50 protein-coding genes and 2 pseudogenes (2 of these 52 only partly in view) are annotated in these 57,167 nt (G+C 61.4%); 30 read left to right on the top strand and 22 right to left on the bottom strand.

Annotated elements, in window-relative coordinates; all coding sequences use genetic code 11:
* Both HU715_RS06990 and HU715_RS06985 read left to right on the top strand, forming a co-directional pair.
* A protein-coding gene (locus HU715_RS06990) for a TetR/AcrR family transcriptional regulator (RefSeq protein ID WP_186707425.1) crosses the window boundary here: on the top strand, positions 1-117 show its end. It extends 510 nt beyond the left edge of the window; 117 of the gene's 627 nt are visible here — the last part of the coding sequence; its start codon lies off the left edge, out of view; the stop codon is at positions 115-117.
* 67 nt (positions 118-184) lie between these two features.
* Complete coding sequence (locus HU715_RS06985; RefSeq protein ID WP_186707424.1) at positions 185-976, top strand: transporter substrate-binding domain-containing protein; 792 nt, start codon at positions 185-187, stop codon at positions 974-976.
* Between the two features lie 1,564 nt (positions 977-2,540).
* Here the strand turns inward: HU715_RS06985 and HU715_RS06980 are convergent.
* From HU715_RS06980 to HU715_RS06970, 3 genes are read right to left on the bottom strand one after another with little or no spacing between them, the layout of a single operon-like run.
* Entirely contained in the window at positions 2,541-3,560 is a 1,020-nt protein-coding gene (locus tag HU715_RS06980; protein ID WP_186707423.1) for a TRAP transporter substrate-binding protein, read from the bottom strand.
* Between the two features lie 51 nt (positions 3,561-3,611).
* Positions 3,612-4,892, bottom strand: a complete 1,281-nt coding sequence (locus HU715_RS06975) for a TRAP transporter large permease subunit (RefSeq protein WP_186707422.1) — start codon at positions 4,890-4,892, stop codon at positions 3,612-3,614.
* Positions 4,889-5,449 carry a TRAP transporter small permease gene (locus tag HU715_RS06970; RefSeq protein WP_186707421.1) on the bottom strand — a complete coding sequence of 187 codons (561 nt, stop codon included), beginning with the start codon at positions 5,447-5,449 and terminating at the stop codon, positions 4,889-4,891. Before HU715_RS06970 ends, HU715_RS06975 begins: the two co-directional genes overlap by 4 nt.
* 514 nt (positions 5,450-5,963) lie before the next feature.
* Between HU715_RS06970 and HU715_RS06965 the strand changes: the two genes are divergently transcribed.
* Positions 5,964-6,290, top strand: coding sequence for a phage infection protein (locus HU715_RS06965; RefSeq protein WP_186707420.1), 327 nt, complete (start codon positions 5,964-5,966; stop codon positions 6,288-6,290).
* Between the two features lie 237 nt (positions 6,291-6,527).
* On the opposite strand, the gene hpaR (HU715_RS06960) is transcribed toward HU715_RS06965, so the two are convergent.
* Positions 6,528-6,950, bottom strand: coding sequence for a homoprotocatechuate degradation operon regulator HpaR (gene hpaR / locus HU715_RS06960; RefSeq protein ID WP_186707419.1), 423 nt, complete (start codon positions 6,948-6,950; stop codon positions 6,528-6,530).
* A 232-nt stretch (positions 6,951-7,182) separates the two neighbouring features.
* Positions 7,183-8,088, bottom strand: a complete 906-nt coding sequence (gene hpaA / locus HU715_RS06955; protein ID WP_186707418.1) for a 4-hydroxyphenylacetate catabolism regulatory protein HpaA — start codon at positions 8,086-8,088, stop codon at positions 7,183-7,185.
* A gap of 185 nt (positions 8,089-8,273) precedes the next feature.
* On the opposite strand from hpaA, the gene HU715_RS06950 reads away from it, so the two are divergent.
* The 8 genes from HU715_RS06950 (at position 8,274) to hpaI (ending at position 15,739) form a co-directional block, all read left to right on the top strand.
* Positions 8,274-8,951 (top strand): fumarylacetoacetate hydrolase family protein, encoded by a 678-nt coding sequence (locus HU715_RS06950; RefSeq protein WP_186707417.1) that lies wholly within the window; start codon positions 8,274-8,276, stop codon positions 8,949-8,951.
* Positions 8,948-9,718, top strand: coding sequence for a fumarylacetoacetate hydrolase family protein (locus HU715_RS06945; protein WP_186707416.1), 771 nt, complete (start codon positions 8,948-8,950; stop codon positions 9,716-9,718). The genes HU715_RS06950 and HU715_RS06945 overlap by 4 nt, the downstream gene beginning before the upstream one ends.
* A gap of 5 nt (positions 9,719-9,723) precedes the next feature.
* Positions 9,724-11,184, top strand: coding sequence for a 5-carboxymethyl-2-hydroxymuconate semialdehyde dehydrogenase (gene hpaE, locus HU715_RS06940; protein ID WP_186707415.1), 1,461 nt, complete (start codon positions 9,724-9,726; stop codon positions 11,182-11,184).
* Positions 11,185-11,406: 222 nt separating this feature from the next.
* On the top strand, positions 11,407-12,264 hold the full coding sequence (gene hpaD / locus HU715_RS06935; RefSeq protein WP_186707414.1) for a 3,4-dihydroxyphenylacetate 2,3-dioxygenase: 858 nt from the start codon (positions 11,407-11,409) through the stop codon (positions 12,262-12,264).
* A gap of 97 nt (positions 12,265-12,361) precedes the next feature.
* Positions 12,362-12,754 (top strand): tautomerase family protein, encoded by a 393-nt coding sequence (locus HU715_RS06930; RefSeq protein WP_186707413.1) that lies wholly within the window; start codon positions 12,362-12,364, stop codon positions 12,752-12,754.
* A 52-nt stretch (positions 12,755-12,806) separates the two neighbouring features.
* Positions 12,807-14,111, top strand: coding sequence for an MFS transporter (locus HU715_RS06925; protein ID WP_186707412.1), 1,305 nt, complete (start codon positions 12,807-12,809; stop codon positions 14,109-14,111).
* A 12-nt stretch (positions 14,112-14,123) separates the two neighbouring features.
* The gene (gene hpaH / locus HU715_RS06920) at positions 14,124-14,927 is read left to right on the top strand and encodes a 2-oxo-hept-4-ene-1,7-dioate hydratase (protein ID WP_186707411.1); all 804 of its coding nucleotides are present in this window, start codon (positions 14,124-14,126) and stop codon (positions 14,925-14,927) included.
* A 14-nt stretch (positions 14,928-14,941) separates the two neighbouring features.
* Complete coding sequence (gene hpaI, locus HU715_RS06915) at positions 14,942-15,739, top strand: 4-hydroxy-2-oxoheptanedioate aldolase (RefSeq protein ID WP_186707410.1); 798 nt, start codon at positions 14,942-14,944, stop codon at positions 15,737-15,739.
* A gap of 156 nt (positions 15,740-15,895) precedes the next feature.
* Here hpaI and hpaR (HU715_RS06910) read toward each other — a convergent pair whose 3' ends face one another.
* The 3 genes from hpaR (HU715_RS06910) to HU715_RS06900 form a co-directional block, all read right to left on the bottom strand.
* Positions 15,896-16,318, bottom strand: coding sequence for a homoprotocatechuate degradation operon regulator HpaR (hpaR, locus tag HU715_RS06910; RefSeq protein WP_186707409.1), 423 nt, complete (start codon positions 16,316-16,318; stop codon positions 15,896-15,898).
* Between the two features lie 305 nt (positions 16,319-16,623).
* Entirely contained in the window at positions 16,624-17,565 is a 942-nt protein-coding gene (locus tag HU715_RS06905) for a p-hydroxyphenylacetate 3-hydroxylase reductase component (protein ID WP_186707408.1), read from the bottom strand.
* Between the two features lie 57 nt (positions 17,566-17,622).
* Positions 17,623-18,792: a p-hydroxyphenylacetate 3-hydroxylase oxygenase component gene (locus tag HU715_RS06900; RefSeq protein ID WP_186707407.1), complete on the bottom strand. Its 1,170-nt coding sequence runs from the start codon at positions 18,790-18,792 to the stop codon at positions 17,623-17,625.
* Positions 18,793-19,103: 311 nt separating this feature from the next.
* On the opposite strand from HU715_RS06900, the gene HU715_RS06895 reads away from it, so the two are divergent.
* From HU715_RS06895 to HU715_RS06870, 6 genes are all read left to right on the top strand, one after another.
* On the top strand, positions 19,104-20,402 hold the full coding sequence (locus HU715_RS06895) for an NAD(P)/FAD-dependent oxidoreductase (protein ID WP_186707406.1): 1,299 nt from the start codon (positions 19,104-19,106) through the stop codon (positions 20,400-20,402).
* 193 nt (positions 20,403-20,595) lie between these two features.
* Positions 20,596-20,961 carry a cupin domain-containing protein gene (locus tag HU715_RS06890; RefSeq protein ID WP_046065473.1) on the top strand — a complete coding sequence of 122 codons (366 nt, stop codon included), beginning with the start codon at positions 20,596-20,598 and terminating at the stop codon, positions 20,959-20,961.
* 51 nt (positions 20,962-21,012) lie between these two features.
* Entirely contained in the window at positions 21,013-21,672 is a 660-nt protein-coding gene (locus HU715_RS06885) for a helix-turn-helix transcriptional regulator (protein WP_186707405.1), read from the top strand.
* A 78-nt stretch (positions 21,673-21,750) separates the two neighbouring features.
* Positions 21,751-22,572 carry a molybdenum cofactor biosynthesis F family protein gene (locus HU715_RS06880; protein WP_186707404.1) on the top strand — a complete coding sequence of 274 codons (822 nt, stop codon included), beginning with the start codon at positions 21,751-21,753 and terminating at the stop codon, positions 22,570-22,572.
* A complete protein-coding gene (locus tag HU715_RS06875; RefSeq protein WP_186707403.1) occupies positions 22,565-23,365 on the top strand; it encodes an SDR family NAD(P)-dependent oxidoreductase in 801 nt (266 codons plus the stop codon). The genes HU715_RS06880 and HU715_RS06875 overlap by 8 nt, the downstream gene beginning before the upstream one ends.
* On the top strand, positions 23,358-24,125 hold the full coding sequence (locus HU715_RS06870; protein ID WP_186707402.1) for an SDR family oxidoreductase: 768 nt from the start codon (positions 23,358-23,360) through the stop codon (positions 24,123-24,125). The genes HU715_RS06875 and HU715_RS06870 overlap by 8 nt, the downstream gene beginning before the upstream one ends.
* Positions 24,126-24,305: 180 nt before the next feature.
* Here the strand turns inward: HU715_RS06870 and feaR are convergent, their stop codons facing one another.
* The 3 genes from feaR to HU715_RS06855 form a co-directional block, all read right to left on the bottom strand.
* Positions 24,306-25,268: a transcriptional regulator FeaR gene (gene feaR / locus HU715_RS06865; RefSeq protein ID WP_186707401.1), complete on the bottom strand. Its 963-nt coding sequence runs from the start codon at positions 25,266-25,268 to the stop codon at positions 24,306-24,308.
* 124 nt (positions 25,269-25,392) lie between these two features.
* Positions 25,393-26,013: a DUF3156 family protein gene (locus tag HU715_RS06860; RefSeq protein ID WP_186707400.1), complete on the bottom strand. Its 621-nt coding sequence runs from the start codon at positions 26,011-26,013 to the stop codon at positions 25,393-25,395.
* Positions 25,958-27,457, bottom strand: a complete 1,500-nt coding sequence (locus tag HU715_RS06855) for an APC family permease (protein ID WP_186707399.1) — start codon at positions 27,455-27,457, stop codon at positions 25,958-25,960. The genes HU715_RS06860 and HU715_RS06855 overlap by 56 nt, the downstream gene beginning before the upstream one ends.
* A gap of 292 nt (positions 27,458-27,749) precedes the next feature.
* Between HU715_RS06855 and HU715_RS06850 the strand changes: the two genes are divergently transcribed.
* Positions 27,750-29,078, top strand: coding sequence for an alginate export family protein (locus tag HU715_RS06850; protein ID WP_186707398.1), 1,329 nt, complete (start codon positions 27,750-27,752; stop codon positions 29,076-29,078).
* A 105-nt stretch (positions 29,079-29,183) separates the two neighbouring features.
* Here the strand turns inward: HU715_RS06850 and HU715_RS27615 are convergent.
* Together HU715_RS27615 and HU715_RS27610 are read right to left on the bottom strand one after the other, a co-directional pair.
* Positions 29,184-29,408 (bottom strand): annotated as a pseudogene (locus tag HU715_RS27615) (methyl-accepting chemotaxis protein); the annotation flags it as partial.
* 69 nt (positions 29,409-29,477) lie between these two features.
* Positions 29,478-29,720, bottom strand: a pseudogene (locus HU715_RS27610) (PAS domain-containing protein); the annotation flags it as partial.
* Positions 29,721-30,348: 628 nt separating this feature from the next.
* Here HU715_RS27610 and HU715_RS06840 point away from each other — a divergent pair.
* A complete protein-coding gene (locus HU715_RS06840) occupies positions 30,349-31,836 on the top strand; it encodes an aldehyde dehydrogenase family protein (protein ID WP_186707396.1) in 1,488 nt (495 codons plus the stop codon).
* Positions 31,837-32,018: 182 nt separating this feature from the next.
* Here the strand turns inward: HU715_RS06840 and HU715_RS06835 are convergent, their stop codons facing one another.
* The gene (locus HU715_RS06835; RefSeq protein ID WP_186707395.1) at positions 32,019-32,957 is read right to left on the bottom strand and encodes an ABC transporter substrate-binding protein; all 939 of its coding nucleotides are present in this window, start codon (positions 32,955-32,957) and stop codon (positions 32,019-32,021) included.
* 273 nt (positions 32,958-33,230) lie between these two features.
* Complete coding sequence (locus HU715_RS06830) at positions 33,231-34,187, bottom strand: threonine dehydratase (protein WP_186707394.1); 957 nt, start codon at positions 34,185-34,187, stop codon at positions 33,231-33,233.
* Positions 34,188-34,280: 93 nt separating this feature from the next.
* Between HU715_RS06830 and HU715_RS06825 the strand changes: the two genes are divergently transcribed.
* A complete protein-coding gene (locus tag HU715_RS06825) occupies positions 34,281-35,084 on the top strand; it encodes a helix-turn-helix transcriptional regulator (RefSeq protein ID WP_186707393.1) in 804 nt (267 codons plus the stop codon).
* 231 nt (positions 35,085-35,315) lie between these two features.
* Here HU715_RS06825 and HU715_RS06820 read toward each other — a convergent pair whose 3' ends face one another.
* A complete protein-coding gene (locus tag HU715_RS06820; protein ID WP_186707392.1) occupies positions 35,316-36,080 on the bottom strand; it encodes an SDR family NAD(P)-dependent oxidoreductase in 765 nt (254 codons plus the stop codon).
* Positions 36,081-36,387: 307 nt separating this feature from the next.
* Here HU715_RS06820 and HU715_RS06815 point away from each other — a divergent pair, with 307 nt between their 5' ends.
* Positions 36,388-40,563, top strand: coding sequence for a DUF5801 repeats-in-toxin domain-containing protein (locus HU715_RS06815; RefSeq protein ID WP_186707391.1), 4,176 nt, complete (start codon positions 36,388-36,390; stop codon positions 40,561-40,563).
* Positions 40,564-41,613: 1,050 nt separating this feature from the next.
* On the opposite strand, the gene HU715_RS06810 is transcribed toward HU715_RS06815, so the two are convergent.
* From HU715_RS06810 to HU715_RS06790, 5 genes are all read right to left on the bottom strand, one after another.
* Entirely contained in the window at positions 41,614-42,300 is a 687-nt protein-coding gene (locus tag HU715_RS06810) for a LuxR C-terminal-related transcriptional regulator (RefSeq protein WP_437182501.1), read from the bottom strand.
* A gap of 477 nt (positions 42,301-42,777) precedes the next feature.
* Positions 42,778-44,151, bottom strand: a complete 1,374-nt coding sequence (locus HU715_RS06805; RefSeq protein WP_186707390.1) for a TolC family outer membrane protein — start codon at positions 44,149-44,151, stop codon at positions 42,778-42,780.
* 2 nt (positions 44,152-44,153) lie between these two features.
* Positions 44,154-45,479, bottom strand: coding sequence for an HlyD family type I secretion periplasmic adaptor subunit (locus HU715_RS06800; RefSeq protein WP_186707389.1), 1,326 nt, complete (start codon positions 45,477-45,479; stop codon positions 44,154-44,156).
* Entirely contained in the window at positions 45,448-47,232 is a 1,785-nt protein-coding gene (locus HU715_RS06795; protein ID WP_186707388.1) for a type I secretion system permease/ATPase, read from the bottom strand. The genes HU715_RS06800 and HU715_RS06795 overlap by 32 nt, the downstream gene beginning before the upstream one ends.
* A gap of 168 nt (positions 47,233-47,400) precedes the next feature.
* A complete protein-coding gene (locus tag HU715_RS06790) occupies positions 47,401-48,192 on the bottom strand; it encodes a GntR family transcriptional regulator (RefSeq protein ID WP_186707387.1) in 792 nt (263 codons plus the stop codon).
* 251 nt (positions 48,193-48,443) lie between these two features.
* Between HU715_RS06790 and HU715_RS06785 the strand changes: the two genes are divergently transcribed.
* The 5 genes from HU715_RS06785 to hisM are packed head-to-tail and all read left to right on the top strand — an operon-like array spanning position 48,444 to position 52,557.
* Positions 48,444-49,457, top strand: coding sequence for an SIS domain-containing protein (locus HU715_RS06785; RefSeq protein ID WP_186707386.1), 1,014 nt, complete (start codon positions 48,444-48,446; stop codon positions 49,455-49,457).
* 2 nt (positions 49,458-49,459) lie between these two features.
* Positions 49,460-50,314, top strand: coding sequence for a PfkB family carbohydrate kinase (locus HU715_RS06780; RefSeq protein WP_186707385.1), 855 nt, complete (start codon positions 49,460-49,462; stop codon positions 50,312-50,314).
* A 60-nt stretch (positions 50,315-50,374) separates the two neighbouring features.
* Complete coding sequence (locus HU715_RS06775) at positions 50,375-51,145, top strand: ABC transporter substrate-binding protein (protein ID WP_186707384.1); 771 nt, start codon at positions 50,375-50,377, stop codon at positions 51,143-51,145.
* A gap of 24 nt (positions 51,146-51,169) precedes the next feature.
* Positions 51,170-51,859, top strand: coding sequence for an ABC transporter permease (locus tag HU715_RS06770; protein WP_186707383.1), 690 nt, complete (start codon positions 51,170-51,172; stop codon positions 51,857-51,859).
* The gene (hisM, locus tag HU715_RS06765; protein ID WP_186707382.1) at positions 51,856-52,557 is read left to right on the top strand and encodes a histidine ABC transporter permease HisM; all 702 of its coding nucleotides are present in this window, start codon (positions 51,856-51,858) and stop codon (positions 52,555-52,557) included. The genes HU715_RS06770 and hisM overlap by 4 nt, the downstream gene beginning before the upstream one ends.
* 10 nt (positions 52,558-52,567) lie before the next feature.
* Here hisM and HU715_RS06760 read toward each other — a convergent pair whose 3' ends face one another.
* Positions 52,568-53,164, bottom strand: a complete 597-nt coding sequence (locus HU715_RS06760) for a TetR family transcriptional regulator (protein ID WP_186707381.1) — start codon at positions 53,162-53,164, stop codon at positions 52,568-52,570.
* Between the two features lie 513 nt (positions 53,165-53,677).
* Between HU715_RS06760 and HU715_RS06755 the strand changes: the two genes are divergently transcribed.
* The 4 genes from HU715_RS06755 to HU715_RS06740 all read left to right on the top strand — a co-directional run.
* Complete coding sequence (locus tag HU715_RS06755) at positions 53,678-54,691, top strand: SDR family oxidoreductase (RefSeq protein WP_186707380.1); 1,014 nt, start codon at positions 53,678-53,680, stop codon at positions 54,689-54,691.
* An 81-nt stretch (positions 54,692-54,772) separates the two neighbouring features.
* Positions 54,773-56,293, top strand: a complete 1,521-nt coding sequence (locus HU715_RS06750) for a class I adenylate-forming enzyme family protein (protein ID WP_186707379.1) — start codon at positions 54,773-54,775, stop codon at positions 56,291-56,293.
* Positions 56,283-56,894: an HAD-IB family hydrolase gene (locus tag HU715_RS06745; protein ID WP_186707378.1), complete on the top strand. Its 612-nt coding sequence runs from the start codon at positions 56,283-56,285 to the stop codon at positions 56,892-56,894. Before HU715_RS06750 ends, HU715_RS06745 begins: the two co-directional genes overlap by 11 nt.
* A 3-nt stretch (positions 56,895-56,897) precedes the next feature.
* On the top strand, positions 56,898-57,167 hold the 5' portion of the coding sequence (locus HU715_RS06740; RefSeq protein ID WP_186707377.1) for an FAD-dependent monooxygenase. The gene runs 1,494 nt beyond the window's last position; only the first 270 of its 1,764 coding nucleotides appear in the window; the start codon lies at positions 56,898-56,900; its stop codon lies beyond the right edge, outside the window.

Below are 57,167 nucleotides of genomic sequence, written 5' to 3'. Positions count from 1 at the left end.
ACGCTGAGCGCCGTGGGCAAGCGTTTTTCATCAGCGCCCCGCTCTCCCGTGGAGGTTGCCGTGTATAGCGACGCCATGGCCGATATGTTCTGCGCCTACCTGGAAAGCCTGCAGTGACAGCCGGCCGGCACTTTTACTACACTCCCCGATCTTGTTTCCCTCCGCTACGAGACGTCCAATCCCTATGAAAACCATAACAAGCTCGATGACGTTCTGTGGCCTGTTGGCGCTCTCCAGCGGCGCCCTGGCCGAGCCGGCTCCCTCGCTGCTGGACCAGGTCCAGCAGCGCGGCGAACTGAAGGTCTGCACCACCGGCGACTACAAGCCCTACACCTTTAAAACCCAAGCTGGCGAATACGAAGGCATCGACATCGACATGGCGCGCTCACTGGCCGCCAGCCTCGGCGTCAAGGTGCAATGGGTGCAGACCACCTGGAAAACCCTGATGCCGGATATGGTTGCAGGCCAATGCGACATTGGTATGGGCGGGATTTCGGTGACGCTGGAGCGCCAGAAAAAGGCCTATTTCAGCTCCACCCTCGACGTGGATGGCAAGATCCCCCTGGTGCGTTGCGAAGACAAGGAGCGTTACCAGACCATCGAGCAGATGAACCAGCCGTCGGTGCGTCTTGTCGAGCCGGCGGGCGGCACCAACGAAGCCTTCGTCCGCGCGTTCCTGCCCAACGGCCAGCTCAGCTTCCACGACAACGTGACCATCTTCCAGCAACTGCTGGACAAGAAAGCCGACGTGATGATCACCGACGCGTCCGAAGCGCTCTACCAGCAAAAACTCAAGCCCGGCCTGTGCGCCGTCAACCCGACTCGCTACCTGCAATATGGCGAGAAGGCCTACCTGCTGCCACGGGATGACAACACCTGGAAAATGTACGTCGACCAATGGCTGCACCTGAGCAAGGCCAATGGCAGCTACCAGAAAGTGATTGGCCAGTGGCTGGCCGTTCCGGCCGCCCAGTAACCGTTCACTGACGAAACAAAAATCCCTGTGGGAGCCGAGCCTGCTCGCGATGGCGTCAGGTCAGCCACATTGATCTTGGCTGACACTCCGCTATCGCGAGCAGGCTCGCTCCCACCGGGATCTACGGCGTATGCAAATCCTGACTCCACCCAAAACAACTGTGGGAGCGGGCTTGCTCGCGAAAGCGGTGGGCCAGCTTGCAGTGATGCTGGATGTCCCGACGCATTCGCGAGCAAGCCCCTCCCACCGGGATCTACGGCGTATGCAAATCCTGACTCCACCCAAAACAACTGTGGGAGCGGGCTTGCTCGCGAAAGCGGTGGGCCAGCTTGCAGTGATGCTGGATGTCCCGACGCATTCGCGAGCAAGCCCGCTCCCACCAGGGATCCACGGCGTATGCAAGTCCTGAGTCCACCCCAAAACAACTGTGGGAGCGGGCTTGCTCGCGAAAGCGGTGGGCCAGCTTGCAGTGATGCTGGATGTCCCGACGCATTCGCGAGCAAGCCCGCTCCCACCGGGATCTACGGCGTATGCAAATCCTGACTCCACCCAAAACAACTGTGGGAGCGGGCTTGCTCGCGAAAGCGGTGGGCCAGCTTGCAATGATGCTGGATGTCCCGACGCATTCGCGAGCAAGCCCGCTCCCACCAGGGATCCACGGCGTATGCAAGTCCTGAGTCCACCCCAAAACAACTGTGGGAGCGGGCTTGCTCGCGAAAGCGGTGGGCCAGCTTGCAGTGATGCTGGATGTCCCGACGCATTCGCGAGCAAGCCCGCTCCCACCGGGATCCACGGCGTATGCAAGTCCTGAGTCCACCCCAAAACAACTGTGGGAGCGGGCTTGCTCGCGAAAGCGGTGGGCCAGCTTGCAGTGATGCTGGATGTCCCGACGCATTCGCGAGCAAGCCCGCTCCCACCGGGATCCACGGCGTATGCAAGTCCTGAGTCCACCCCAAAACAACTGTGGGAGCGGGCTTGCTCGCGAAAGCGGTGGGCCAGCTTGCAGTGATGCTGGATGTCCCGACGCATTCGCGAGCAAGCCCGCTCCCACCGGGATCCACGGCGTATGCAAATCCTGAGTCCGCCCCAAAACAACTGTGGGAGCGGGCTTGCTCGCGAAAGCGGTGGGCCAGCTTGCAGTGATGCTGGATGTCCCGACGCATTCGCGAGCAAGCCCGCTCCCACCGGGATCTACGGCGTATGCAAGTCCTGAGTCCACCCCAAAACAACTGTGGGAGCCGAGCCTGCTCGCGATGGCGTCAGGTCAGCCACATTGATCTTGGCTGACACACCGCTATCGCGAGCAGGCTCGCTCCCACCAGGGATCCACGGCGTATGCAAGTCCTGAGTCCACCCCAAAACAACTGTGGGAGCGGGCTTGCTCGCGAAAGCGGTGGGCCAGCTTGCAGTGATGCTGGATGTCCCGACGCATTCGCGAGCAAGCCCGCTCCCACCAGGGATCCACGGCGTATGCAAGTCCTGAGTCCACCCCAAAACAACTGTGGGAGCACTCCCACAGGGTCGGATCTGTTCAGGCCTGACGCTGGTGTCAGGCCCATTCACCTCATTGCGCCGCCCGCACCTTGGCGATTTCGTCGTACATCGCCTTCACCAGGTCGCCATCCAGGGATTTGGCGAACTTGTCGACCACTGGCTTCACCCGCTCACGCATGCGATCTTTCTCGGCGGGGCTGATTTCATTGACGGTCATCGCAGCGGCCAATGTCGCCTTGGCCTTGTCCATGCTCGCCGCCGTGACTTCACGCTGGAATGTCTGCGCCTCGGCCGCGGCCGCGCGAATCATTGCCTTTTCATCGTCGTTGAGGCGATTCCAGGTTTTCTGGCTGATGATCAACGACTGCGGATTGAAGATGTGCCCGGTGACGGAAAGATACTTCTGCACCTCGTAGAACTTGTTGCCTTCAATCACCGTGAAAGGGTTTTCCTGGCCGTCGATGGTGTGCTGCTCAAGGCCGGTGTAGACCTCGGGAAACGCCATCGGCACCGGGTTGGCGCCCAGGGCGGTGAAGGTTTCCAGGTAGATTGGCGATTGGATCACACGCAGTTTCAAGCCCTGCATGTCTTCCAGCTTGGTCACCGGGTGCTTGCTGTTGGTCAGGTTACGAAAACCCAGGTCCCAATACCCCAGCCCTAGCAGCCCTTTACTGTCCAGTTGCGCCGCCAGTTTCTGCCCGACCGGCCCATCGATGACCGCATGGGCCTCATCGACGTTGTTGAACAGGAACGGGAAATCGAGCATGGCGTAATCCGGGGCCTGGGCGGCCAGGATGCCGGAGTTGAGCACGGTGATGTCCAGGGTGCCGCCCTGCAACGCCGACACCGTTTGCACGTCACCGCCCAGCGTACCGCCAGGGAACAGGCGGACCTTGATCTTGCCACCGCTCTTCTCGCTGAGCAGGTCGGCGAACTTCTGCGCGCCCTGGCCCTGGGGGTGTTCCTTGACGTTCTGGAAGGCGAATCGCAGGGTACGTTCGCGAATCTCATCCGCATGGCTGGCCACGCTGCCCAACAGCAAGCCCGTCGCGCACGCCCCGGCCAGCAGGGTTTTCATCAGTTTTCCCATGTCACTCTCCGATCGTTATTGTTTTTAAGGTCGAGCTAGCCAACACCGGGGTCAGCCGGTGAAGAATTTCAACGGCCCCAGGACCAATTGCGGGAACAGGACCAGCAGGAACAGCACCGCAAGTTGCGCAAGCAGGAACGGCCACACGCCGCGAACGATTTCTTCGATATTGAGCTTGGAAACGCCGCTCACCACATTGAGCACAGTGCCCACAGGTGGGGTAATCAGGCCGATGGCCGTGTTGATCAGGAACAACACGCCAAAGTAGACCGGGTCGATGCCCGCCTGGGTGATCGCCGGCATAAGCACCGGTGTGAGGATGAGGATGCTTGGCGTCATGTCCATGACCGTACCAACCAGGATGATCATCAGCATGATCACCACCAACAGCAGGGTCGGGCTATCCATGAACGGCTCAAGCACCGCCGCCAATTGGCCCGGCAAGTCTGCAATGGTCACCAGCCAGGAAGAAACCATGGCGGCGGCGACCAGCAGCATCACCACCGAGGTGGTCTTGGCCGAAGACAGGATTACCCCATACAACTGGCTGACTTTCATTTCCCGGTAAATCACCAGGGAGACGAATAGCGAATAGACCGCCGCCACCACTGCCGCTTCCGTCGGGGTGAAAATGCCGAATTTGAGGCCGAAAATAATGATGATCGGCAAGCCCATGGCCCAGCTGCCCTCCACCAAGGCCCGCAGGACCTCGGCGCGGGATTGCTTGGGTGGCGTCTCGACATTCTCGCTGCGGGAGACGAACCACCAAGCAATGGCGAGCGCCACGCCGAGCATGATTCCCGGCACGATGCCGGCCAGGAACAATTTGGAAATCGATACCCCGGACGCCACGCCAAAGACAATGAAGCCAATGCTCGGCGGAATGATCGGCGCGATAATGCCGCCGGCAGCAATCAAACCCGCCGAGCGTGCCCGATTGTGCCCGGCCAACACCATCATCGGCACCAGCAACGCCGCCAATGCCGCCGCATCGGCCACGGCCGAACCGGACAGCGACGCCAGCAGGCAGGAGGCGATGATCGCCACGTAGCCCAGACCGCCGCGCTTGTGCCCCACCAGTGCCATGGCGATGTTGACGATGCGCTTGGACAGCCCGCCGACGTTCATGATTTCGCCGGCCAGCATGAAGAACGGCACGGCCATCAGCGGGAAACTGTCCGCGCCGTTGAGCAGGTTCTGGGCAATGATTTGCGCGTCGAACAGGTCCAGGTAAACCATCAACGCCACGCTGACCACCAGCAAGGCAAACGCGATGGGCATGCCCAGGGCCATGCTGCCTATCAGGGACCCGAGAAAGATAACCAGTGTCATGGGTGGGTACTCTTGATGGGGTCAGGGGCGGTGGCGTTATGGATGATCAGCTCTGCGTCGTTGTCCTTGACCATCACCCACTCGTCATCCCCCAGCTTGCCGAACAGCGCCAGGTAGAGCTCGTAAAGCAGGATCGCTGCGGCACTGGCGCCGAACACCAGGCCGGCACCGTAGAACAGCGACATGGACAATCCTGACGCCGGGGCGACGACATTCAGGTTGATCGCTGCCTGTTGCCAACTGCCACTGAAAATCAGCCAGCAGATGTACAACATCAAAAGGTGACTGATGACCAGGCAAATACGCTTGCCTGCCGCCGGCAAGCGCTTGACCAGGCTGTCCATGCCCAGGTGGGCACGGTCCTTGAGCGCCACCAGGGCACCGAGAAAAATCATCCAGACAAAGAACCAGCGCGACAGCTCCTCCGACACACTGATGCCCGAGTTGAAGGCATAGCGCAGCACCACATTGCCGAACACCAGCACGATCATCGCGACCATGCACACCACAATCAGCAGCTTCAGCAGCTTGAAATACAGATCCACGACTTTTGTCATCTTGAAAACTCCGAGCTTGTCGAGCGCCGACATCCCGCTGGCGCGATAAGACCGCAACAACGTGGGTCGCTAGCGAATCAAACCTGGAAGGCTGGACGGTGCACTTGAAAGATGGATCAAGGAGACGGCGCGGGACGCTCGCAGACGGACTGCCATGGGATGTTCCTCTATTTTTATTATGGTCTCGGTCACGTGGGACAAGACAGGTGCCGCTAAAATGTACCACCCGGTTAGTTTGGTCAATAACCCACGCAGGGATACACCGCAAAGCGTGCGATTATCGACCAGACAATTCACGGTTTTTCAGCTCGTCGAGCACTCGGCAGCGCCCCGCCTTCCATGCTTCAACAGGATTTGTATCGCTCTGTATAGGAAGCACGGCTTGATACGAAACGACAGATTTCGCCCCCGCCTCGCACACATCGTCGATACATCTGCGCGTTTAACTGTGATCACCGGACAGCAACACCTTCGCTGCCACGGACTTACTCAATCAAACGCAAGGAGAATCACCATGTTCAACTTCTCGAAACTGTCGTCCTTGGCAATCGCCCTGGCACTGGTTGGCGGTGTCGGCCTGGCGAACGCTGCCTCGGCAAAGAACGACCCGGCCCAGGCCGCGCATCAACTGGCTGAAGGTGGTTCCGATCGTTTGAGCCAGAATCGCGTGGCAGAGGGTGGCGCTGATCGTTTGAGCCAGAATCGTGTGGCCGAAGGTGGGGCTGATCGGTTGAGCCAGAATCGTGTGGCTGAGGGGGGCTCCGATCGTTTAAGCCAGAATCGTGTGGCAGAGGGTGGTGCTGATCGGTTGCAGGAGCTGCGTGAACGCAGCCCGGTGTGAAGGAAGCGCTTCTGTGGCGAGGGAGCTTGCTCCCGCTGGGCTGCGTAGCAGCCCCCTGCCCACTCCCACGCGTTCAGGTGAGCTTTGCGACTGCTTCGCAGTCGAGCGGGAGCAAGCTCCCTCGCCACAAAAAGCTCAAAAGCTCAAGCCTCAATGGCCCAAAATTCAAGCCTCAAGCCTCAAGCCTCAAGCCTCAAGCCTCAAGGCTCCGGACTCAGGACTCATGGCTCTCAAGCCTCATGGCTTGATGTTCTTCAACTCACCGAGCAACGCGAGCAATTGCTGCATCTTCTCCTCGCCAAATTGCTCTTCGATCCGTCGGTAATTGCTTTCCATGCCCTCGCTCATGGACACGAAACATTGCTGGCCACGCTCGGTCAGGCCCACGAAGACCCGACGCTGGTCCTGGCTGGATTTCTGCCGACGCACCAACCCGTCACGCTCCAGGCGACTGAGCACACCGGTCATGCTCGGCTTGAGAATGCAGGCCTGATGGGCGAGCTGGTGGCTTTCCAACTCACCTTGCTGATGGAGGATGCGGATCACTCGCCACTGCTGTTCCGTGAGGTCATGCTGGTTCAGCGCCGGACGAAAAAAAGCCATCGCCGCTTCGCGGGCTTGCAACAGGGTCAGGGTCAAAGAGGGTCTGGGATTGGCCATGTTCGAACTGTGTGAATGGGCGAGTCGGCAGCTTAGTGTCGTCTCCAGGCTGCCGCAAGAAGCAAAGTCTCTCGGGAGCTTCTGTGGCGAGGGAGCTTGCTCCCGCTCGGCTGCGCAGCAGTCGTCAGTCTCGCCTGGTACACCGTGTCGAATGGTCTTGGGGCTGCTGCGCAGCCCAGCGGGAGCAAGCTCCCTCGCCACGGGACTATCTGCATAAAGTACGGCTGCGTTTTCAGCGCAACCCCGATTGCCGCTGCCGATACTCCCCTGGCGTGAGTTGGGCGTAACGCTGGAAAAATCGGCTGAAATATGCCGGATCCTTGAAGCCGAGCTGGTAGCAGATTTCATTGGCCGAGCTGCCGGTGAACAACAAGAGGCGCTTGGCCTCCTGCATCAGCCGCTCCATGATCAGGCGCTTGGAGGGCAAATCGGCGATGCGTCGACACACGTCGTTGAGGCGCGCCTCGGTCACGCCGATGCCTTCGGCGTAGCGCGACAGCGGCCAATGCTGCAGGTAATGGGCCTCGATCAGCTCATTGAAGCGGTGAAAGATCTTCAGGTCTTCATGCCGCGCGGGCCTGGCTTCCAGGGAGTTGGAACACAAGCGCAGCAAGCTGATCATGATCAAACGCGTCAACCCATCCAGCGCCGCGCTACGCCCCGGATGCCCCGCCACTACCTCCTCGCTCAGTTCCTCGAACAAGTATTCCAACCGCCGCACCTCCCCTGCCTGCCCAGGCCCCAGTTGCGCCAAGGCCACGCAGGCGGCCGGCAGTTGCACGCCAGCCGGCGCCAGGCTCGGATCGGCGTCGATCAACTGCCATACCAGTTGCTGGCGCACCGTCAGCACATGCCCGTCGCTGTCGGCCTCGGTCACGAAGGCATGGGGAATGGTCGGCGGGGTGAGGAAAAACATCGGGCCGGATTCGACGTATTGCTGGTCATCGAGGTACACCCGCACGGTGCCGCTCTTGACGTAGTGCACCTGGAAGAACCGGTCGTGGCGATGCACCGGCATGTTACGGCCGAAAAAACCCGCCAGGTTGGCGAGGCGGTCGTAATGCACTTCGGCATCGCTGTAACGCTGGTCGTACACCTGACCAATGTTGATGTTCGGGATCGGCTGGCGCTCGGTCATCACGCAGTGCTCGTTTTTATTCTGATTCAGGTACCTGCCGCCCTCATCCTGCACCGAATCCGGCAAGGCAACCAGTGCCGGTCATTCTGTCACGCTTGACGATAGTTAACATCTTAATTATAACTGTTAACACATTAACAATAACCGCAGAGCCCGCATCACTCTGCCATCGCCAGGAGACAAGCATGAGCCGTGCCCTGCATGACGTCGCGACCGGCACCCTGTTCGGGGTCGCGCTGAACTACCAGGGGCTGCTGAAACAGCGCCTCGCCGAGTTCGAGCAACCGCCCTACCAGAAGCCGCCGCTCAAGCCCGTGCTGTTCATCAAGACGCCCAATACCCGCAACCGGCACGACGCCGATGTGGTTCACCCAGGTGGCGGCGAAACGCTGCAACCAGGACCGGCCCTTGGCGTGGTGATAGGCAAATCGGCCAGCCGCGTCAGCGCCGCCGAGGCCATGGACTACGTGGCCGGCTACACCGTCGTCAATGAATTCAGCCTCCCGGAAGACAGCTATTACCGCCCCGCCGTCAAGGCCAAGTGCCGGGACGGCTTTTGCGCCATCGGTCCGGAACTGGTGCCGAGCGCCCAGGTGGCCGACCCCCACAGCCTGGCGATCACGCTGTACGTCAATGGCGAGGTCCGCCAGCAAAACAGCACGGCCAACTTCGTGCGCAACATTCCCCAGTTGATTGCCGAGATCAGCGAGTTCATGACTCTGCATGCCGGCGATGTGCTGATCACCGGCACGCCTGAGGGGCGGGTCGATGTGCTGCCCGGCGATCGCGTCGAAGTGGCCATCAGCGGCCTGGGTCGCCTGGTCACTACCGTCGTGGCCGAGGAAACAGGAGCAGGTTCATGAAACACGCGCGCATTCGTTTTGCAGGCCAGGATCACGCCGTCACCGTTGAAGCCCACAACGCCGTACGCCTGGCCGACGGTCGCCTGCTGGCCGAGGACCAGGTCCAGTGGCTGCCACCGGCCACCGGCAGCATGTTCGCCCTGGGCCTGAACTACGCCGATCACGCCGCCGAACTGGCGTTCAAGCCGCCGACCGAACCCCTGGCATTCATCAAGTCGCCTGGCACCTACACCGGCCACAACCAGGCAACCTGGCGTCCCGACAATGTCGCCTACATGCACTACGAGTGCGAGCTGGTGGCGGTCATCGGCAAAGCCGCGCGCAACGTCAAGCGCGAGGATGCGCTGGGCTACCTGGCCGGCTACACCGTGTGCAACGACTACGCGATCCGCGATTACCTGGAAAACTACTACCGCCCCAACCTGCGGGTGAAGAACCGTGACGCGACCACGCCCGTCGGCCCCTGGATCGTCGATGTGGCCGATGTGCCGGACCCGAGCAACCTGACGCTGCGCACCTGGATCAACGGCGAGCTGCGCCAGGAAGGCAGCACGAAGGACATGATTTTCGACATCCCCTACCTGATCGAATACCTGTCCAGCTTCATGACCCTGCAGCCCGGCGACATGATCGCCACCGGCACGCCGGAAGGCCTGGCGGACGTGGTGCCCGGTGACGAAGTGGTGGTGGAAGTGGAAGGCGTCGGTCGCCTGGTCAATCGAATTGTCAGCGAAGCCGAGTTCTTCGCATCCCGTAAAGAGGCTTGAGCAGCATGATCAAACATTGGATCAATGGCCGTGAGGTCGAAAGCAAAGACGTCTTCGTCAACTACAACCCGGCCACCGGGGAGGCCATCGGCGAAGTCGCCAGCGGCGGTGCCGAGGAAGTGGCCCAAGCGGTCGCGGCGGCCAAGGAAGCGTTTCCGAAATGGGCCAACACCCCGGCCAAGGAACGCGCCCGGCTGATGCGCAAGCTCGGAGAACTGATCGAGCAGATCGTGCCGAAGCTGGCCGAACTGGAAACCCTCGACACCGGTTTGCCGATCCACCAGACCAAGAACGTGCTGATTCCGCGCGCTTCCCACAACTTCGATTTCTTTGCCGAAGTCTGCACGCGAATGGACGGCCATACCTACCCGGTCGACGATCAGATGCTCAACTACACCCTGTACCAGCCGGTGGGTGTCTGCGCGTTGGTTTCCCCCTGGAACGTGCCGTTCATGACCGCGACCTGGAAGACCGCGCCATGCCTGGCGCTGGGCAACACGGCCGTGCTGAAGATGTCCGAGCTGTCGCCGTTGACCGCCAACGAACTGGGTCGCCTGGCGGTCGAGGCCGGCATTCCCAACGGCGTGTTGAACGTGATCCAGGGTTATGGCGCCACGGCCGGCGATGCGCTGGTGCGTCATCCGGACGTGCGGGCGATTTCTTTCACCGGGGGTACCGCCACCGGCAAGAAAATCATGCAGACCGCCGGGTTGAAAAAGTACTCGATGGAACTGGGTGGAAAATCGCCGGTGCTGATCTTCGAAGACGCCGACCTCGAACGCGCCCTCGACGCCGCGCTGTTCACGATTTTTTCCCTCAATGGCGAACGCTGCACCGCTGGCAGTCGGATCTTCATCCAGGAAAGCGTCTACCCGCAGTTCGTCGCCGAGTTCGCCGCCCGTGCCAAACGCTTGATCGTCGGTGATCCGCAGGACCCGAAAACCCAGGTCGGCTCGATGATCACCCAGGCCCACTACGACAAGGTCACCGGCTACATCAAGATCGGCCTCGAAGAAGGCGCCACCCTCCTGGCCGGTGGCCTGGAACGCCCGGCCAACCTGCCGGCCCACTTGAGCCGCGGCCAGTTCATCCAGCCGACCGTGTTCGCCGACGTCAACAACAAGATGCGCATCGCCCAGGAAGAAATCTTCGGCCCGGTGGTGTGCCTGATCCCGTTCAAGGACGAAGCCGAAGCCTTGCAACTGGCCAACGACACCGAATACGGCCTGGCCTCGTACATCTGGACCCAGGACATCGGCAAGGCCCATCGCCTGGCCCACGGCATCGAGGCCGGCATGGTGTTCATCAACAGCCAGAACGTGCGCGACCTGCGCCAGCCTTTCGGCGGCGTAAAGGGTTCCGGAACCGGCCGCGAAGGCGGACAGTACAGCTTTGAAGTGTTTGCCGAGATCAAGAACGTTTGCATCTCCATGGGCAGTCATCACATACCGCGGTGGGGGGTGTGACCCAGATCGGGTGATCCCTCTGTAGCAGGTGATGCATCTGCGGCAAGAGATACACCCTGTGGCGAGGGAGCTTGCTCCCGCTGGGCTGCGAAGCGGCCCCGCTTTTTCCTGGCGATTGCTGCGCAATCGAGCGGGAGCAAGCTCCCTCGCCACAAGCGCTCATCGGCAAGACTTGATTCACCGTTTCAAGATCAACAAGAACAACATTTCAGGAGAATCATCATGGGCGAAGTCGTCCTGGCTGCGAAAATCTGCCACGTTCCCTCGATGTACCTGTCGGAGCTGCCCGGCAAGCACCACGGTTGCCGCGCCGCCGCGATTGCCGGCCACAAGGAAATCGGCCGTCGCGCCCGTGAGCTGGGCGCCGACACGGCCGTGGTGTTCGACGTGCACTGGCTGGTCAACAGCGCCTATCACGTCAACAGCGGCGAGCACTTCAAGGGCGTCTACACCAGCAACGAGCTACCGCACTTCATCAAGAACATGGAGTACGAATACGCAGGCGCGCCGGAACTGGGCGAACTGATCGCCGCCGAGGCCAATGCCGTGGATGTGCGCACCCTGGCCCACAACATCCCAAGCCTGGAGCTGGAATACGGCACCCTAGTGCCCATGCGCTACATGCACATGGATGTCCCCCAAGCGCAGAAATTCAACGTCGTGTCCATTGCCGCCTGGTGCGCCTGGCATCGCCTGCAAGACAGCTTCGCCTTCGGCGCCGCGGTGCGCCGGGCCATCGAAAAAAGCGATCGCAAGGTGCTGGTGCTGGCGTCCGGTTCGCTGTCCCACCGTTTCTCCGATGATCGCAACGCCGAAGCCAACATCCACAACTGGACGCGGGAATTCGACAAGCAGGTGGACCTGCACGTCGTCGACATGTGGCGCCAGGGCCGCTGGAAAGAGTTCTGCGCCATGCTCCCGGACTACGCCGAACACTGCTTTGGCGAAGGCAAGATGCATGACACCGCGATGCTGCTGGGGCTGCTCGGCGGACCGGACTACGACAAGCCTGCCGAAATCATCACCGAACCGTTCGGTAGCTCCGGCACCGGGCAGATCAATGCCATTTTTCCAGTCTGAATAGCAGCTACAAGCCGCAAGCCACAAGCTGCAAGCTGATCGCGTTCAACTTGCCGCTTGCGGCTTGCCACTCAAAGCTGCCGACCCAGGAGGCCCCATGCCGCATTTCATCGCTGAATACACCGATAACATCGAACGCCAAGCCGACCTCCCCGGCCTGTTTGAAAAGGTCCATGCCGTGCTGGGCGACAGCGGCGTTTTCCCCCTGGGCGGCATCCGCAGCCGCGGCGTACGCCTGGACACCTGGCGCATGGCCGACGGCAAGCATGACTACGCCTTCGTGCACATGACCTTGAAAGTCGGCCACGGTCGCGACCTGGCCACCCGCCAGAAAGTCGCGGAAAAACTCTTCGAGGTCATCACTGCGCACTTCGCCCAACTCCAGGCCCAACGCCTGCTGGCCCTGTCGTTCGAGATGATCGAGCTGCACGAACAACTCAACTTCAAGGCCAACAACGTCCACGCCTTCCTCAAGGGCCAGGTCAGCTGAATCCATCTGCCCCGCCCTTCCCATCGGCCTCTCTGACAAAAAGTACAAGATCATGAGCACAGCCAATACCGCCGACACTGTCGGCACCGTCGCCCACGACCGCACCCATGCCACCATCACCTGGCGATTGATGCCGCTGCTGCTGGTCTGTTACCTCTTCGCCCACCTGGACCGCATCAACATCGGCTTCGCGAAGATGCAGATGAGCGCCGACCTGCAGTTCAGCGACACGGTCTACGGCTTCGGCGCCGGCCTGTTCTTCATCGCCTATGCGCTGTTTGGCGTGCCCAGCAACATGGCCCTGGACCGGGTCGGCCCGCGGCGCTGGATCGCTACCCTGATGGTAGTCTGGGGCGCCTTGTCCACCGGCATGTTCCTCATCGAAAGTGCCGCCGGTTTCTACGTGCTGCGCTTTCTGCTGGGCGTGGCCGAGGCCGGTTTCTTTCCCGGCATCCTGGTCTTTCTCAACCGCTGGTATCCGGCCCGGCGCCGGGCCCAGGTAACGGCGTTGTTCGCCATCGCGGTGCCAATGGCCGGGGTGATTGGCGGGCCCTTGTCCGGCGGTATTCTCGAGCATTTCCATGACCTTGGCGGCCTGCGCGGCTGGCAGTGGATGTTCGTCATCGAAGGGCTGCCGGTGATCCTGCTCGGCTTGGTTGTGCTCAAGTGCCTGCCCGACAGCTTCGAGGCGGTCAACTGGCTGACACCCCAGGCCAAGCAACAGCTGCGCGAACAACTGAGCCTTGAAGAGCAGCGCAAATCCATCACCTCGTTCTCGGCGATTCTCAACAACCCACAAGTCTGGTTGTTGGTGGCGGTGTACTTCGCCGTGATGCTGGCGGTGAACACCCTGGCGTTCTGGATGCCGACCCTGATCCACGGCGCCGGCATCGGCAGCGACGGCAAGGTCGGACTGCTCAGCGCGGTGCCCTACCTGGCCGGCTGCTTCTTCATGATCGGCTGCGGGCGCTCCTCCGACCGCCATCGCGAACGCCGCTGGCACCTGTGCGTGCCGCTGTTGATGGCCGCGCTGGGCATCGCGGTCGCCGGGCTTTCCCCTGGCAACCCGACCCTGGTGCTCAGTGGCCTGATCGTCGCTGGCATGGGCGCCAGTGCGGCGTTGCCGATGTTCTGGCAATTGCCGCCAGCCTTCCTGTCCAACGGCACCCAGGCCGCCGGCATCGCGCTGATCAGCTCCTTCGGCAGCATCGCCTCATTCTTCGCGCCCTACTTGATCGGCTGGATGCGCGACACCACCCAGAGCGCCAGCCTCGCCCTGTACGTGCTGGCCCTGCTCATCGCCCTTGGCGGCTTGCTGGTGCTGCGCACCCGGGCTGCCATCGTCAATCCTCAATAAGAGACCCTTGCCATGCTTGACCAGACTTTCATCCAGCAAGCCGCCGCGCGCCTCGACCAGGCCGAACGCACCCGTGAGCAGGTGCGACAGTTTTCCCTCGACCACCCGGCCATCACCCTTGAGGACGCCTACGCCATCCAGCGCGCCTGGGTCGCGCAAAAGATCAAGGACGGGCGCAAGCTGGTTGGCCACAAGATCGGCCTGACCTCCCGGGCCATGCAAGTGTCGTCGAACATCACCGAGCCGGACTACGGCGCGCTGCTCGACGACATGTTTTTCGATGAAGGCACCGACATCCCGTTCGAGCGCTTCATCGTGCCACGGGTGGAAGTGGAGCTGGCGTTCATCCTCGGCAAGCCGTTGAAAGGCCCGAACGTAACGGTGTTCGACGTGCTCGACGCTACCGAATGGGTGATTCCGGCGCTGGAAATCATCGATGCGCGCATCCAGCAGGTCGACCCACAGACCAAGGCGACCCGCAAGGTCTTCGACACCATTTCCGACAACGCCGCCAATGCCGGGGTGGTCATGGGCGGTCGTGCCGTGCGCCCGACCGAGATCGACCTGCGCAAGGTGCCGGCGGTGCTCTACCGCAACGGCGTGATCGAGGAATCCGGCGTCTCGGCGGCGGTGCTCAATCACCCGGCCAAAGGCGTGGCCTGGCTGGCGAACAAGCTGGCGGCCTATGACGTCACCCTGCAACCGGGACAGATCATCCTCGGCGGTTCCTTCACCCGCCCCGTGGCCGCCAACCCCGGCGATACCTTCCATGTCGACTACGACATGCTCGGTTCCATCGCCTGCCGTTTCGTCTGATCGGAGACCGCCTCATGGACATGCCCATCAATACCTTCAAGCAACGCCTGCGCAGCGGCGAAGCACAGATCGGCCTCTGGCTGGGGTTGGCCGATGCCTACTGTGCGGAGCTGGCGGCCAATGCCGGCTTCGACTGGCTGCTGATCGACGGCGAACACGCGCCGAACGACTTGCGCACTCTGCTCGGCCAGCTCCAGGCCGTGGCGCCCTACCCCAGCCAGCCGGTGATACGCCCGGTGATCGGTGACACGGCGCTGATCAAGCAAGTGCTCGATATTGGCGTGCAGACCCTGCTGGTGCCGATGGTGGAAAGCGCCGGCCAGGCACGCGAACTGGTGCGTGCCATCCACTACCCGCCCCACGGTGTCCGCGGTGTCGGCAGTGCGCTGGCCCGGGCGTCCCGCTGGAACAGCATCCCCGGCTACCTCGACAAGGCCGATGAACAGATGTGCCTGTTGGTGCAGATCGAGAGCCGCGAGGGCCTGGCCAACCTGGATGCCATTGCCGCGGTGGACGGTGTGGATGGGGTCTTCATCGGCCCGGCGGACCTGAGCGCGTCCATGGGGTTTCGCGGCAACCCCGGTCAACCGCAGGTGCAAGCGGCCATCGAAGACGCCATCACCCGCATCCGCCAGGCCGGCAAGGCTGCCGGGATTCTCAGCGCCGATGAAAAACTGGCCCGGCGTTACCTCGAGCTAGGCGCGGCGTTTGTCGCGGTGGGCGTGGATACGACGGTGTTGATGCGGGGCTTGCAGACACTGGCGGCGACGTTCAAGGACGTAGCGAAGCCCGCGGTTGGGGGCGTGTACTGACTGACGTTGCCGGATACCCTGTGGCGAGGGAGCTTGCTCCCGCTGGGCCGCGAAGCGGCCCCCTTGAATCCGGCAGTGAACTCAAGATTTTGGGCCTGCTGCGCAGTCCAGCGGGAGCAAGCTCCCTCGCCACAGAAGCGGGTTCGCTTGCGGATCTCAGCGCCTGATCATCTTTAACTCATTGAGCAACCCCAGCAACGTCTGCAATTTTTCTTCCCCCAGTTTTTCCTGCAAACGCTGATAGTTCGCTTCCATGCTCTGGCTCATCGAATCGAAGCTCGCCTGCCCTTGCGGCGCCAGGCGCACCAGCACCCGTCGCTGATCCTGTTCGGCCTTGCGCCGCACCACCATGCCCGCCGCTTCCATGCGCACCAGTACGCCGGTCATGCTGGGCTTGAGGATGCAGGCCAGTTCGGCCAGGCGATTGATTTCCAGCTCGTCGTGCTGGCTAAGGATACGGATGACCCGCCATTGCTGCTCGGTCAAGCCGTGTCGGTTGAGGGAAGGCCGGAAAAACCCCATGGCCGCTTCGCGGGCCTGGAGCAGGGTCAGGGTCAAGGATTGGCGCGGCTGGGGCATGAGTATGTTCGCGAGAGGGATTTAGTTAATGAGTTAACTAAATCTTAACAGCTTCCAACCCATGCCGGACGCTCCGTTCACAGAATCTGGATCAAGCGATGGCCCTTGTGGCGAGGGAGCTTGCTCCCGCTGGGCTCTGTAGGAGCTGGCGAAGGCTCGGGCCGCGTTCGGACGATCTTTTGATCTTTCGCTCGAGGTTCAAATGTCTGGAAAAAGATCGCAGCCTCGCTCCGCTCGACAGCTCCTACAGGCCCAGCGGGAGCAAGCGCCCTCGCCACAGGGAAGCGCTCGGTATCGCTGCGAGCTCAAGCGCCCTTGATCACCCCCTTGAGCACTTGCTTGAAATGCTCGACCTGTTCCTCGCTGAACTGGCCGAACACCTTATCCTGCTGTTCCTTGGCAATCGCCCAGAGCCCCTCAGTCTCATCGATGCCCTTGACCGTCAGGCGTACCCGCTCGCCCTCATCGCTCACCAGGCCCTTGCGCTTGAGGTTGGCCACGGCTTCTTCGATCTCGCGCACCGGCATTGCCACTTCCCGCTGCAGGTCACACAGGTTCAGCCCGGCGTCGTTCTCCAGCACCATCAACATCCGCGCTTCGCTGGTGCGCAAGCCCGTGGACAACTGACGCGGCTGGTAGCTGGCCTGGTAGGCTCGCAGCGCCTGGGTCATCAGGTAATACAGGTTGTGGCTCAAGCGGCCTTGGAAATGGCTGCTGGGCAACTGGCCCTCTTCCCGTTTGGTCATGCGTGTGTGAGGCAAGACCATCGAGTAGGCGCCCTGGTGATAGAGCAACGGCGAACGGCCGAAATCATCAAAGGCCACGACCTTGCCGATCATGATCCAGTGATCGCCACCATCGACCTGCTGGAATTTTTCGCAGTGAAAACGCGCCGAGCAGTCCACAAACACCGGGGCACCGCCTTCGCCGGCCTCGAATTCGATTTCAGCGAAGCGATCATCCTTAGGTCGCGCGAAATTGTTTGACAGATCGATCTGGTCGGCGGCCAACACGTTCACCGCGAAATGACTGGCGGCCTCGAACACTTCGTGGCTGCTGGAGCGCTTATCGATGCTCCACAGGATCAGCGGCGGATCCAGGGACACCGAGTTGAAGCTGTTGGCCGTCACCCCGACCTTGCGGCCATCTTCAGTGGCGGCGGTGACCACGGTCACGCCGGTGGCGAAGTTACCCAGGGCCCGGCGGAACGCGCGGGTGTCGAAAGTGGTATCACAAAGACTGGACATGCAAGACTCCCGGCCGCCTCAAGGGACGGCCTCGATTATTGTTCTAGGGGCACGCGGTCAAACCATGGAAGGATCGGGATCGAGCCCCATCAGCTCACGACCGAGGATCTGCGCGCAGACGTCATAGTCGGTGTAGGCATGGGCCCCGGTCAGGTGGGCGTCGCGGAACAGCCGTTGCAACTCGTTGCTCTCGAACCAGGCGCCGCCGCCGGCCGCCTCCATCAAGCGGTCGACGGCCTGGATGCACATCTTGGTGGCGTAGCCCTGGTTGGTCCGCCAGAACGCCAGGGTTTCCCGGCTGGGGTACGCGTGGCGCTCGCCGTGTTCGGCGTGCTCCTGCCAGGTTTTTTCCAGGAAAGCACGGGCCGCCGCCACCTGATGGGTAGACTCGGCCAGGCGCATCAATGCCGGGGTGGCGGCACCGACGGCCGCGCCCGTGTAGGCCCGCACGCGGTTGCGGGTTTTCTCGCGAAAGACCTCCAGCATGCGCTCCGCCACGCCCAGGCTGACCGTGGAGAAACCACTGGCGAAGTACGGCCGGTACGGCGAGTAGAAGATCTTGCTGTCAGGGTACAGGCCGAATCCACCGGACTTGCCTTCCATCATGTCCTTGGCTTTCTGGATCCGGTGTTCCGGCACGAAAGCGTTGTCGATGATCAAGGTCTTGCTGCCACTGCCGCGCATGCCCACCGCGAACCAGTCATCGCGAATGTCATAGTCGCTGCGCGGCAGCACCGCAAAGCAATAGTCCTGGGTGCCTTCGGCGTTTTTGCGGCGAAACCCCACGATCGCCCATTCGGCATGATCGCAGCCGCTGCTCCAGCCCATTTCACCGCTGAACATCACGCCGCCGTCGGCCTCTTCGGTGCGGCCAAACGGTGCAATGCTGCTGCTGGCGGTGGCATCCGGGTCATCACCCCAGATTTCCTCCTGGGTCTTGGCCGGGAACATTGCCAACTGATGGCTGTGGGTGCACAACAGGCTCATGGCCCAGGCCGTGCTGGCACAGGCACCGGCCAACAGCGCGATGCAATCGGCGAACTGCGGCAGGGAAATCTCCAGGCCACCGTAGGGTTTGGGCTGGAAGGCCCGGTGCATGCCGATGATCTTGAGCAAGACGATATTTTCGGCGGGCACGCTACGGTCTTTCTCCGCCTGGAAGGCGTTGGCGGCAATGGCCGGCAGGAGGGGCTTGAGGTCTTCGAGCAGCGGGTTTGGCTTTTTCATGGACGGGCTCTTTTATTATTGGCGTCTGCCGTTCCCGCCTTTGCCCGGCAACCCGGGGCTCACAAACAGCGGGATCAGTGATTAAGGCCGGTCCAGTATGGGCAATCGCGGGCAGGTGAAAAATGCACCTTCCAGATCCAAGATTGTACTTTTCATGGGGCAGGCTTCGGCCTCCGTGGCGCCCTCGGTCAAATCCCTCGGCACGGATGATCAAGACAAGCGCCCTGCCAAGGCTCTTAATAGGGCCATCCCTTGCCAAGCCTTGCGTAGGCGTGGCAACGGCGTTCTCTTTCACTTTGTCAGGTTGCGTCATGATCACTATCGAAACGCCCACCTATTACACGGCCACCAAGAAATACAACCTCAGCTTCCCCACGTTGGAACAGGACGTGGACGCCGACGTCGTGATCATTGGCGGTGGTTTCTCCGGCATCAATACTGCGCTGGAACTTGCTGAAAAAGGCATCACCAACATCGTGGTGCTGGAGGCGCGTTACCTTGGGTTCGGCGGCACCGGGCGCAACGGCGGGCAGATCATGGCCGGCATCGGTCATGACCTGGAAAAGATCAAGAAGGACGTGGGTGAGGACGGCTTGCGCCAAGTCTTCGAGATCAGCGACCTGGGTGCCGACATCATCAAGGACCGCATCGCCAAGTACGCCATCGATGCCGATTTCTGCCACGGTTACGGCTACATGGGTTTCAACGCCCGCCAGGAAAAAACCCTGCGGGCCTGGGAAAAAGATTTCAAGTCGATCAACAGCAAGCACGAGATCCGCTTCCTTGGCGGCTCCGACGTGCAGCAGATCATCGGTTCCAAAGCCTACGGCAGCGCGTTGCTGCACATGGGCGGCGGACATGTGCACTCGCTGAACCTGTTGCTGGGTGAAGCCAAGGCGGTGGTCAGCCACGGCGTGCGGATTTTCGAGAACAGCCCGGCCCTGGAAGTCAGCTATGGCGAGCGCATCACCGTGCGCACCGGGCGCGGCTCGGTCAGGGCCAGCAAGCTGCTTTGGGCCTGCGACAGTTTCCTCAACAAACTGGAACCGGAACTGCACCGCTCGACCATCAACACCTACGCCTTCCAGATGATGACCGAGCCGTTGTCGGACGAACTGATCCAGCGCATCAGCCCGATTCGCGGCGCCTACAGCGACATTCGCCCGGTGATCGACTATTACCGCGTCACCAACGAAAACCGCCTGCTGTTCGGTGCCGCAACGCCGTTGGTGGAACACATCCCCCAGGATCTCAAGGCCTGGAACCGGCGCCTGATGCTGAAGATCTTCCCGTACCTCAAGGACGTGAAGATCGACCTGGCGTGGGGTGGTCCGATGGCCTGCAGCCCGAACCTGTTCCCGCAGATCGGCACCCTGCCCGGGCGCAGCAACGCGTTTTTCGTCCAGGGTTACTCAGGCTTTGGCGTCACCCCGAGCCACATCATCTGCAAAGTGCTGGCCGAAGGCATGAGCGAAGGCTCGGCGCGCTACGACCTGGTCAGCTCGATCCACCGCCCGACCATCATTGGCAAAGACGCCATTCGTCCGTTGCTGCTGACGGCCGGCAAGTCCTGGCATCAGCTGTCGGGCTACTGGAATGGCCGGCGCTGACCGCCATGATGCCAGTCAGCCATGCGAAACCTCTGTAGGAGCGGGCTTGCTCGCGAAAGCGGTGGGTCGGGCAGCATTGATGGCGACCGTTGCGCCGTCTTCGCGAGCAAGCCCGCTCCCACAAATCCAGCGGCTTCACTGATCGGCACTAGACATACACACCCTCTTTTTTCAATCATCAGGAGTCACTGCCATGCCCCTTATCACCCTCGAAAAAGATATCCAGCTGTCCGACCTGGACGCCTGGGGCACCGTCGCCGATCTCGGCTCGCAGATTCTCGAAGGCGAGGTCAAGGCCTTCGGCAAGATGACCTTCGGCGCCCCCACCGACCCGGTCAGCAGCGCCTACTTCGGCACCACCCAAGGCAAGTTCCGGATGGTCTACCCGTTCGCCGAACAAGCCACCGTGGTCACCGGTGAAGTGGTCCTCACCGACGAGGCCACCGGCCAGAGCACCCGCTACAAGGCCGGCGACAGCTGGTTCGTGACCAAGGGCACGCCGGTGTTGTGGGAAGTGGTCAGCGAAAGTTTCGTCAAGCACTACTTCGCGGTAGCCTGACCGGACAGGGCTGCCGGCCCCACCGGCAGCCCACTTGCGAAGGTTGCGACCATGAACGTCATCCCGACCCAGGACATCGCCGGCCAGTGCCTGCACGCCTTCACCCAACTGGTCCCGGTCAGCCGGGCGGCGTTCTATTGCGTGGATCGACACCTGCAAGTCCATGACTTCAGCCTCCATGGGATGAGCGGCGAGATGCACCGCGACTACCTGGACAACTACCGACAGTTCGACCCGCTGCACCCGCGCCGCTGTGCGCCCAGCGAACTGGCCGTGGTGCCGTTGGGCCTGGCGATGGCCCGCCAACCGCTGCGTGACAACCATCGTTATCGCGACTTCCTGCAACGCTACGGTGTGGTCGACGTGGTGGAAGTCTTTGCCCATCGCGACGGTCAGCCGCAAGCGGCTATTTCGTTACTGCGCACCGCAGAGCAAGGCATCTTCACCCCTCAGCAGTTGAGCCAACTCAGCGCGTTGCAGGCCTTGCTGCAACTGGCCGTGGCCCATTTGCCGGCCCATGAGGACGCGCTGGCCGACCTGACACCCAAGGAGCGCCAGATCGCCTGGCTGCTGCGCCAAGGCGTCAGCAACAAACAATTGGCCCGGGAACTGGAGGTGGGTTTGCCGACCATCAAGACTCACCTGATCCACCTCTTCCGCAAAGTCGGCGTGAGCAGCCGCACCGAGTTGGTCAGCGCGCTGTTCCTCTGATCAACCATTCGGTTGATAGGCCGCCGTTGCCCGGCGCCTCATGATCCGAGTGGTTAATTCAACCACCGGAGCCTTGCAATGAGCACATCTTCAGACTGGATCACCGTCGGCGCCCTGGCCGATGGCTTTGCCCCCGAGGCCTTCATCCTGCCCAACCTGGCCGACCTGGACGGCAAGACCTTCACCCTGCATTTCGCCAATGGCTGGCAGATCGAGCATCGCTTCGAGCAGGACACCCTGACCTGGAACGCCGCCGATGGGCACTCCAGCGGCACCGCGCCCTACCGAGCCACCTCGGTGCGCCCGGGCCTGTACCTGGTGGACTTCATCAAGCGCGAAGGCGAGCTGACGTCGTCGATAAGCCTGGTGCTCGATACCGCCAACGCCGCGTTCACCGCCGTGATCGGCCGCATGCCGAGCCAGGAACAGACCGGCGAAGGCCTCTACCACCGCGCATTGGCCGGCAAGCCACTGACCTCGGTTCAAGCGCAGTTCCTCCTCGGCAGCCTCGACCGTCCCTGGCAGCCTGGCCTGTGCCCGCACGCGCCGACCACCGAACTGGTGGGGCTGCGCAACCTGTATCGCTACAGCCCGAGCGAAGTCTACGAACACATTTACCTCAACGACCAGTTCTACTCCTGGCAGTGCCTGAAGGGCGTTGAACAAGGCCTGTGCGACACCGATCGCTGCGACACCTACAAGATCGCCGACCAGTTGTACCTCTTCGTCTGGCGGGAAAAGATCATCCCGACCCTGGGCCTGGTACTGATCGACCTGCAACAGCACCGCAGCGACGGCAAGATCTTCGGTTACGCCGGCGCGGCGTTCGATGAGCTTTCCAATTTCCCGGTCAGTTCCTACTGCCAAGTGCTCAATCAGACGGAGTATCCCGATGCCTGACTCACGCACCGTGGTGATCACCGGTGCCGGCACCGGCATCGGTGCCGCTTGCGCCCGGCTGTATGCCGGCGAAGGCGCCAACCTGGTGCTGATCGGCCGCCGCCGCGAACCCCTGGAAGCACTCGCCGAGGACATCGGTGGCTTGGTGTTGGTGGGCGATGCGGCCTGCCCGAGCACCTGGGACAGCTTCATCGAGCAGATTCACGCGCGTTACGGCCGACTCGACGTGTTGCTGGCCTGTGCCGGCGGCTTGGGCATGGGCAGCGCCACCGAGACTCAGCCATCGACCTGGGAAGCCGCCCTGCGCAGCAATCTCGACAGCGCTTTCTACAGCGCCCGGGCGTGCCTGCCTCTGTTGCAGGAAAGCGCCGGCAACATCGTGCTGATCGCCTCCATCGCGTCATTGGCGGCAGGCCCCCACGTGTGCGGCTACACCACCGCCAAGCATGCGTTGCTCGGCCTCAACCGCTCTCTGGCAAGGGATTACGGGCCTCACGGCGTACGGGTCAATGCGGTCTGCCCAGGCTGGGTGCGCACCCCCATGGCCGATGAAGAAATGCAGGCATTGATGCAGTTCCATGGCGAAACGTTGCAGCAGGCCTACGACCGGGTCTGCGCCGACGTGCCGTTGCGCAGGCCGGCCAGCGCGGAGGAAATCGCCAACGTCTGCCGTTTCCTGGCCTCGCCTGATGCGTCGATCATCACCGGGGCGACGCTGGTGGCCGATGGCGGCTCCAGCATCGTCGACGTGCCGACCCTGGCCTTCAGCCGGATGGAGGCCCGCGATGCCTGACGATCTGGATTTCAGCGGCCAGACCGTACTGGTCACGGGCGGCGCACAAGGTATTGGCCGGGCCATCGTTGAAGCGTTTGCCCTGCGCGGCGCTCGCGTGGTGATTGCCGACCTGGGCCTGGCCCGGGCCGAAGCAGTGGCCGGCGAATTGACCGCCGTGGGCTGTCAGGTGCAAGCAGTGGCGGTTGACCTGGCCGACGCAACGGCGATCTTCGACATGATGACCGCGCTGGAACAACGCTTGGGGCGGCTGGACATCCTGGTGCACAACGCCGGGTATTTTCCGCTGACGCCGTTCGCCGAGATCACCCCGGCGATACTGCAACGAACGCTGGCGGTGAACCTGTCGGCGCTGTTCTGGCTGACCCAGGCCGCATTGCCGATGTTCCGGCGCCAGGGCCGGGGCTGCGTGCTGGTGACCTCCTCGGTCACCGGCCCGCGGGTGGCGTATCCGGGGCTCAGCCACTACGCGGCCTCCAAGGCCGGGGTCAATGGTTTCATTCGCAACGCCGCGCTGGAACTGGCGGCCGAGAATGTCCGCGTCAACGGGGTTGAACCGGGCATGATCGCCACACCGGCCATGGCCAACCTGGGCGACGACGAGGTCAACCAGGACATCGCCCGCCGAGTACCGCTGGGTCGTTTGGGCCAACCGAGCGACATCGCCGGGGCCATGTTGTTCCTGGCGTCGAGCCTGGCTGGCTATGTGACTGGGCAGACGTTGGTGGTGGATGGGGGTTCGACTTTGCCGGAGGTTTGAACCTACGGGAGCGGTGCCTTGCTGACGATGGTGGTGAATGTAACACCGCCTTCGCGAGCAAGCCCGCTCCCACACTTTCCAATGTCATCCAAAAATCATGCTCATCACAAATCCCTTTGTGGGAGCGGGCTTGCTCGCGAAAGCGCTGGTTCAGACTGCAAAGCTATTGGATATATCCACTCAAGCCACCCCCTGCCCCACCTGCAAACGACTGGAACGAAACGCCTTGGGCGACTGCTCGAACTGCTTCTTGAACGAACGGCTGAAATGCGCCGAATCGGTGAAGCCCCACTTGTAGGCGATCGAGGTAATGGACTCGTCCCGCAGGAACGGGTTGATCAGGTCATCGGCGCTGCGCTTGAGCCGGGCTCGCTGGATGTAGCGACACACGCTGTCATCCTGTTCTTCGAACAAACGATACAGATGCCGCACCGAAATATTCAGCCGATTGGCCAGGCCCACGGGGCTGAGGCCTGGCTGGGTAAGTGATTCGTCGATGACCTTCTGGACATAGCTGCGCAAATGGCTGCCCTGCAACGCCACCCCTTCGTCACGACCATCGCTACCCTGTTCCAGGGCCGAGCCCAACAGAGAAACGAAGGCACTGTGCAAGGCTTCACCCTCGCCCGCCGCGCCCTCGCCGTCGGGTGTGTCCTTGCACAGTTGATCCATCAATACATGCAGCATCCGCCCACACGCCTTGCTGGACGAGACCTTGCCAAAGGTCTTGGTTTCCCCGCCCAGTTGCCGCGACACGTCCTGGCGAGACAAGGACAGCACCGCGTGCTCGATCAGGCCGAACGGGGTGATCTCAAGCGCGCCTGCCGAATCCATCAACAACAGTTCACCGGGCGCCAACTGGATGCTCCGGCCGTTCTGGGTAATGCGGCAGTAGCCGCTGCGCTGGCTGACCAGGAGGCAATCCTGGTCATCATCATGATCGGCGTTGGGGGAGTGACGCTTGATGTTACCGGCATTGGTCCGCAGGTTGGCGAGGGCAAGGCCTCCCCGATGAAAATTCGACACTTCACCAATGAACAGCGCGCGATTGAAGGCCAGCTCGGTATCGAAGTGGCCGCAAGTCGCCCGCAGATCCCGGTTCCAGGTGTCCAGACCGTCCTGCCCAACCTGTTGCATGCTCATGGCATTCTCCGCAGTGGCTTTTTGTTTTTGTGCGGCAATAGTTAACATGTTATCTATATGCGCGCAACAAGTACCTGATCGCCAGAGCAGTAGCAGGAATGATGCCAGGGGCAGCGCAGCAGAATCAGAGCGTTGCCAGTACCCGTTGCAGGCCGCTCAAGGTCGCCAGAAGGACGCCGCGCTGCTCGCGGCTCAACGGGATATAGCGACGAAAGGCCGGCATGCGATTGACCACTTCGCTACCGCCCATGTGTTCCAGGCGCACGCACCACTGGCGGCCCTGCAGATCGATGCGCAGCCGCTTGAAATCCAGCGGCATGAGGGCCTGATACAACACGCGGTCCTTCTCCACGGCCGCCTGTAGCATGGCCGCCAGGCCACTGCGCCCGTCCCGCTGCCGGCAACGAATGCCACTGCGCCGGACAGCCCCGCCGTGGTGCAATTCCAGGCGCGCCGTGCCCTCTCGGGAAGCAGGCAGGCGTAGCACGAATTCGGTCATCACCAGGTGCATCAACAACTGCGATTCGGTGCGCTCGACAATTTCCAACTGCAAGCTGCCGTCGTCGGTGACTGCCGTGGCGACGGTCGGGGCTGTGAGCTCGAATCGCGCCAATGCGAGGTTGCGCCGCACGTGTTCCAAGGTCACCCCGGGCCGATACCCGGCCGGGGCGCGCTGGGCGCTGAATACCTCAGACAGCTTTTGCAGCAGGGTCGACAAACTCGCCCGCAGGTTGCCCTGGCTCATGGGAAAACTCCTTGGCCAGCACGTCTTCCACCGACGCTGGCTTGAATGGATTGACCTTCTGCACCACCAGGGTCCAGAACAAGGCGTACGCCGCGGTGCCGCCGAGCATCACCGCGAAGGGCACGTAGATGTCCGCCGGATTCATGCCGGGCGGCGTGATAAACCACATGCCCAGCAAGATGCCGACACTGGACAGGATCTGCGGCAACGGGAACCACGGTGAGCGATAGGCCCGTGGCAGATCAGGGCGACGAATCCGCAGGCTGACCACCGACACGGTCACCAACAGGTAGGCAAAACTCCAGGCGCACACCGCCGCCAACACCAGGTGCATGATGTTGTCGGGATTGCCGCCCAGCCACCACGCATGCAGGCAAGGAATCAGCATCGCCACCAGGATGCACAACAGCGGTGTCTTGAAGCGAGGATGCAAATAAGTGAAGACCTTCGGCAATGCGCCGTCCACCGCCATGCCGTAGAGAATCCGTGGCACGCCCGCCATCAAGGTGTTGATGGTCGCCGCACCGGCGAACAGAAAGCCGATGCCCAGCCACATCGGGCCGATATCGCCCATGACCTGTTCGGCGAACCGTGGAATCGCCATGGGGGTGTCCAGCAGATGCACGCCGCTGGTGGCATCGAGCAGCACGTTTTCCACCTGGCGCTTCATTGCCGCACCGTAGATGAACATGCAGGTGGCGACGCTGAACAAGCCCAGCATCATCGCCCGGGGCATGCTCCGGGCGGAATTGCGCAGGTCCGGCGCCAGGGGCGTGACGAATTCGCAGCCGACGAACATGAACATGGCCATGCCCACCAACGACAACACCGTGACCAGATCGGTGCCCACCACGGAGGCGCCGAACCAGCCCTCCAGCTCCACCGCCGGCGCGGCGATCAGGCCCAACACGCCGAACACCATCAGGGTGGTCCACATGCCGAATGTCAGGATGATCTCCGCCCGGCCAAAGGCGCTGACGCCGAACGCATTGAGCACGCCAAACACCACCACGAAGCCCACGCCCAGCAACCAGGAACCGCCCGCCGATTCGGCCAGGGTGTTGAGGTGCTCGAAGTTCACCAGGGCCATGACCCCGGCCAGGATGGTCTCGGCGGTGCCGGCGAACACATGGACTATCAGATAGGCCGACAAGGTGCCGGTAATCGCGAAGAAACGGCCCATGCCACAGTTGATGTAGTCATAGACCGAGCCGGTGGTGGGAAGAATCGACGCGGCCTCGGCGAACGTCGTCGCCTGGGCCAGCATCATCACCACGGCGATCAGCATCGCCATGGCAAAGGCGCTGCCGCCGATGCCAAAGCCCATGGTCGCGGTGAGAATCACGGGGCTTGCCATGATCAGGCCAATGGTGCTGGCCAACGCGGTGGGAAAACCCACCGAACCCCGGTTCAAGTGCTCGGTGAGCCTGTCATTGATCGACATGGTGCAAGGTCCTCGAAAGCGCATTTTTAGTATGGATGCCACAGCCGTCCAGGACCCGGCGATCATGCCTTCCCCTACCGGTCCCTGATCGAAACGGCGTTGCGTGCAGCCTTACTCTGCGCCGCCCCGCCCCAGGCGTCTTGCCCATGTCTGCCGGTGGTTTTGTTGCTGCCTGCCAACACCGCCACGCTGGCGGCCTGGGTCAACTCCTTGGCAGGCAGGTGAAAGACTTCCCCGGGTGCCGCTCCCTTTAATGCGCGCTCTGCTGTCCTATCACACTGGGGAATCCACCATGGAGCACACACGCCGTACACCTTTGCTGCGCAACGCCATCGGTTTGGGCATCGCCCTGCTGGGCGCCGACTCATCGGCCCAGGCCTATGAGCTTTACGCCGACGAAGACACCACCGTCACCGGTAACTTCCTGGCGGTCTACGGGCTGTTCAACAGCCGCAAGAACTATGACGGCACCACCGGTGGTTCGAGCTGGCGCGAAGGCTTCATCAAGTATGGCCTGAGTATCGACCAGACACTCGGCGGCCTGGGCAGTGTCTACGGGACGGCCAATCTGGTCAGCTCCGGCACTTGGGGCGATGGCGATGCGGCCGGCCTGAGCGATGGCTCCGAACGCACCACCCAGTTCGACGAAGCCTTTGCCGGCTGGCGCTCGGGGGACTTGTTCCCGGCATTGGGCAAGGACGGTGTCGACCTGTCCTACGGCCGCCAAGTGATTACCCTCGGCGACGGTTTCATCATCAATGACGACGGCCTGAACCTGGGCAAAGGCGTGGCCGATGGCGAACTCAACCGCGGCGGCGCCTATTACCTGGCGGCCCGGCATGCCTTCGACGAAACCGCCGTCGTGCGCCTGGGCGGCAAGGACGGCGTGCATGGCAGCCTGATGTGGATCAAGTCCGACAACCGCGCCCAGGCCAACACCGAAATGGCCGCCGGCACCCTGGAATACACCGCCGCACCGGGCACCCTGGGGCTGACCTATATCCATGGCCTCGATGTCGACGACCGCTACGCCAGCGACTTCCAGAAACAGCGCGACGGCATGGACATCTACAGCCTGCGTGGCGCCGGCAATGCCGGCATCGAAAATGCCCATTTCTCCTTCGAGTACGCCTGGCAGGACAAGGACGCGGGCCCGGAGAAAGCCTGGTACGCCGAAGCCGGCTACACCTTCGCCGACCTGCCCTGGACGCCGGACCTGACCTATCGCTACAGCCGCTATTCCAAGGATTGGGACTCGATGTTCAACGGCCAGAACCGTGGCTACGGCACCTGGTTCCAGGGTGAAGTGGCGGGCAACTACGCCGGGCCCTTCAACAGCAACACCGCCATCCAGCACGTCGGCCTCAAGCTCAAGCCGGCGGAAAACGTGACCCTTGGCGCGCTGTTCTTCGACTACCAGACCCTGCACAGCCGCCAAGCGCTGAACCTCGATGCCCGGGAGCTGGACCTTTACGTGGAATGGGCGGTGAATGAACACCTGATCGTCACGCCGCTGGTGGGTCTGTACAAGCCTGAGAAGGATGCGGACAACGGGGGCAATCAGGTCGGCGGCAATGGCACTAACGTCTACAGCCAGTTGGTGGTGGCGGTTCCGTTCTGACAGGCCGACCGTAGGAGCTGCCGCAGGCTGCGATCTTTTGATTTTTCGCTTTCGATGCAAGTGTCTTTGGGAAGATCGCAGCCTCGTTGCACTCGTCAGCTCCTACTGCAACATGGTCTGGATCTGATGGGTTGCCTGCCGGGTGCTTTGCGCCAGCTTGCGCACCTCATCGGCCACCACCGAGAAACCGCGCCCGACATCTCCGGCCCTGGCCGCTTCGATCGCGGCGTTCAAGGCGAGCAGATTGGTCTGGTCGGCAATGCCCTTGATCACCCCCACCACCGTGGCAATCTGGGCGTAGGTCAACTGGTTCTGTTCCAGCATGCGCTGGTGGGTGGACTGGGCCGAGCGCTCATCGCTGATATCACGCACCGCACCGATGACCCGCACCAGTTGCCCATGGGGGTCACGTACCGCCCGACCGCGTTCGCGGCACCAGATGTAATCCCGGCTCTTGTGACGCATGCGGTATTCGAAGACGTATTCGCCGCTGCCCTGGGAACCGAGAATCTCGCGGTCGAAAATGGCCATGATCTTCGGCAGGTCGTCCGGGTGGGTGATGCCGACCTGGGCATCCCAGCCGTCGGGCAGGTCGTCAGGACCGTACCCCAGCAGCGCACGGAACTGACTGGAAAAACGCATGCCACTGGCCGGGTGCTGGAGATCGCCGTCGACCACGGTAATGTCCCAGCAGCCTTCCGTCAGGGTCGACTGCAACAGCTCCCAGATCTGCGTGTCCTGCCGATGCTGATGCAACCGCTGGCAGTGTTCATCCAGGCGAACCTCAAGCACCTGCTCCCGCTCGCGGGCTTGCTCCAGTTGCTGGCGAGCCAGGTGCAACTCATGCTCGCTTTGCTGCCAGCGCAAGGTTTGCGCTTGCACTTGTGCCTCGGCCTGGTGCAACCGCGCGGCGACGCTCGCCATTTGCCCCGCATACTGTTCAAGGACCGTCCGCAGTGGCGGATACGCATCGAGCATCGGCGTGGCCTGCCTTTCACCGGCCAGCACACGCTGCACCTGGGCAATCAACGCCAATTTCTGTTTGTTGGTCTGGAGAAACATCGCCCGCCCCTTTGCCCATCAAGTCAAAACCGAATCTGATCGCAAACCGGCCAGGCTGGCTTGTCCCTGGCTGCACAGGACCTTGCTCCTGGCTGCCAATCGCTCGGGCTGGCAGCCACAGACATACCGCGCGGCAGGCACAGTCAAGCCGGGCGGTGGCGCCGGGATTACCCTCGGGCTTTCCCTTGTTCGCGATCAGGAAACCCTCATGAGCGATATTGCCCTGCTGCCTCAGGTCGAAGCCTTCCTCGCTAGACATCACGCCCTGTTCATCGACGGTGGCTACGTCGAAAGCCAGAGCCGCCAGACGTTGGACGTCGTCAACCCCGCCACCGGCCAAGTCATCGCCCAGGTCAGCGACGCCGCCCCCGGCGACATCGATGCGGCGGTGGATTCGTCCCGTCGCGGTTTCAAGCAATGGTCGCAAACCGCGCCAGCGGTTCGCGGCCATGTGCTGCTCAAGTTGGCGGACCTGTTGGAGCGCAACCGCGAAGAACTGGCGCAGATCGAAACCTGCCAGTCGGGGAAGATCATCCACATCTCCCGGGCCTTCGAAGTCGACCAGGCCGCGCACTTCCTGCGTTACTACGCCGGCTGGGCGACCAAGATCGGTGGCGAGACGATCACCCCCTCGTTGCCGTCCTTCGCCGGGGAACGCTACACCGCGTTCACCTTGCGTGAACCGGTCGGGGTGGTGGTCGGTATCGTACCGTGGAATTTTTCCACCATGATCGCCATCTGGAAACTGGCCTCGGCCCTGGTCACCGGCTGCAGCATCATCATCAAGCCCAGCGAGTTCACCCCGCTGACCATCCTGCGCATCGCTGAACTGGCCATGGAAGCCGGGCTGCCGGCCGGTGCCCTGAACGTATTGACCGGTGGCGGCCAGGTGGGCAAAGGACTGATCGAGCATCCTGGGACCAATAAGGTGTCATTCACCGGTTCCGTGCCCACCGGCCTGGCGGTGGGCCAGGCGGCCATGGGCGCCGGGTTGACCCGTGCGACCTTGGAACTGGGCGGGAAGAATGCCGCGGGGTTCCTGCGTGATATCGATCCCGAGGTGGCGGTCAACGGCATCATCGAGGCGGGCTTCCTGCATTCGGGACAAATCTGCGCGGCGGCGGAACGGTTCTTCGTCCATCGCTCGCAGATCGAGTCGATCATGGACAAACTGGCCCAGCGCTTGAGTAAACTCACCATTGGCTCGCCCCTGGACGAACGCACCGAATTCGGCCCGGTGACCAACCACCAGCACCAGCACAAACTGGCGGAATTCTTCGCCAAGGCCCGCGCACAGAACAACACCATCGTCCATGGCGGCAAGCTGATCGAGGGGCCGGGTTGCTACGTCGAGCCGACCATCATCCTCGCCAACCGCCGCGACGACAGCCTGCTCAACGAAGAGACCTTCGGCCCGATCGCCACTTTTTTTCCTTACGACACTGAGGAAGAACTGCTGGAACTGATGAACGACACGCCCTACGGCCTCAGCGCCAGCCTCTGGACCAACGACCTGGGCAAGGCCCTGCGCATGGTTCCCGCCATCGAAGCCGGCACCGTATGGGTGAACATGCACACCCTGCTCGACCCGGCCGTGCCATTTGGCGGCAGCAAATCTTCCGGGATGGGCCGTGAATTTGGCAGTGCATTCATCGATGACTACACCGAACTGAAATCGGTGATGATCCGCTACTGAGCGACAAAAGGGCTCTGGGACACTGCCCCAGAGCCTCATTCACCACACATACATTGTGGGAGCTGAGCTTGCTCGCGATAGCGGACTGTCAGTCAATGATGATACCGACTGACCGAAAGCCTTCGCGAGCAAGCCCGCTCCCACGGGGCCTGCGGGTGAGTCAGGAAACGTGTTCGCGCGAGTTATTCGCCCAAGGCCTGGTTGAAGGACGTGTCGATAATCCCGGCGGTGGTCAGCGGGGCCGGCAGCGCCTTGACCTTGAACAGGAAGTCCGCCGTGCTTTGCAGGTCGGCGGCGGCCTGTCGGTCCACCGGGCCGATGCTCATGTGAGCCTGGCGCAACCAATGGCGCGAGACGTTCTGGTCGAGGTTGGCCTTTTTCGCCCACAGGTCCGCGTATGCGTCGGTGTGGGTGTCGACCCAGGCACGGGCCTGCTTCACCCGCCCGAGGAAGTCGGCAATGGCTTCGCGCTTGTTGTCGATGGCCGGTGTCGAAGCGGCAATGGCGCTGAGGCCGGGCATGAGGTTTTTCGCCGTCAGGATCGGCCGGGCGCCGGAGAACAGGATCTGCTGCGAGATGTAGGGTTCCCACACCGGAAAAGCATCAATGCTGCCCTGGGGCAAGGCCGCCGCCGCGTCGATCGGCATCAGCTTGATGAAGTCCACATGGTGCTCCGGCAGGCCGGCCTGCTCCAGGGCACGTAGGGTCAGTTGCTGGCTCCAGGCGCCTGGCCAATAGGCGACCTTCTTGCCCTTGAGGTCGGCGATGGTCTTGACCGGTGAGTCCTTGGGCACCAGCAGCGCGATGGTGTCCGGGTTCTGCCGCGAAACACCGATCAGTTTCACCGGAGCCTGTTTGGCAGCCAGGAACAGGAACCCCGAATCGCCGAGGAAACCCAGGTCCAGGTCGCCGGTATTCAGTGCCTCGGCCAGGGGCGCGGCGGCCTGGAAATGTTTCCAGTCGACGCGGTAGGGAGCGCCCTCAAGCACACCCGAAGCCTCCACCGAGGCCCGCACGTTGTAATAGTTCTGGTCGCCGACGTGCAGGACCAACGGCTCGCTGGCCTGGGACAACGGTGCGGCGAACCATGTGCTGAGGAGCAGAGAACGGAAGAACTTCATGAAGGCATTCCTGAATGGATTTCATAGAACATAACGCTCTTATAATCCCCACTAGAAATTCTTTTAACGCATAAGCTCATCGCCACAAAGCAGCCAGTGTCCAGGGTGCAACAATGCCGCAACAGACTGTTGGTTGGGTAACATCTCCTTGAAGCCACATTTCCCAGGCGAGCGCTTCGATTCTTCGGTCATGGATATACCCTCCAAAGCTATATCAATAACCGTAAGAAATAATCGATCTAAACTGAGTCCTGAAGTGCCCACCGCGCCGGCTCAACCGATCAACCTCGCATACATTGGCCGGTCGATATTCCCCCCGGTCAGAATCACCGCCACCTTTTTCCCCTGCATCGCTTCACGCTCCTGCATGAGCGCTGCCAAGGCCGCGGCGCCCGCACCTTCGGCGAGGTTGTGGGTGTCGGTGTAATACACCCGCATGGCCTCGGCAATTTCAGCGTCGCTGACCGCTACGATCCGCGCCGCAGCGGCACCGTAGATGGCCAAGGCCTCGGGAATGGGTTTGCGCACGGCCAGTCCGTCGGCAAAGGTATTGGCCGAAGGGGTTTCGCAAAGTCTTCCCGTTTCAAAGGACGACTTCGCCGCGTCGGCCTCGGTGGACACGACGCCCACCACGCGGGTTTCCAGGCCCAAGGCATCGCGGGCGGCGATGACTGCGCAAATCCCCGATCCGCAGCCTATCGGCACGTAGACCGTATCCAGGTCCGGCACCGCCTGGAACAGCTCAAGCCCGTAGGTCGCCACGCCCTTGACCAATTCGGGATGAAACGGCGGCACCAGGTAGAGTCCCTGGGCGTGGGCCAAGCGTAAGGCCTCTTCGCGGGCCTCATCGAAATCGCGGCCATACTCGACCACCTCGCCGCCAAAGCCACGCATGGCGTTGTTCTTCTCCACCGAGTTACCTTGCGGCACGACAATCAGCGCTTTCAAACCCAAGGCACTGGCCGCCAGCGCCAGGCTCTGGCCGTGATTGCCGCGCGTCGCCGTGACGATGCCTTTTGCCTCCGGGTGTTCGCGCTTGAGCCAATGCACGAAGGTCAGGCCACCGCGCGCCTTGAAGGCCCCGGTCGGGGTGTGGTTTTCATGCTTGACCCACACGGTGCAACCCAACCGTTCAGCCAGCAACGGCCAGGCGTATTGGGCAGTGGCGGGCATGAATTGATAGAGATGGCGGGCAGCCTGTTCAATGTCGTCGCGGGTCAGTGTGTGCATGGTGGGCCTCCAGGTTTTTGCCCAGTCTAATCAGCGCGCCATCGACGGGCTTTCAGAAAACTGACCTGACTTTCGGGCCCGCTCTTCACTACTATGCAGTCCATGAGCTCGCGAAACCGCCAACCGCCGCCCCCACCTGAACCGGTCCGTCGTATCGAGGCCGGTCCCTGGGCGATCGAATTGCTGCCCGGCTGCGCCTACGCCACTCGCTATGTCGCGGCCCAGTCAGCCATCGGCTTTGCCTTCGACAGCCAACGCGGCCTGCACGCCATCGGCAGCGACCGGGTCCGGCCGTTTGACGCGTTGCCCAACGGCCTGGCATTCGTTCCCGTCGGATGCGACGTGTTCTCCGAATCTCCCGCTGGCGGTGAATACCTGCGAGTCGTGCGTACCGACGGTATGGCGTTACCGGGGACGCATGCATTCAACAATCGCATTGACCCGCAGGCCATCACCCTTGCGTTGAGAATGCGCAGCGCGCTGTTGCGTGCAACCGCAGAGGACGATTGGGAAGCCTGGGCGCTCGGTTTGGCTGAACGCGTGATCGATCACAAAGCGTTTTCACCACGCCCTCAAGGCTCCATCACGGACAGCCGGATGCGCCTGCTCGACGACTTCATCGACGCCAGTCTCGACAGCCCGGTGGGGGTCCAGGCCATGGCGGGGCTGCTTGGCTTGTCCGAGGGTTATTTCATGCGGGCGTTCAAGCAGGCGACTGGCAAAAGCCCGCACAGCTACCTGATCGACCGGCGCCTCGCCAAGGCACGGGCGCTGATGCGTGACTCAACCGCCCGGCTGACCGACATCGCACACACCTGTGGCTTCAACTCCCAGGCGCACATGACCACGCTGTTCAAGCAACGCCTTGGCATCAGTCCGGCACAGTTGCGCAGGTAGTTGTTCGGGCCTGATACACCGTTATCGCGAGCAGGCTCGCTCCCACAAAGGTCGGCGGTGGATTCCGATCCCTGGAACGCCTCGAAACCACTGTGGGAGCGGGCTTGCTCGCGAAGACGGCGTTACATCCAACATCTTCACCAACTGACCCACCGCTTTCGCGAGCAAGCCCGCTCCCACAAGGTGACCGCGTTCGCTTCAAGTCATGCGCGTGCGCAGCACGATGCCCGACTAACCAGCGGTGACGGTCATGCCGCCGTCCGCCATGACCACCGCACCGACCACAAAACTCGCACGGTCCGAGGCCAGGAACGCCACCACCTCGGCAATTTCCTGCGGCTGTGCAGCCCGACCGATGGGCGCAGCTTCACCGTGCTGGGCGAGGAACGCCGGACCGTCCTCGACCACGTCATTGAGGATGTTGGTGACCACATCGCCAACCCCGATGGCATTGACACGAATACCCTGCTCGATGACTTCCAGCGCCAAGGTGCGCGTCAGTTGCGCCAGGGCCCCCTTGGAGGCGGTGTAGGCGGCAATGGTCGGGAAGGCAAAATAGGACGCGTAGGAGGCAATGTTGACGATGGCCCCCGATTGGTTGGGCATCATCGCCTTGACCGCTTCGCGTGAGTGCAGAAAGGCGGCGGTGGCGTTGACCGCCTGGATGCGTTCCCAGTCCTGGCGCGTCATGTCGATCACCAACTTGTTGATGATGATCCCGGCGTTGTTGACCAGGATGTCCAGCCGGCCGAACTGCTCGACGGCCAGGCCGACGGCGCGCTCGGCGGCGCCATCCGCGGTGATGTCGGCCTCCAGCGGCACCAGCCCCGGACGGGCCAGCTCATGGACGGCGGGGTTGATGTCTTCAGCCACCACCTTGGCGCCGCGGGCATGCAACAGCAATGCGACAGCCCTGCCGATACCACTGGCAGCGCCGGTGACCAGCGCAACCTTGCCATCGACTTCGTGGGGAATAGTGGGTTGGATATCGGTCATGATCGCTCTCCTGCGTGAGCGGGCAGACGAGACATTCGCCGGCCCGGCGCCCATGGGCGCTGTCGTTATCGACGGCTTCACTGTCTCCCATCGGCGGATGCCGGGCTTTCGCAGACTTGCTGGGACTGTCGCAGTCTTGCGCGAATCTATCCTCGCCGGCTCACGCCCATGGCCCCTACGCGGCATAGGCCGAAACTCCCACCCCGCCTGGGAGTATCAGCCGATGCCCAATTGCCCTGCGCTTCCCCATAGTTGCGGTCAATGGTCAACGGTCAGGCCTTGATGACCGCATGCTCTGGAGAAACTCATGACTATTCGCGAGCAAGACTCAGCACTGCTGAGCGATCCAGCCTCGCTATACACGGCAACCGCCAGCACCGGCCTGGGCGTCGTGGCAACCGGCGTCAATGTGACGCTGGATGAAACCGCCGGCTTGCAGAACGGCACCGCCACGCCGGGAGCGGCAACAGATGCGGATGACAACGACATCCTGGTCGCGTCCCTGCCCCTGACCTTCGCCAGTCGCCTGACTGCCCTTGGGACAGGAACCGCGACGGGCGCCGCCTTGAGCGGCTATGCCGGCGCCGTCGGGGATACCGGCAGCGATGCGTTCACGGTCAACGCTGCGCCAGGAGCGAGCATTACCAATATCAGCTTCGTCGACAGCACCGGTGCGCCGCTCGACGGTGTGGACAGCGGGTTGGATACGCTCAACGGCACCAGCATCCTGCTGTACACCGACACCAACGACAACATCGTCCTCGGCCGGGCCGGCGGGCCCGCCGGTGCAATTGTCTTCGCCGCGTACATAGAAGAAACCGCCACCGGCGGCAAGGTCTGGACCGTGCTCTACGAACCGCTCCAGCACCCGGTCAATACCAACCCCGACGATGCCGTCAACCTGCTGGACAAAGTCTTCATCGGCGCGAGCCAGGACCTGCAGTTCAGCCTGGCCAATGCGCCCTCCGGCCAGAACCTGTTCCTGATGTTCACCACGGCGAATCCGACGACGGAACTGGTGGACGGTGTCCTGCGCATCGCCGAACCCACCATCATCGCCACCGGCAAGAACCCGGCCGACCAATCCAGCGGCGTCAATATCACCACCGGTGACACGATCAACACCAGCCAGGCCGGCGGACCGACAACCTTCGGTACCAATAACCAAATGATCGTGGAACAGGAAGGCATCCGTTTCACCTTCGTCACCGGTGCCAGGCAGGATGTGACCATCCCCAACCTGGACCAGAACGAAGCGGACGTGGAATCCAACATCGACTTCACCGACGTCTTCGATACGAAGATGGCCAACTTCGATGTCGTGCAGTTGCAGGCCGGCAAGACGGCCGTGGTAAAAATCAGCGCGTTCAGCACCGCCGCAGAATCCGGGGTGAATTTCGTCAATGGCTACACCGGTGACACCTCGGTGGCGATCAGCAATGTCCGGGTCACCAACATCAGCACCGGGGTGGTCATCGAGAACTCGGACGGCTCTGCCAATGATCCGGGCATCGTCATCAGCTTCGCCTCCGGGGTGGCCACCATCACCGGCGTCAAGGCCGGCTACCAGATCGAATACACCACCACGTCAAACCACAACCGCGTACTCATCGAGAACGGCGCGGCCCTCGACGCCAAGGGCACCAACCACGCCGACTTTGATATCGGCGGCTTCACCCTGGTCCAGGCGTCTGTTACGAAGACCGAGATCGGCTCCCAGATGGTTTTCGAAGACGATGGGCCAAGCATCGGCAATACCGGCACCGAGCCCACCCTGACCGTGGACGAGACGCTGTTGGGCAGCGATGCCACGCAGAACTTCGCCGCCAACTTCACCTCCGCCTACGGCACCGACGGTGCCGGCACGCTGACCTATGCCCTCGGCATGGTGGCCGGTGATTCCGGACTGACCGACACGGCCACGGGTGAGGTGGTCAACCTCTCGCTCAATGGCACAACAGTGGAAGGTCGCACCGCCACGACCAACCTGTTGGTGTTCACCGTCAGCGTCGCCACCAATGGCGATGTCACCCTCGACCAACTCCGCGCCGTGGTGCATCCCGACACGACCAATCCCGACGACGCCCAGAGCCTGACCTTGGACAACCTGGTCACGCTGACCGCGACCAAGACCGACAGGGACGGCGACAGCGTTCAAGCCACACTCGACATCGGCCAGAACCTGGTCTTCGAGGATGACGGGCCAAGCATCAGTACCACCGGAACCGAGCCCACCCTGACCGTGGACGAGACGCTGCTGGGCACCAATGCCACGCAGAACTTCGCCGCCAACTTCACCTCCGCCTACGGTGCTGACGGAGCCGGCACGCTGACCTATGCCCTCGGCATGGTGGCCGGCGCCTCCGGTCTGACCGACACGGCCACGGGTGAGCTGGTCAACCTCTCGCTCAGCGGCACAACGGTAGAAGGTCGCACGGCCACCACCAACCTCCTGGTGTTCACCGTCAGCGTCGCCACCAATGGCGATGTCACCCTGGACCAGATCCGCGCCGTGGTGCACCCCAACACCACCAATCCCGACGACGCCAAGAGCCTGACCTTGGACAACCTGGTCACGCTGACCGCGACCAAGTCCGACAAGGACGGTGACAGTGTCCAGGCCACACTTAACATCGGCCAGAACCTGGTCTTCGAGGATGATGGGCCGAGCATCAGCACCACCGGCACCGAGCCAACGCTGACGGTGGACGAGACGGTATTGGCGACCAACGCCATGCAAAACTTCGCCGCCAACTTCGTCTCCGCCTACGGCGCCGACGATGCCGGCACGCTGACCTACAGCCTCGGCGTGGTGGCGGGTGCTTCCGGGCTCATCGACACGGCCACCGGCGAGGCGGTCAACCTCTCGTCCAACGGCACAACGGTAGAAGGTCGCACGGCCACCACCAATCTGCTGGTGTTCACCGTCAGCGTGGCCACGAATGGCGATGTCACCCTCGACCAGATCCGAGCGCTGGTACACCCCGACGCCACCAATCCCGATGACGCGACGAGCCTGGCGGACAACCTGATCACGTTGATCGCGACCAAGACCGACAAGGACGGCGACAGCCTCCAGGCGACGCTCAACATCGGCCAGAACCTGGTGTTCGAGGACGACGGCCCTTCGGTCGCGTTCGGCAACCTGATCGGCACCGGCAGCGTGCTGCCACAATACGGTTTCTGGGATCAATCGGCCGGGGCCGATGGGCTGGGTGCAATGGGCCTGGACATCACGTTGGTCAATGGCCAGTTCACCCTGGTCCGGCCCGACGATACGACCACCACCGGAACCGGCACGCTCACCGAACAGGCGCCCTCGCCGGACGGCGACGGTGCGTACCAGTTTGCCGGGACACTGACCGGCGACTTCGACAACAACGCCACCACCGCCGACACCAGCGTCGACTACACACTGACTGCCTACGCCAACGGCAGCTATGCCCTGGACCTGGTGCAAGGCTTCAGCTCCACCCTCGTGCGCAGCAGTGCCGACGGTTCCCTCGATGCCGGCGGCCCTGATCCGGTGCGTACCTTGTTGATCCCTGAGACCAACAATCCGGCCATTCCTTCGGCGTCCGAGGAAATCGTGTTCTTCTCAGCGAAGGCACTCGCCTCGACCACGGATATCCTCGCCGGTATCGGACTCGGCGCCCCCGACCCCACCGAGGCCACGCTGCAAACCACGCCCCTGCCGTCCTACATCGACCCGACAGCCATGAACGTCAGCACGTCCGGCATCGGGGTCGGCAACAACCTGCTGCAAGGGGACAATCTGGCGGCGATCGGCGCTGCCGATGAAAGCTTCGTCATCAACCCGGAGAGCCTGGTGACGGGCATGAAAATCTTCATCGACAACTCGGTGGCCGGCTACAACACCGCGACCGAAGATCTGTATTTCCGGATCTACTACGAAGACGGCACGTTTTCCAACCTCACCGAGGTCAACACCCTGACGCCCGAGACTGGCGGCCAGGTGTCCTTCGAGGTCGAGCGCGAGGGCACGGCGATGATCGATGCCGTTCAGCTCACGATGGGCCGTGGGGCGATCAAGATTCCGGTCATCCAGTTCATCCAGGAAACCGAGAACCTGGCCAGCGATGTGCAACTGTCGTTCAACGCGACGCTGACAGACAAGGATGGCGATACCGCGACCAGTGCGTTCGACGCCAACCTGTTCGCCAACAACACCGCCGATGCGCTCTTCGACTACACGTTGGTGGGCACGGGCGGTGAGCGGGATGCCTTCAACATCGACCTGACCTTCACCGAGAACCTGTACCAGGTTGCGGGCTTTGATGTGAGTCAAAACCTGCGAGACACGCTGGTGCTCAATGGTGATCAGGGCGCCGTCATCCAATCGATCGACAACAATGGCGCAGACAGCATCGTGACAGTCGCCGAGACTGGCGGGCAAATCACGACCATTACCTTGCTGGGCGTCGATCTGCTGGGCAGCGACGTGGTCTTCGGCAACGCCTGAAGCATCGCGCGCGTGAAAGATGCGAGGAGGGCCTGGAAACCCTCCTCGCCTCGTTTTTCAGGCCTTTTCCTGTTCACGACGAAATCGACTCACCCTCCAGAAGAATCTGTGTCGAACATAATTTTTCCCCTCTGAAAATCCAGTGTGGGAGCGGGCTTGCTCGCGATGAAGGTGGGTCAGTTTGCAGCAATGGCGCCTGTGCCGCCGCCTTCGCGAGCAAGCCCGCTCCCACAGTGGAGTTGTGGTGGGTCAGGATTTTCAGCTACACCGCCGAGCCCCTGTGGGAGCGGGCTTGCTCGCGATGGCGGTGGGTCAGTTTGCATCAATGCTGCCTGTGCCGCCGCCTTCGCGAGCAAGCCCGCTCCCACACAGGCTTTTGGTCGTTTATGAAATTTGTGTCCACCGCAGATCCCTGTGGGAGCCGAGCTTGCTCGCGATGGCGGTGGGTCAGTTTGCAGCAATGCTGCCTGTGTCGCCGCCTTCGCGAGCAGGCTCGCTCCCACACCGGTTTTTGGTCGTTTATGAAATTTGTTTCCACCGCAGATCCCTGTGGGAGCCGAGCTTGCTCGCGATGGCGGTGGGTCACATCAATGCTGCCTGTGCCGCCGCCTTCGCGAGCAGGCTCGCTCCCACACAGGTTTTTGGTCGCTTATGAAATTTGTGTCCACCGCAGATTCCTGTGGGAGCGGGCTTGCTCGCGATGGCGGTGGGTCAGTTTGCAGCAATGGCGCCTGTGCCGCCGTCTTCGCGAGCAAGCCCGCTCCCACACAGGTTTTTGGTCGTTTATGAAATTTGTGTCCACCGCAGATCCCTGTGGGAGCGGGCTTGCTCGCGATGGCGGTGGGTCAGTTTGCAGCAATGGCGCCTGTGCCCCCGCCTTCGCGAGCAAGCCCGCTCCCACACAGGCTTTTGGTCGTTTATGAAATTTGTGTCCACCGCAGATCCCTGTGGGAGCCGGGCTTGCTCGCGATGGCGGTGGGTCAGTTTGCAGCAATGGCGCCTGCGCCGCCGTCTTCGCGAGCAGGCTCGCTCCCGCAGATCAGGGATCGCTCAATCCAACTCCACCCAAGTGGCCTCAGGGGGCTCTTCATCGTTGGTAAGCCCATGCTTAAGCGCATACATCAGCAAATCGATACGGTTAATGAGATCAAGCTTCTGATAAATATTGCTCAGATGGTTGTGCACGGTGTGCTCGCTGATCCCCAAACGCCCGGCAATGCTGATGTACTTGGCGGACGGATCCCCCACGATGGCGCGGATCAATTCTTTCTCGCGCAGCGTCAACCGAGCCTGTTTCGCCTGCTCCAGATTGCATTGAGTGATGGCATGGCCGATGGAGGCATAACCTGAAAGCCCTCCTGCCCAGGCCCTGTCCAGCCCGATATCGCGATGATGCACCTTGACGATGGCCTGGATGATCGAATCGGTCGGGTCTTCGGCCAGCACAATACCGCGTGCGCCCGCCTCGATCGCCTGGGCCACGGGAACGGCCTCATACAACCCCTTGAGCACGAGCACTTTCATCTCCGCGCTGCGGGTCAACCCGGCGACAACTTCCAGGGGATTCAACGCATCGGGAAAGAAGCTGAAAAAGATCACGTTGGGCCGCAACTGATCGGCAAGATCCAGCGCATGGGTATAGGTCGAGGCTTGGCCGCTCACTTCCATCTGCGGCTTTCTGGCATTGATCAAGTCATGCAGCCCCCTGAGCACGAGAGGACGACAATCGATCAGCATCACGCGTATCGTTTTTTTATTCTCCGGCCTCATATCGATAACCCCCACGCACGGCAAACCAGGGTGTTCACTGGATGCTCTGGCGGGGGGTGCGTGCATTTCAAGAAGCCGGACGAAACCATCGAGACAACCTGAACAGGAATAATTATCAACCACTTACACATGATAATGTGCTCCTTTCGAGCTCGTAGGCTGAGTCTAGGCCAGCCCAGCGCAGCGCCGGCCACCCACTAACCCGTGGCCGGCCGAAACTTGGCGCCGAACGTCTGGCCAGCCTGCGCAAAAGGTGCAGAAATACCCGTTAAATCAGTTCGTTACGCTAGGCGTGAGAAATCGGCGAGCCTGCCGAGGCTGGAATACAATCGTCAATTAATCGACGAGTGGTACGCAGTTAGACACCACAACAATACAACTTAAAAACAACGTCAAAAAACCGCCTACCAGCCGACCAGATGCCCGTCCGCAAACTTGCCTTGCTCAGCGAAAGTCCTGGCCGGCGCTGCCGGGACTCAACCAGTCATTCACATGCTCAATGCTTTCGGTCGGTGACTTTCCCGCCCAGCGGTTCAGGATCAACACATTGCTGAGAAAGTCGTATTGGGTTTTAAGCAGATCCCGTCGAGCCCGGTATTCATTGCGCACGCTGGCCAGGACATCGACGGCGTTGACCATCCCATAGCTCAGCGCTTTTTCCGCCGCCACCCGGGATAGCTGGGCCGACTCCAGGGCCAGCCGGTTCGCACCGATTTTTTCGCCATTGGAATTGGCGGTCAGGTACGCGTTGGTGATCTCCTTGACCACCCGGCGCCGAGTCGCTTCCAACTGCTGCTCGGCGACCACTTGGTCCTGATAGAGCCCACGAACTCGCGCCGAGGTGGATCCACCGCTGTACAGCGGAACCTGGATCCCTATCCCGGCGACATAACTGTCCGTGCGGGGTGCCAGGGAGTTGTTGTAGCCCTCATTGGTCTGTTGGGCGCTCAGGTTCAAGCTCAGGGTTGGATAGTGCCCGCCCTTGCCACTGCGCAAGGCCGCACCCGCTGCTTCGACGCCGCTCTCGTTGGCCTTGAGCGCCGGATTGAGCGCCATGCCATCGTGTACCCAGGTTTCCAGGCTGTGTGCCGAGACTTGCAGCTCAAGGTCGTCACGAATCCGGTTGAGTCGTTCCTTGACCGGCCGACCGACAATCTCTGCCAGCGCCTCGCGACTGAGACTGGCCTGGTTGCGGGCATCCAGTTCCTGGGCCGAGAGCAGATCCACCCGAGCCTTGAGATCGAGTTGATCGGTGATCAATGCCAGTTGCTTCTCATACAACGCGTCGATCCGGTCCAGGCTCTTCTGAGTGGTTAGCCGCTCCGCCCGCACCAACTGCAATTCATCCTCGGCCGCCAGCGCGGTGAAGTAGCGCCGGGCCAATTCCACCGAAGCCTCGGCCTGGGTATCCAAGGCCTGGGATTCGGACTGCCTGGCCAGGCTCTTGAACTTCTGATAGTTCTCCCAGGCGGCTTTGTTGTAGAGGTACTGACGCATCACCAGGCCGTAGCTTTCGCTATCGAAACTGCGCTGCACCAGATCGCTATCCTGGTGAATCCGGTTCGACCCGGCGTTGAATGACAATTGCGGCAAGAGCGCGCCCATGGCCTCGCGCTGATGTTCCTGACCCGCCTGCGCTTGCGCATAGGACGCCAGTATCTGCGGGTCCTCCAGTCGTGCCTCGCGGTACAACTGCATGAGGTCGGTGGAGAACGTCGAGGCGTATACCCCGGCGGGCGTTGCAACCTCGGTCTGCGCCAGGAGCGTACCCGCTACGAGCATCAATGCACTGCCTAGCAAAGCTGTCGACGCGGCCATGGTCATTCCTCGATCATCGATTGGGAAAAGGCATCGCGAGCCGGCTGCATCAGATACTGCAGCAGTGTGCGTTGTCCGGTGATAATCAACACGTCCGCCGGCATGCCCGGCAACAACTTGCGCTCTCCCAAAGTACGCGCGCCCTCCTCGGTCACCCGCACCCGCGCCAGGTAATAGGCCACTCCCGTCTTTTCGTTAGTCGTCCGGTCTGCGGACACGCTGCTGACCTCGCCTTCGATCACTGGCGTGGTGGCGCTATTGAAGGCGCCGAAACGAATATCGGCACGTCTGCCGATTGCAATGCGATCGATATCCACCGGCGCCACCTGCGCCTCTATGACCAGGTCAGACACCGACGGCACGATATCGAGCAAGGGCGTCGCCGGGCGCACGATTCCGCCAATGGTGTGCACCGTCATGTCGATCACCATGCCCGCGTCGGGCGCCCGGATGACAACACGTGCGAGCCGATCCTCCAGCGCCGAGGTTTTTTCCTGGAGGTCGTAGATCCGGGCCTGGATCTCGGCCAATTGCTTGACGACGTCAGCGGTGAAATCCATGTCGACTTGCAGGATCTGCAGCTGTGTTTCGTTGATCTGCAGCCGCGTCCTGTCGATGGTGGAGCGGTGCTCGGCAACCTCCGAACGCAGCAGTCCCAACTTGCGCTCCTGGTCGAGCAACCGCTGCTTATCAACGAATCCCTGCCTGAGAAGATCGGCCAACTCACCGATTTCGCCGCTGTAGGACCTCTCCAGGTGAACCTTGGAACCGACCATCGATTCCAGCCCCTTGATCTGCTGGCGGAACTGGCCGACGCGTTCGCGCAGCACCGCAATTTGTCCCAACCGTGAACCTTGTCGAGCACTGAATACCCGGGTTTCGCCCTGGCGCGCCTCCACGCCGCGCAAACTGTCGGGGTCGGCAATGTCGCCAAAAACGATCGCCGGCAAACCGTCGCGCTCGGCCGCGAGCCTCGCCTCCATGGCCCTGGCCGCGATCAGTTGGCCCCGGGCCATTTCGTATTCGAAGCGCAGTTGGGCGTCATCCAGAATGATCAGCGGATCATCGCGTTTGACGACGTCGCCGTTATGGGCATGCAGCGCTTTGACGATCCCGCCTTCAAGGTGTTGGACGGTTTTTCGATACGCCTGCACCGTGACGACGCCCGGCGCATAAGCGGCGCCGTCGAGGGGAGCAACGGCCGCCCATGTGCCGAACAGGCCGAAGACCAGCGCGATGATGACAACGCCCAGGCGACGAATTTTGTGATCGGAGGTAGGTAGGTCGGCGAAGCTCTCAGATTGACGAATGGGCACCATAGGGTTCATCGGAATCACCCTTGCCGGTATCGACCGAAGCCGTGCCGGTGCTTGCGGGCACGGCTGGCATCTGTGCCTGCTGTCGCTGCGCGTTAAGTTCGGCCAGGACATGCTCCCGTGGCCCGTAGAGACTGATGACCCCAGCGTTCATCACCAGGAGCCGGTCAAGCTGCGACACGATGTTGGTGCGATGGGTAATGACAAACAGCGTCGCGCCGGTCTGCCTCAACTGCTGGATCGCTGCCGCGAGGGCGCGGTCACCGACGTCGTCGAGATTGGAATTGGGCTCATCGAGAACGATCAGCCGTGGGCTGCCATACAGCGCCCGGGCCAGTCCGATGCGCTGGCGCTGCCCTGCCGAAAGCATGAGGCCCTCGCTGCCGATGACAGTGTCGTAGCCATCGGGCAGTTGCAGGATCATCTCGTGAACGCCTGCGACCCTGGCCGCCTGGATCACCTGCACCGGATCGACCCCGGCAAAGCGAGCAATATTTTCACCGACGGTGCCTTCGAACAGTTCAATGTCCTGGGGCAAGTAACCGATATGGGGCCCAAGCGCATGTTTGTCCCAAGCACTGATGTCGGCGCCATCGAGCCGAACCACGCCATGCTGCGCAGCCCAGACCCCGAGCAAGGCCCTGGCCAGGGTCGACTTTCCCGCCGCACTGGGGCCGATGATGCCCACCATGCAACCGGCGGGTGCGCTGAAGCTGATGTTCTTGAGGATCGGTGTCCTGGAACCGGGGGCCGCGACAACCAGGTTCTCGACCTGCACGTGCCCTTGGGGCACCGGCAAAGCCATGCGCTCGGGCTGCGCCTGCTGCTTATCGAGAATGTCATTCAGGCGGCTGTATTGAGAGCGGGCGGAAATAAAGCCCTTCCAACTGCCAATGATCAGGTCGATGGGCGCCAGCGCACGCCCCAGCAATATGGACCCAGCGAACACCAGTCCCGCCCCGACCTGATGGTCCACGGCCAGGTAGGCGCCCAGGCCCAGGATTAGCGATTGCACCAGGATGCGGAAGGTGCGCGACAGGGTGCTGATGATCGCCCCGCTGTCGCTCGCCGCCGATTGCAGCAACAGCACGTTGCGTTGCCGCCGGCCCCAACGATCCATCAGGGTTTCAAGCATGCCCATGGACTCGATGACTTCGGCGTTGCGCAGGTTCTTGGTGGTGTGGAGTGTCGCGCCGATGTGCTCTTTGTTGGCCTGGGCCAGCACCGGCCCCGTCAGTCGTTCGTTGATGAAGGCCAGCGCGAGCAATGACAGCGCGCTGGCCGTCGCCACCCAACCAAACCAGGGGTGAAACAGGAACATCACCGCGATATAGATCGGCAACCAGGGCGCGTCGAAAAACGCGAACAAACCGTTGCCGGAAAGAAACTGCCGCAACCCCGTCAAGTCATTGAGCGATTGCGCCGAGGCGTCCATGCCGCCGCTTTCCAGGGCCCGTTTGAAGCTGGCCCGGTAGACCTGGCGACTGAGCAGCACATCCAGCCGAGTGCTGACCCGAACCATGATGCGCGAACGGATCCATTCCAGCGAACCGAGGGTCACCAGCAATGCGGTCATGATCAGCGTCAGCATGGTCAGGGTCGTGAGACTCCCGCTGGTGATCACTCGGCCATAGACCTGGAGCATGTAGAACGTGGGGACGAGCATCAGCGCATTGATGAAAAAGCTGAAAAACCCAACAGAAATGAAGCTGTCCCGGCAGGCTTTCAGTGCTTTTTTCAAGCTGTTTTCAGGTGCGCTTCGCATTGAAACCCCCTGCTCGGGTGACCCTCCTCTGGAGCTTAGATCATGCCGGACAACGGCGTGTCGCAATTAGCCAGATTGTTCAGCTCGCCGGACCCGGGCCCTGCAGGGCACACCGAGAAGCTCATGGAAAAAACGCCGGGTTGCGATGACGACAGCGCCTCCAATGCGTCAATGATCGCTATGAACGCTATTGACCCGACTGTCCGCCAGCTTGAACACCACGCGCTGGGGGTGGTTGATCGAGACCAGGTATTCCACGGGCTGCCCTTGGCGGTCGAAGATCACGCCCCGGTAGACCAGCGCGGCCGTCCCGGGCTCGACGTCGAGCAAGCGCGCCTCCTGGTCGTTCATCGTGGCGATGCTCAGCGTGCCCTCGTCGCTTTCTATTTCGATCTGGTAGCGCGCTAACAACAACGCATACAACGAGGCGCCCTCGATCAGGTCGCCCGCCACCAGTTCCGGAGCACGGGCGGCCGGAATGTAGCTGGTCTCGATGCAGAATGGCTTTTGATCCACGGTGCGCAGGCGCCTGATGGTCAGCAAGGTGTCGCCTTCCTGGATCTTCAGCAGTTTCGCCACCCGGGCACTGGCCTGGGTTTGCTCGAAGTAGAGCAACTTACTGCCCGGCTTGGCGCCCGCTTGCTCGACCACTTCGGCGATGCCTTTGCGCGCCACGGTATTGAGTGGCCGCTCGACACCTGGAGCAGTCACGAAGGTGCCACGGTTGCCCCGGCGCTCCAGGATCCCACGATCGATCAGCGCCTGCAGGGCCTTTCGCAGCGTCATCCGGCTGATGCCCAAGTGCTCGGCCAGGTCCCGTTCCGCCGGGATCCGCTCGGTTGGCCCGAACTCCGGGCGCTCCAGCATTTCCAGCAGCGCCTGGACGGCCTGCCAGGCCACCTGCTTGCGTTCGGGCGCCAGGAGCGTCACGTCGGAGGACTTGGAAGGAAGCATTTTCATGGTCTACATCCTGGATTTATTTTTTCTGCCACGGCGTTGCAACAACACCCACCGGAAACCGTCGCAAACCCGCCAGCTTAATAATGAGAACAAAAAAACCGCCCAGTGCCTACTCTGAAAAACGCGCTGGCAGCGTATTAGACCATGGGGAAAAAGCCTTGTAATGGTATTTTTGGTGGTATAGCTTTTGGTCTACACGGTGATCATGTACAGCAAACATGAACCACCGCAACAAAGCACCAGGAGCTCACATGGCGATCCAGTTCAACCGGGAAGCATTCACCACTTCCTTGCAACAATCCGTGCACATCGTCGACGACGCCCAGCAGTTCGGCCAAGAGCTGGCCACGCGAATCGACCGCATCTACTTCGTCAGTTGCGGTGCGCCCAACCGCATCATGCTCGGGCTGCAATATTGGCTGGAGCGCTACAGCCATACGCTGGAAGTGCGCCGTTATTTTCCGGCCGACTTCATGGACATCGATCCGCCGCGCCTGGATGAACGCACCCTCGTGGTACTTGCCTCCAAGTCCGGGACAACCCAAGAAACCATCGCCGCCGCGCACTTTCTGCAAGACAAGCCCTGCCTCACCGTCGGCGTGACGCAAACCGCCGAGTTGCCACTGGCCCAGGCTGTTCAACATTGCTTCCTACTGGGACGTACCGATGAGGCGTACTTCGGTTGCTTCATGATCCTCCAGGCCTTGGTCGGCGGGATCCTGGCCAAGCGCGAAGGCTGGCCGCTGCTGGACAAGCTCACCCGCTCGCTCAAGGCGCTGCCACAGGCGCTGGCCGATGCAGCGCTCAATAATGACCGGCGCGCCACCGAAGAGGCACGCCTGTATAAAGATGATCGCGTGATGTACTTCCTCGCCTCGGGTCCGATGTTCACCACCGCCTATGTCTTCGGCGTCTGCGTGGTGATGGAAAGCCAGTGGCTGCATTGCCTGCCGGTGGAGGCCGCGGAGTTTTTCCATGGCCCGTTCGAAGCCATCGACGCCACCACCCCGCTGCTCCTGCTGGTGGGCGAAGACCCCAGCCGGGCGCAAATGGAACGCGTCGTGAGTTTCTGCCAGCGCTACACCGAACGGGTCATGGTCTATGACGCCAAGGATTTCCCGATGGAGGGCATCGACCCCGAGATCCGCGCCATTGTCGCGCCCTACATCGTCGGTATCGCCGTGGAACGCATCGCCGCGCATCTCGCGGTCTGGCACCAGCAGCCCCTGACGACGCGCCGCTACATGTGGAAAACGGAGTACTGAGCATGGCCAGCCTGATCGCGGTCGGCGACAACACCCTGGATGTGTACCTGGACCAGAACATCGAATACCCCGGCGGCAACGCACTCAACGTGGCGGTGTTCGCCGCCCGGCTGGATGCTCGCAGTGCTTACCTGGGCTGCGTTGGCGATGACCGGCACGGCCAGTACCTGCTCGATTGCCTGCAACAGGAAGCCGTCGATGTCTCCCGTTGCCGCACACTGGCGGGGGCCAATGGCTGGGCCTGTGTCGACAGTATCGATGGCGAGCGGGTGTTTCTCGGCAGCGACCCGGGCGTCTGTCGCCAACTGCGACTCGATGCCGACGATCTGGCCTACCTCGCGAAATTCCCGCTGGCCCACAGCAGCCTCTATAGCGGTCTTGAGAACCAACTGGCGCAGATTCGCCAGGCCAGCGGCTGCCTGTCATTCGACTTCTCGGACAACTGGGTCGAGTTCGATTGGCAGGCAATGATCCGGCACGTCGACGTTGCCTTTTTCTCGGCGGCCGACCTGTCATCCAGTGAAGCCCGTGACCTGGCGGACTCGATGCGGGCGCTGGGCCCGGCCACGGTGGTCATCACCCGTGGCGCCCAGGGTGCCCTCGCCGTCGACGCACAGGGCGCGCATGAGCAGCCCGCGCGGCCCTGCACGTTCGTCGACAGCATGGGCGCCGGCGACGGTTTTATCGCCGCGTTCCTGCTGGCCTGGCAAGCGCGGCACAACCTCGCCGAGTGTCTTTCACAAGGCGTCGAGCATGCCGGCCAAGTGTGCGGCTGGGCCGGAGGCTTTGGCCATGGACGAGCCGTAGACATTCAACGCGCCGAACACCTGAAACACGCCTTGAACATTCAAGGCTGATGCGTGCTGCCCGGGGCCCTCCTGGGACAGCTCTACCAACCTGTCGTGGATACCCTGTCGATGAAAACATATCTGATCGGTTTGATGCTCGTGGCCAGCCCGCTGATAACCTGGGGCGCCAACGAAGAACTGCGTTTCGGGGTCGACCCCACCTACCCGCCTTTTGAGTCCAAGCGACCAGATGGTTCGCTGACAGGTTTCGATATCGAGCTGGGCGAAAGCCTGTGCAGCGAATTGCAACGCCGTTGCGTCTGGGTCGAAAACGCCTTCGACGGCATGGTCTCGGCCCTCAAGGGCAGGAAGTTCGATGGGATACTTTCTGCCCTCTCCATCACTGAAGCACGCAAAGCCGAAATCGCCTTTTCCAACACCCTGTACGACACCCCGGCACGCCTGGTCGCCCCGCAAGGCAGCCCGTTGCAACCGACGGCCGAATCCTTGCGCGGCAAGCGTGTCGGCGTGCAGCAAGGCAGCGTATTCGAAGTCTATGCCAAGCGGATGTGGGGCCTGAAGGGCGTGGAAGTGGTGCCCTATCAAAGCAGTGACTTGACCTATTCGGACTTGATCAACGGTCGCCTGGATGCAGCGTTCGACGATGCCATTGCCGTTTCCGAAGGCCTGTTGAAAAAACCCATGGGCAAAGGCTTCGGCTATGCCGGCGAGGTGGTCAAGTCACCTGAGATCTTCGGCCCGGGCACCGGCATCGGCTTGCGTAAAAGCGATACCGCCCTGGCCGGGGAAATCAATCAGGCGCTCGAACGCATCCACCAGAACGGCACCTACGAACGCATCGCCAGAAAGTACTTCGACTTCGACATCTCGCCGAAATAAACCACCCGTGCGGAGCCTGAAAGCATGTTTCTCGAAGGGTACGGCTATCTCATTTTCCAGGGCGCGTGGCTGACCGTCCAGGTGGCCACATGGGCCGCCTGCGTCGCCATTGTGCTTGGCCTGCTCGGGGCCTTGGCGAAACTCTCGCCCATGGCGCCGCTACGGCTGGTCGCAACGGTCTACACCACGCTGGTGCGCAGCGTGCCGGACCTGGTCTTGATGCTGCTGATCTATTACAGCGCGCAAATCGGCATCAACCAGATAGCCCAGGCGTTCGGCCGGGAATCGTTGCAGTTGAATCCCTACGGTACCGCCATCGGGACGCTGGGCTTCATCTACGGCGCCTACTGTACCGAAACCTTTCGCGGCGCCTTCAGGGCCATCCCGTTCGGTCAACTGGAGGCGGCCCGGGCCTATGGCATGAGTCATTGGCAAGTACTGCGGCGTATTCGCCTGCCGCAAATGATGCGGTTCGCATTGCCCGGCATCGGCAACATCTGGCAAGTGCTGTTGAAAAGTGCCGGACTGATCTCGCTGCTGGGCCTCAATGACATGGTCCAGGTTGCCAAACAGGCGGGCAACGCGACCTCAAGGCAAATGTTTTTCTATCTGGTGATTGCGGCGATTTTCCTGGCTTTTGCAATCCTGTCCAGCCTGGCCCTCAAACACCTTGAACGGCGCTACAGCATCGAACCACAGCGGAGCGCGTCATGATCGAAATACTGAAAGAGTTCGGGGCGAACTTCCTCTGGTCCGACGGTTATCGCTGGAGTGGTTTGTCCGTCACCCTATGGTTGTTAGTGACGTCCGCCCTTATCGGCCTGGCCGCGGCGATTCCCCTCGCGCTGGTCCGCACCTATGGCGATCGTTGGCTGGCATTGCCTGTCCAGCTTTACACCCTGGTGTTTCGCGGCACGCCGTTGTTCGTGCAACTGCTGATCATCTACAGCGGCCTGGCAAGCCTGAGCCTGATCAGGGAATCGCCCAGCCTCTGGTGGTTCTTTCGTGACGGCATGCATTGCGTGATCCTGGCGCTGGCCTTGAATACGTGCGCCTACACCGTCGAAATTCTTGCCGGCGTGCTGCGCACCACCCCACGCGGTGAGATCGAGGCGGCACTGGCCCTGGGCATGACCCGTCGCCAATTGTTCATGCTGGTGCTGATACCGAGCATGCTGCGCCGGGCACTGCCGGCCTACAGCAACGAAGTAATCTTTGTCCTGCACGCCACGGCCATCGCCTTTACCGCGACCGTTCCTGACATCCTTAAAATCGCGGCAGATGTCAACGCTGCCACCTTCAAGACGTTCCAGGCCTATGGCATTGCCGCGCTGCTCTACATGGTGCTGGCGTGCGCGCTGGTGGGTGTATTCCGATTGGCTGAGCGCCGATTGCTGGCCTATCAGCGATAACGACGAGGACCTACAGAGACTCTGCAGTCTGGATGAGCGAATTGAGCACCAGCTTTATTTCAGTCGCCGGATCTTTATGCCCTTGCAATATCAAGCCTTCGGCCAAGGCCGTGAAGGTCTTCGCAAGCGCGGCATGTTCCAGCGGTGGTTTCTTGCCAGCATGGTTGAATATGACAGTAATCAACTTGCCCAAGGCCTCGCTGTTTTCCTCATGCAGGTCATAGTAATGCTGCGAGAACGCTTCATCACGCAGGGCAATCAATTGCAACTCGGCGTCGAGGATCGCACAGCGGGTATTGTTCTTCAGGGTGTCGATATAGGCATTCAAGCCATGGCTCAACTGCTCCGACGAATACCCCGACGTCAGGGTCGTACTCAATCGATCGATTTCAACGCGCTTGAAGCGTTGAGTCAGTTGCAGGAGCAAGTCCGATTTACTGGAAAAATTGGAAAAGAAGGCGCCTTTGGAGAAGCCGGCCTCCTCGGCAATGACGTTGACGCTGGCGGCATGAAAGCCTTTGCTGATCATCAGCTCAGTAGCAGTGTCGAATAATTTGTCTCTTGTTATTTGCTGGCTCTCTTCTCGACCTAGTCTCTTTTTAATCACGCCCTCGGCTCCTTTGGCCAGTCAAAATATGCACCTGTATCTGAATGCGACGAAGCGATTACTCACTGTAGTGAACCCGTGTTCGCCATCATATCTTATACGCGCCTCATTCAATCATTTACATTTTAACTTTCAAGAAGTGCCATGTATGTGCCATGTAACCGGGACAGCCTGCCGTGATGCAAGATGGACTATGCAGTCACGTTTTTCACACCGGGAACAGGTGAATCCAAACCATCGAGGCTCGTTGCTCGCGGGCGGGTTGGCCCCCTCTTTGACCTTCCTCAAGGCCGCATTTTCCGCATCTCCACGCCACGCTATCGGATGAAAAAATCCACGTAACGGCCGGTTCAGAGCCATCGATTCGCTAGCTTTGCGAAATACCGCTTGATTTTCAGATACCGAATGGTTTTTACTTGCGCCGTTGGTGGAGCCCAACGCCTGATCAGGGCATCGAGTCAGTGACACCGATCTCAATGCAATGACAGGTCACCTCACAGGAGCGGGATTTTAATGGAATATGCCTTCGTTACAGGCGCTACTGGCCTGCTCGGGAATAATGTCGTTCGTGCGCTGTTAAAACGAAACATCAAAGTAAAAGCCCTGGTTCGTTCCGCAGAGAAGGCCAAGAAACAGTTCAGCGGCCTGCCCGTCGAATGGGTCGAAGGCGACATGCTCAATGTCGACGCCTTCAGTCATGCACTGCAAGGGTGCGATGCCTTGTTCCATACGGCGGCTTATTTCCGCGACAGTTACAAAGGCGGGAAACACTGGCAAAAACTCTATGACACGAATGTGACCGGCACCGAGCGCTTGCTGCAAGCCGCTTATGACGCCGGCATCCGTCGTGCCGTGCACACCTCGTCCATTGCGGTGTTGAAGGGCAATAAAGATCAAGTGATCGATGAAACCATGTCTCGCAGTGAACAGGAGGCTGATGATTATTACTTGAGCAAAATATTGTCCGAACAGAAAGTCCAGCAATTCCTGGCGCAGCACCCGGACATGTTCATTGCCATGGTCTTGCCAGGGTGGATGTTCGGCCCGGGGGATATCGGCCCGACTTCCTCAGGGCAGTTTCTGCTGGACTTTGTCGGACAAAAACTGCCCGGCGTACTTCCCGGCAGCTTTTCCGTCGTCGATGCCCGGGATGTGGCCGAACATCAAATCGCGGCCATCACCCGCGGCAGGTCCGGAGAGCGTTACCTCGCCGCCGGCAATCACATGGACATGAAGAGCATCTTCCAGGCGCTGGCCAGCGTCAGTGGCGTAAAAGCCCCGGAACGAAAAGTGCCTTTGTTCATGCTGCGACTGATCGCGCTGATCTATGAAGGCTATTACCGAATTACCAAGAAGCCGGTACTGATCAGTACGTCTACGGTCAAGCTCATGGCGCAAGAACAAGACCGCACGCATTTCAGCCACAACAAAAGTTCAAGGGAGTTGCAATGCCAATTCCGCCCTGTCGCTGAAACCCTGACCGATACCTTGGACTGGTATCGGAACAACAACTACACAGATGCTTAATTGAGACCATTCATATAAAGCCTGCCTCTGTAGTACTTTTTTTGACGCGCCCTATATCCAAGGATTGAAAGAGGTTGGTAAATGAAAAGCCTTTCATATAAAGAAGGTTTTCTGCATCGTTTTGTCGGTTTTTCGGAATCCTTTCCCGAGCAAGTGGCTATCCGACACTTGGACACGGAAGAAGATACCGTCACTTACCGCGAGCTGCGCATCAAGGCCGAAGCCTGCAACGGTACCCTGACGGCACTCGGTGTATTGCCAGGTGATAAAGTCGCGCTGGTGCTGCCCAACGGGGTGGCCTTCATCGCTTATTACCTGGCGATTATCGGGCGGGGTGCCATTCCGGTCATCCTCAACTACAAGTTGACCTCTTTTGAAATGAACAGTGTGGTCAGCCTCGCCAGGCCGACCCTGGTGGTCACGACCCCAGTGCTATGGGTGCAACACAACGAGATATTCCAGCCCAACAACGGCGTCAGACACGCCCTGGTGCTGGACGACGGGAGCGAACCTTCATCGCCCCTGCCCGCCAGTGCAACGGCCGCCTCTCACTTGCCTCGACAGCTCGAACCCTTGTTGCTGCCCGAAGGCAATCCGATCGTCTCGGTGCAATTCACTTATCGAGGCATCGGCAGGCCACTGGCGGTTTCTCACCGCTACCTCGACCTGACGCAATCGAGCGATGGGCTGCACGAGCATTTTCACCTGCAAGGCGTCGGCTCCGTGCATCTGGTGACACTGCCGCTGTATGCCATCTTCGGCCTGTCGGTGATGATGGTGTTTCCCTTGAGCGTGGGCGCCACCCTGCTCATGACCAACACCCTGCTCAACCGGGACCTGGCAGAAGTCCTGTCCGAGCACCAGGTCACCTTTGCTTGCCTGGTGCCCGATGTCATTCGTTACTTCAATACGCGGCTGGCCAAACGCAAAGGTGCGCGGTTGCCGTTGCACCCGCAACTGATGATCTACTCGGGCGGCAGCCACCTGCCGGCCGATGAAGCCGAAAAGCTGGGCACGCTGCTGGGCTGCAATCCGGTACTCCAGGGCTACGGTTTGACCGAAAGCATGCCGGTGCTCGTGCAGAGTTCGATTGGCCCGGTCCACCGCGGCGCCATGGGCCAGCCGATCAGCGGCGTGGAACTGCGCGTCGTCGATGCCGAGGGCCAGGACGTGGCACCCGGGCGCATCGGCGAGTTACTGATCCGCGGCGCGATGGTGATCGGCGGCTACAACGATGCCGAGGACACCAATGCCCGATTCTTCCGCGACGGCTGGTTCCACAGCGGTGACCTGGTCTGGCGCGACGACGATGGGCATGTATTTTTCTTTTGCCAACGCCTGCGCATCTCGAAGATCAAGGCGCAGATGGTCGACCTGGTGGAAATCGAATCCATCGCCCTCAAGCACCCCGACGTGGTGCGCGCCAGGGCCTATATCGTCCCGGATCACAAGGAAGTCAACGTGCTGCACCTGTGCGTCGAAGGGACCGGCGAGCTGACCCAGAACGCGCTGAGCACCCTGCTTTCGCGTGACCTGTCGGGCTTCAAGCTGCCCAAGACCATCGAGATCATCCCGCTCAAGGAAGAGGCACATGCACACTAACAGCATCCAACCGGTACTGGCCGTTTTTGACTTCGACGGCACGTTGACCGACCGCCACACCTTCTGGCGCTACATGCGCTATATCGTCGGCACCCGTTCGTTCTGGCTGCGGATCATTCCCCTGCTGCCCAAGATGCTCAGCGTGATCCTGGGCATTACCCCACTGATGCAAGCGCGCCTGGCCTTCATTGCCTGTTACCTGGGCGGGTTGTCGGTGGAGCAAGAACGCGAGCATGCCAAATACTTCATCAGCGAACAGCTACCGCTCTGGCTCAGGCCCGAGGCGTTGCGGCGACTGCAATGGCATCAGTCCATGGGGCATATCACCGCGCTGGTCAGCAACTCGCCGGAAAACTACCTGATCCCTTGGGGCCAGGCCGCGGGGTTTGACTATGTGTGCGGCACGCGCCTGGCCACGGCAAAAAACAAACTCACCGGCGGGATCGCCGGTACCAACTGTGTAGAGCGAGAGAAAGTCACGCGCCTGAAAGGCTGCCTGAGCAATCTGGATGATTTTTATATTTATGCCTACGGCGACTCATCAGGCGACGCTGACCTGCTCGGCATCGCCAACTCTCCCTTCTACAGAAACTGGTACTGATCGATGAACACGCTGAGCAACTTGGCCCCCAAGCATTTCAAGCGCCCTGACAGCGCCCCGACCGTCATGATCGTCGGCGCCGGGCCCATCGGCCTGTCCCTGGCAATCATGCTGAAAAAATGGGGCGTGGCGTTTCGCATCATTGAAAAGAACGCCGGCCCCTCGACCGCGACCAAGGCGATGGCGATCCATTCCCGCACCCTGGAGATCTTTCGAGACCTGGGGGTTGCCGAGCAAGCCATTCACGACGGTTTCACGATCAACCAGTTTTCC

Source organism: Pseudomonas zanjanensis (genome assembly GCF_014268745.2).
GTDB lineage: Bacteria > Pseudomonadota > Gammaproteobacteria > Pseudomonadales > Pseudomonadaceae > Aquipseudomonas > Aquipseudomonas zanjanensis.
This window is presented reverse-complemented; position numbering and strand designations above follow the sequence as displayed.

What these genes read in the sequence shown, in the direction of transcription:
- HU715_RS06985 (WP_186707424.1), top strand. Translation starts at nt 185, where the DNA reads ATGAAAACCATAACAAGCTCGATGACGTTCTGTGGCCTGTTGGCGCTC.
- HU715_RS06980 (WP_186707423.1), bottom strand. Translation starts at nt 3,560, where the DNA reads ATGGGAAAACTGATGAAAACCCTGCTGGCCGGGGCGTGCGCGACGGGC.
- HU715_RS06975 (WP_186707422.1), bottom strand. Translation starts at nt 4,892, where the DNA reads ATGACACTGGTTATCTTTCTCGGGTCCCTGATAGGCAGCATGGCCCTG.
- HU715_RS06970 (WP_186707421.1), bottom strand. Translation starts at nt 5,449, where the DNA reads ATGACAAAAGTCGTGGATCTGTATTTCAAGCTGCTGAAGCTGCTGATT.
- HU715_RS06965 (WP_186707420.1), top strand. Translation starts at nt 5,964, where the DNA reads ATGTTCAACTTCTCGAAACTGTCGTCCTTGGCAATCGCCCTGGCACTG.
- hpaR (WP_186707419.1), bottom strand. Translation starts at nt 6,950, where the DNA reads ATGGCCAATCCCAGACCCTCTTTGACCCTGACCCTGTTGCAAGCCCGC.
- hpaA (WP_186707418.1), bottom strand. Translation starts at nt 8,088, where the DNA reads ATGACCGAGCGCCAGCCGATCCCGAACATCAACATTGGTCAGGTGTAC.
- HU715_RS06950 (WP_186707417.1), top strand. Translation starts at nt 8,274, where the DNA reads ATGAGCCGTGCCCTGCATGACGTCGCGACCGGCACCCTGTTCGGGGTC.
- HU715_RS06945 (WP_186707416.1), top strand. Translation starts at nt 8,948, where the DNA reads ATGAAACACGCGCGCATTCGTTTTGCAGGCCAGGATCACGCCGTCACC.
- hpaE (WP_186707415.1), top strand. Translation starts at nt 9,724, where the DNA reads ATGATCAAACATTGGATCAATGGCCGTGAGGTCGAAAGCAAAGACGTC.
- hpaD (WP_186707414.1), top strand. Translation starts at nt 11,407, where the DNA reads ATGGGCGAAGTCGTCCTGGCTGCGAAAATCTGCCACGTTCCCTCGATG.
- HU715_RS06930 (WP_186707413.1), top strand. Translation starts at nt 12,362, where the DNA reads ATGCCGCATTTCATCGCTGAATACACCGATAACATCGAACGCCAAGCC.
- HU715_RS06925 (WP_186707412.1), top strand. Translation starts at nt 12,807, where the DNA reads ATGAGCACAGCCAATACCGCCGACACTGTCGGCACCGTCGCCCACGAC.
- hpaH (WP_186707411.1), top strand. Translation starts at nt 14,124, where the DNA reads ATGCTTGACCAGACTTTCATCCAGCAAGCCGCCGCGCGCCTCGACCAG.
- hpaI (WP_186707410.1), top strand. Translation starts at nt 14,942, where the DNA reads ATGGACATGCCCATCAATACCTTCAAGCAACGCCTGCGCAGCGGCGAA.
- hpaR (WP_186707409.1), bottom strand. Translation starts at nt 16,318, where the DNA reads ATGCCCCAGCCGCGCCAATCCTTGACCCTGACCCTGCTCCAGGCCCGC.
- HU715_RS06905 (WP_186707408.1), bottom strand. Translation starts at nt 17,565, where the DNA reads ATGTCCAGTCTTTGTGATACCACTTTCGACACCCGCGCGTTCCGCCGG.
- HU715_RS06900 (WP_186707407.1), bottom strand. Translation starts at nt 18,792, where the DNA reads ATGAAAAAGCCAAACCCGCTGCTCGAAGACCTCAAGCCCCTCCTGCCG.
- HU715_RS06895 (WP_186707406.1), top strand. Translation starts at nt 19,104, where the DNA reads ATGATCACTATCGAAACGCCCACCTATTACACGGCCACCAAGAAATAC.
- HU715_RS06890 (WP_046065473.1), top strand. Translation starts at nt 20,596, where the DNA reads ATGCCCCTTATCACCCTCGAAAAAGATATCCAGCTGTCCGACCTGGAC.
- HU715_RS06885 (WP_186707405.1), top strand. Translation starts at nt 21,013, where the DNA reads ATGAACGTCATCCCGACCCAGGACATCGCCGGCCAGTGCCTGCACGCC.
- HU715_RS06880 (WP_186707404.1), top strand. Translation starts at nt 21,751, where the DNA reads ATGAGCACATCTTCAGACTGGATCACCGTCGGCGCCCTGGCCGATGGC.
- HU715_RS06875 (WP_186707403.1), top strand. Translation starts at nt 22,565, where the DNA reads ATGCCTGACTCACGCACCGTGGTGATCACCGGTGCCGGCACCGGCATC.
- HU715_RS06870 (WP_186707402.1), top strand. Translation starts at nt 23,358, where the DNA reads ATGCCTGACGATCTGGATTTCAGCGGCCAGACCGTACTGGTCACGGGC.
- feaR (WP_186707401.1), bottom strand. Translation starts at nt 25,268, where the DNA reads ATGAGCATGCAACAGGTTGGGCAGGACGGTCTGGACACCTGGAACCGG.
- HU715_RS06860 (WP_186707400.1), bottom strand. Translation starts at nt 26,013, where the DNA reads ATGAGCCAGGGCAACCTGCGGGCGAGTTTGTCGACCCTGCTGCAAAAG.
- HU715_RS06855 (WP_186707399.1), bottom strand. Translation starts at nt 27,457, where the DNA reads ATGTCGATCAATGACAGGCTCACCGAGCACTTGAACCGGGGTTCGGTG.
- HU715_RS06850 (WP_186707398.1), top strand. Translation starts at nt 27,750, where the DNA reads ATGGAGCACACACGCCGTACACCTTTGCTGCGCAACGCCATCGGTTTG.
- HU715_RS06840 (WP_186707396.1), top strand. Translation starts at nt 30,349, where the DNA reads ATGAGCGATATTGCCCTGCTGCCTCAGGTCGAAGCCTTCCTCGCTAGA.
- HU715_RS06835 (WP_186707395.1), bottom strand. Translation starts at nt 32,957, where the DNA reads ATGAAGTTCTTCCGTTCTCTGCTCCTCAGCACATGGTTCGCCGCACCG.
- HU715_RS06830 (WP_186707394.1), bottom strand. Translation starts at nt 34,187, where the DNA reads ATGCACACACTGACCCGCGACGACATTGAACAGGCTGCCCGCCATCTC.
- HU715_RS06825 (WP_186707393.1), top strand. Translation starts at nt 34,281, where the DNA reads ATGCAGTCCATGAGCTCGCGAAACCGCCAACCGCCGCCCCCACCTGAA.
- HU715_RS06820 (WP_186707392.1), bottom strand. Translation starts at nt 36,080, where the DNA reads ATGACCGATATCCAACCCACTATTCCCCACGAAGTCGATGGCAAGGTT.
- HU715_RS06815 (WP_186707391.1), top strand. Translation starts at nt 36,388, where the DNA reads ATGACTATTCGCGAGCAAGACTCAGCACTGCTGAGCGATCCAGCCTCG.
- HU715_RS06810 (WP_437182501.1), bottom strand. Translation starts at nt 42,300, where the DNA reads ATGCTGATCGATTGTCGTCCTCTCGTGCTCAGGGGGCTGCATGACTTG.
- HU715_RS06805 (WP_186707390.1), bottom strand. Translation starts at nt 44,151, where the DNA reads ATGGCCGCGTCGACAGCTTTGCTAGGCAGTGCATTGATGCTCGTAGCG.
- HU715_RS06800 (WP_186707389.1), bottom strand. Translation starts at nt 45,479, where the DNA reads ATGAACCCTATGGTGCCCATTCGTCAATCTGAGAGCTTCGCCGACCTA.
- HU715_RS06795 (WP_186707388.1), bottom strand. Translation starts at nt 47,232, where the DNA reads ATGCGAAGCGCACCTGAAAACAGCTTGAAAAAAGCACTGAAAGCCTGC.
- HU715_RS06790 (WP_186707387.1), bottom strand. Translation starts at nt 48,192, where the DNA reads ATGAAAATGCTTCCTTCCAAGTCCTCCGACGTGACGCTCCTGGCGCCC.
- HU715_RS06785 (WP_186707386.1), top strand. Translation starts at nt 48,444, where the DNA reads ATGGCGATCCAGTTCAACCGGGAAGCATTCACCACTTCCTTGCAACAA.
- HU715_RS06780 (WP_186707385.1), top strand. Translation starts at nt 49,460, where the DNA reads ATGGCCAGCCTGATCGCGGTCGGCGACAACACCCTGGATGTGTACCTG.
- HU715_RS06775 (WP_186707384.1), top strand. Translation starts at nt 50,375, where the DNA reads ATGAAAACATATCTGATCGGTTTGATGCTCGTGGCCAGCCCGCTGATA.
- HU715_RS06770 (WP_186707383.1), top strand. Translation starts at nt 51,170, where the DNA reads ATGTTTCTCGAAGGGTACGGCTATCTCATTTTCCAGGGCGCGTGGCTG.
- hisM (WP_186707382.1), top strand. Translation starts at nt 51,856, where the DNA reads ATGATCGAAATACTGAAAGAGTTCGGGGCGAACTTCCTCTGGTCCGAC.
- HU715_RS06755 (WP_186707380.1), top strand. Translation starts at nt 53,678, where the DNA reads ATGGAATATGCCTTCGTTACAGGCGCTACTGGCCTGCTCGGGAATAAT.
- HU715_RS06750 (WP_186707379.1), top strand. Translation starts at nt 54,773, where the DNA reads ATGAAAAGCCTTTCATATAAAGAAGGTTTTCTGCATCGTTTTGTCGGT.
- HU715_RS06745 (WP_186707378.1), top strand. Translation starts at nt 56,283, where the DNA reads ATGCACACTAACAGCATCCAACCGGTACTGGCCGTTTTTGACTTCGAC.